This is a genomic window from Clostridium thermobutyricum (genome assembly GCF_000371465.1).
In the GTDB taxonomy this organism is placed as follows: domain Bacteria; phylum Bacillota; class Clostridia; order Clostridiales; family Clostridiaceae; genus Clostridium; species Clostridium thermobutyricum.
Genome location: NZ_KB850959.1, coordinates 1 through 54,235, shown reverse-complemented (window position 1 = coordinate 54,235; position 54,235 = coordinate 1). Strand labels below are relative to the sequence as shown.

Genomic DNA, 54,235 nt, shown 5'->3' with positions numbered 1-54,235 from the left:
TCGTATTTTATATAAATTTTGACAAGAATATATATAAAATTACAATCACTAATAAATTGAAATATACATAATATCTTTAAAAGCTTCTATTTTCGATTATAAAGGCATTTTATAGTTAAACAACAATTATATCTATGAAGATGACTTATAACCGTTATGGCGAGATTTAAGGCTAAATAATGATATATAATAAAAAACATGTTAAGTAAAAATAGAAAGTCTTAATTATTTTTACTTATTATTTTATATTTACTAGAATTGATTATGATATATATTTTTTTAAATCTATACTAAAAGGAATATTCCTACTACTGCTATTAAGTGAACTATTCTCTACTTATAGAATTGGGAGTTTCTTAGACAATATTCCTAATGGAACAAGTTCCCCAAGATTAGAAGATCGTCCCAAACTCAATATAATCAATAACCTATGCTATCAAACGTTCTAAGTTTATACTTGTATTTATATATTTATCATATTCTGTTTCACAGTTTGAACAAGTCCATTTTCTAAGACTTAGATTTTTTACTTCTTTATTTTTATAATCACAACAAAAACATAATTGAGAACTTGCATAATCGATAGGAGCAATAATAATATTTCTTCCATACCATTCTGCTTTATATTCAAACATAACTCTAAATTCGTGCCAACTAGCTTCTGAGTTAACCTTGCTTTATTTCTATTATTGCTACCTTTTTGTTTTCTTGATAAATCTTTTTGTAATTTTCTTAATCTTTTTTCTGATTTTCTAAGATGTTTTGTTAGGCACTCTATACCTATTAGAGTATATTGCAAACTCTTTTAATACGACATCATAACTATCTTTTTATCTACTCTAGGTAACTTTATATTTAAATATGAACTAATATAGAAACAAAGTATTGTCCCATAGAATTTTTAGATACAGTAATACTTTTAATATTACATTTGAATAATCTATGTTGTTTTATCCTTATCATAGACTTTAATTTATGTAATTTTATATACCAATTTTCGATATATATAGTTCCTTTTTGAATTTGGGGAAACCGATAGATTTATCTTTAAAGAAATTTTTATAAGCAGTATATAAATTTAATTGTGCATTAGCTAACGTTAACGAATCTACTTCTTTTAACCACTCATATTTTTTTTTGAATTTAGCAGGTGTTAAGTATGGTTTAGACATTTCTTTAGATGTTAATATATCATTGTTTTTTTCATAAACTTTTATTCTATTAGCTAACATTTGATTGTAAATAAACCTAATACAATTACAAGCATATGAGTAGAATTACTCTAAGTATTAATAATACTTGGAGTTTATTTTATATTTTTACTCTTATATTAAATAGAATTAAAAAGTCTAATATAATAAATTATATTAGACTTTTTAATTGCACAGTTTCAGTATATCTATAAAAAAATTTGTATAAAATTTAAGTTAACTTCATCTTCGCCTTGCAAATTCCATAAATTTAAATTTATCTGGTCTATGCCTTGATTCAGTATATTGAAATAATTCACCATTTTCTAAATATGTATAACTTTTGCATAATACTATACAATTAAAATCTTCAATGTCTAAAAGTTTTTTATCTTCTTGAGTTATTTGTCTAACGGTAATTTCTTTTTTGGCAAATGCTATTTTAAGTCCTAATACATTTTCAATATACTCATAAATAGAATTTTTACATATTTCTTTTGTTAAATTTGGTATAAGCCTACGATTTAAATAATCTTTATCTAATATTATTTTTTCATCATTTATTTCTCTAACTCTAAATATTTCCCAAATATCATCTCTGCAGTTTAACTTTTTTCTTATTGGATGATCTTCTGTTATTATATTAAATAGTTCTAGATGAGTTTCTACTTTTCCGTTCATTTTTTGAGATAATTCTTTAAAACTTACTACGCCTGCTAATGGAAAATCAAATCTTACCATTTCTAATACAAAAGAACCTTTACCTTTCTTTTTTATTATATATCCGTTTTGCTCTAATTTAGTTAAGGCTTTTCTTACAGTATCTCTTGAAACAGAATATTTATTCATCATTTCAGATTCAGAATCTAATTTTTCATTTGGCTCTAAAATTCCATTTTCTATTTCTGAAACAACTTTGTTATATATCTTTAAATATTTACTTTCCATATTCATCACTTTAGAAATATTTTATCATTGGAATATTTATTTAACAAGTTTATATACAATACTTTCATAAGGTCTTAATTTTATAAATTCAAAATTTTTACTTGGATTATCATAATTAGAAATTAGTATCTTTGAATTATACTCTAAAAGATTTAATTTTTCATATGGCAACTCAAAATTACATTCTTCTCCATAAAAATTATTTATAACTAATAATTTTTCATTTTTATATTCTCTAATATATGAAAAAATTTTCTTATTATATTTTAATATTATTTCAAAACTTCCCTCTGATATTATATTTTCTTTATGTCTAAGCTCTATAAGCTTTTTATAATGATAAAATACAGAATTTTTATCTTTAAGTGCATTTTCTACATTAATTTCTTTATTTTTACCTATTTCAATCCATGATATCCCTTTTGTAAATCCTGAATTTTTACTATTATCCCATTGTATAGGAGTTCTTGAATTATCTCTTGATTTTTGGCTTAATATTTTAAGAATGTTATCTTCTGTTAATCCTCTTTCTTTTAGAATATTATAATAATTTATAGATTCAACATCTTTATATTGACTAATTGATGTATAGTATGGATTAGTCATGCCAAATTCTTCACCTTGATAAATATAAGGTGTACCTCTAAGCATGTGAATTGCTGTTCCAAGCATTTTAGCACTTTCTATTAGATAATTTTTATCATCACCAAATCTTGAAACGACTCTTGGCTGATCATGGTTACACCAAAAAACTGCATTCCACCCTTTTCCTTTTTCCATTCCACTTTGCCAATTATCAAATATATCTTTTAATTCTAAGAAATTAAATTTACCATCACTCCATTTATTTCCATATTTATAATCTACTTTTAAATGATGAAAATTAAATACCATTGATAATTCTTTTTCTTTTGGATTTGTATATTTTATGCAATTTTTAATATTAGTAGATGACATTTCGCCAACTGTTATAACATCTTTAAATCTTCCAAAAGTTTTTTCATTTAATTCTTTTATATATTGATGTATTTTATCACCATCTGTATAGAATCTTCTTCCATCTCCAATTAAATCATCTTCAAATTTTTCTGGTTTAGAAATTAAATTAATTACATCAAATATTAATCCTTTAACACCTTTTTCAAGCCAAAAATTGATTATATTATAAATTTCTTTTCTAACTTCTTCATTATCCCAATTTAAATCTGCTTGTGTTTTATCATATAAATGTAGATAATATTCATCGAATTTTTCTACATACTCCCATGAAGATCCACCGAATTTTGATGTCCAATTTGTTGGTGCTTTACCATTTTTACCTTTTTTAAAAATGTAATAGCTTTTATATTTTTCATTACCTTCCATAGCTTTTTTAAACCAATTCGACTCTGTAGAAGTGTGATTAAATACCATATCTAACATTAAATAAATTTCTCTTTTTTCTGCTTCTTTTATCAATTCTTCAAAATCTTCCATAGTACCAAATGTTTTATCAATATTATAATAATCAGCGACATCATATCCATTATCTCTTTGAGGTGATATATAAAATGGAGTTAACCAAATATAATCTATTCCTAGATTTTTTAAATAATCTAACTTTTCAATAACTCCTCTTAAATCTCCAATACCATCATTATTACTATCTTTAAATGACTTTGGATATATTTGATATACTACTGCTTTTTTAAAATCTATATTTTTCATAACTATTTCCTCCAAATTTTTTATGAATTAATTGAAGGCAAATGTAATATCTAATTAAGATACTAAATTTGCCTTAATACTAGTTAAATTTTACTTCCATTAATTCATCATTATCTACATTTTCCTTTTCTTCTCTAATAGATATCTCTTTAAATTTATCTGTATTTGCTACTACCATAAATACAGTTGTTGAAACAGCTTCTTTTCTATCAAATCTATATCGAAATTTAAAAGTTCATCTCCAAGTTTAACTGTATCTCCAACTTTTACTAAAGAATCAAATCCTCTTCCGTTCATTCCTACTGTATCTATGCCTACATGTATTAAAAGTTCTACTCCTTTATTTGTAGTTAATGATAAAGCATGTTTTGTCCTAAATATCATTGAAATTACTCCATCTGCTGGTGAGATTATTTTGCCTTTTATAGGTTCTATTGCAATACCTTCTCCTAACATTTTACTTGCAAAAGTTTCATCATTTGAATCTTCTAATTTAACAAGTTTACCTTTAACAGGACTATATATTTTTTCTATAGCTCCTTTATTTTTTTCTATTAAATCATCATTATTTTGAATATCATTTATTTCTTTTTTGTCTGTTACAACAGATACTTCTTGTTGATTTGTATCTAGTTCTTTTTTAGTTTCTCTACCTGTTAAAGCATCTAAATTAAATTTAATACTTCCTTTTCCTTCATCAACAGCTTTTATATCTCTTCTTATCTTTGGAATTGCAAAGAACATAATAGGGATTAATACTAATGGACTAAAGAATGCTATAGCCATTCCTATGAAGTAAACACTCCAGAATTTTGGGAATATTTATAAAAAAGCTGGTAATCCTCCTACACCGATTGATGTAGCTAAAACTCCATGTACTGCTATATATGCAGATGCACAAGCTGAACTTATTAAACATGCTAAGTAAGGCCATTTATATCTTAATGTTACTCCATACATTGCAGGTTCTGTTACACCCAAATAAGCAGTAATACCTGCTGTAGCCCCTAATCCTTTTGTTTTTTTATCTTTACTTAAGAAGAACATTGCTAAAGCTCCTGAGCCTTGTGTTATATTTGATAAAGCAACCATTGGCCATAAAAGAGCCCAATGAAGTGGGGATGCTAACAATTGAAAATCTACAACTAAGAAAGTATTGTGCATTCCTGTAATAACTATTATTGCATAAGTGAATCCAAATAATAATCCAGCGAATAAAGCGTAATTTTTAAATAAATATACAAATCCTGATGACATTGCATTACCTATTGCAAATGTTACAGGTCCAATAATAATGAATGATAAAAGTCCTGTTACTAATAAAGCAATTGGTGCTACTAGTAATAATTTAAATGAGTCTGGTACGATCTTGTTCATAAATTTTTCTATTTTAACCATTATATAAGTTGAAACGAGAACAGGTAATACTTGTCCTTGATATCCTATCTTTTGGAAAGCATGTCCGAAAAGTGACCATGTTGGCACTGCATGTTTTGCTACGGCTTGACCATAAGAATATGCATTTAATAATGCTGGATTAACAAGTATTAATCCCAGAACTATACCTAATAGAGGATTTCCTCCAAATTTTTTAGCTGCTGACCAACCAACAAGTGCAGTTAAAAAAGTGAATGATGTATTAGCTATAACGTTTACCATTTCTGCAAAACCGGCCCATGCTGGATAAACTTGTATTAAAGATTTATTAGCATAAAAAATTCCTTGACCTGCCAATATGTTATTTAACCCCAATAAAAGACCAGCAGTTACAATTGCTGGAAGTATTGGGATGAATATATCTGATAAAGTTTTAATTGCTAATTGAATGGGATTTAGCTTCTTTGCCGCTTCGTCTTTTGCTTCTGATTTAGATACTCCCTTTATATTAGTAATAGATAAAAGATAGTCATATGCTCTATCAACTGTTCCAGGACCTATAATAACTTGAAATTGTCCATTTGCACTAAAATTACCTTTTACTAAACCAATATTTTTTAAGTTTAATTCATTTACCTTTCCTTCATCTTTTAAAATGAACCTTAATCTTGTAATACAGTGTGTAGCCATAGAAACGTTGTTTTCACCACCAACAGCTTCTAGAATTTCTTTTAAATCATCTTCAAACTGCTTTGTGTTTTCCATAAGTTTCCCCCTCCTTTAAATTCTATATATTATTTGAATAAAAAATAATTTATAGAAGTATTTTTATCTTTAAAACTTATACGTACAAATTATATTTTTGTAATAACCTGTACGTATAAGTTTTTCAATGATATATTTGTAAAATTTTACTTAACATATGAAAACATTTTCTTAATTCTAGGATAAATTATTTTATTTATATGTCTTATTTAAATTTTATATTTTTTTGAGTCATAATGTATTATAAATAAAATTGGTTTTCAAAATGTATAAAAAAATTATAAATATTAATATGAAAAGATTTTAATTAAATTTTTAAACATAGAAAAGATACAGAACACTAAAAATTTAAGCATTCTATATCTTCTTTATTTTTGTTTTATAAAAGAGTTTATTTTTTTTAAAATTCGTGATATCTTAAAAATAAGAAGACAAAATACGTCTAAAGGGTTGATTTTTTATTATTTTTTTCTTTACTATTTATTTTAAAGGTTACATTTGACTTTTTATTGTCCAAATCTTTATTATGTTTAAAACTCACTTTATTTTCCTTATCACTACTAACAACAATTTTATTTATAACGATTAATGAAATCATTATAATTGCAGTTATTAGAACAGATATTATATCAATTTTACATCATCTCCTATTTGTTATTACCATTGATTTTCATTTTGCTATTACTCATATTGGAAATGATTTATTTAATAAATTATAAGGAGATGATTAAAAATTTATTTCATTATAGTATCATTAGCATTTATTTCCCATTCATAAGAATGTTTTTCTAATTTTACTGTTCCTCTTTTAAACCAATAATAAAATCCGCATTATCAAAATTTATTATTTTATAAGCGAATATGTATTAAATGGGTTATATATAATTTTTTATTATAAAAAGTTAAATTTCTGCTTTTATTAACTTATAATATCATAAAAAAGCTATCGCTAAATTATTTTAAGCGATAGCTTCTTTTATTACTTCTTATCGTATATTTGCTAATTACTTCTTGCTATTTAAAATTTTTCCTTTGTTTATTAGTATTAATGTTGCTACAGCAAAACCTAATAATATTATTATTGGTAATTCACTTGCATCTCCAGTCTTAGGACTCTCAGTATTACTTTGGCTATTATTATTTTCTATATTAGTTTTACTACTATTTTTTGCAGCAACATTTTCAATTTTATTATTTTTGTTATTATAATTAGTTATTTCATTTTTAATGTTATTTAATTTATTAATATTATTTTCTTTAAAATTAGATTTATTATTTTTATTATCATAACTAGTTATAATATTTTTAGAGTTTAATTTATCTTTTATAGATAAGAATTGATAGGCATCTTTAGAATTTATAGTTATATTAAATACTTTATTATTTAAACTATAATTTTGAGGAGCTTTGATTTCCTTTATTGAATAAGTTCCCCATTGTAAATTATCTAAACTTGCAATTCCATCTATATTTGTAGTTACAATTTTATTAAATCCATTTGGACCAGTTACTTTAAATTTAGCACCTTCAAGTTTAACTCCATCTTTACCTATCTTAGTTATAGTTAACTTACCTAAAATTTGAGTATCATTGAAAGTTAAACTTTGAATTGTACCAACATTTTCACTTGTAACTTGAATAGTTTGGACTTTATCATTTAAATTATATCCTTGTGGAGCTTTAATTTCTTTTACTGAATAAGTTCCCCATTGTAAATTATCTAAAATTGCAATTCCGTTTTTGTTTGTAGTTACAATTTTATTAAATCCATTTGGTCCTGTGATATTGAATTTAGCTCCTTCAAGTCTAATCCCATCTTTACCTGTTTTAATTATACTTAATTCCCCTAAAATTTGAGTATCATTAAATGTTAAACTTTGAACTTGTGAAACATCACTTGAATTTATAGTTATAGTTTGAATTTTATCATTTAATTTATACCCCTGTGGTGCTTTAGTTTCTTTTATTTTATAAGTACCCCAAGGAAGATTGCTTAAACTTGCAACTCCTTCTTTATTTGTAGTTACAGTTTCATTGAATCCATTTGAACTACTTATGGTAAACTTAGCACCTTCAAGCTTAGCTCCGTTTTTACCTAATTTAGTTATATTTAGATTACCTAAAATTTGAGTATCATTGAAAGTTAAGCTTTGTATTTGTCCAACACTTTCATTTGTAACTTGGACAGTTTTAACTGTCTTATTTAAATTATATCCTTCTGGAGCTTTAATTTCTTTTACTGAATAAGTACCCCAAGGAAGATTACTTAAACTTGCGACTCCTTCTTTATTTGTAGTTACAGTTTCATTGAATCCATTTGGTCCTGTTACAGTAAATTCAGCTCCTTGAAGTTTAACCCCATCTTTACCTGTTTTAATTATACTTAATTTCCCCAAAATTTGAGTATCATTAAATGTTACTCCTTGAATTTGAGAAACATCATTTGAATTAATAGTTACAGTTTGAGTTTTATCACTTAATTTATATCCTATTGGGGCTTTAGTTTCTTTAATTGAATAAGTTCCCCATGGCAAGTTATTTAAAGTAGCTACTCCATTTATATCTGTTGTTATAACTTTTTTAAAGTTATTTGCACCAGTTATAGTAAATTCAGCTCCTGAAAGTTTAACTCCGTCTTTGCCTAGTTTAGTTACTTTTATGCTTCCGTTTAATCTTACATCTGTAAAAGTTAATCCTTGTGTTAAATTAACGGTTTTAGCATTAATATTTACAGTTTGTGGTTTATAGTTTAATTCATATCCTTGTGGTGCTTTAATTTCCTTAATTGTATAAGTACCCCAAGCTAAACCATTTAAACTAACGCTTCCATTATCTCCTGTTGTAACTTCTCTATTAAATCCATTTGGTCCTGTTATTTCAAAAATAGCTCCTGCTAATTTTTCTTTATTTAGACCTTCTTTTGTAATAGTTATATTTCCTGTTTCTTGTCCATCTACTACTGTAATGCTTTGAACATTTGAAACATCATTTGAATTTATAACTATAGTTTGAACTTCACTATTTAATTTATATCCTAGAGGTGCTTTAGTTTCTTTAATTCTATAAGTACCCCATTGAAGGTTACTTAAACTTGCAACTCCTTCTTTATTTGTAGTTACAGTTTTATTAAATCCATTTGGTCCACTTATAGTAAATTGAGCACCTGAAAGTTTAACTCCATCTTTACCTATTTTAGTTATATTTAATTTACCTAGAATTTGAGTATCATTAAAAGTTAAACTTTGTACTTGCCCAACACTTGCACTTGTAATTTGAACAGTTTTAATTTCATTATTTAAATTATATCCTAAAGGAGCTTTAACTTCTTTAATTGTGTAAGTACCCCATGGTAAGTTACTTAAAGCAGCTAATCCTTCTTTGTTTGTAGTTACAATTTCATTAAATCCATTTTGTCCTGTTACTTTGAATTTCGCACCCGCAAGTTTAACTCCATCCTTGCCTGTTTTAATTATATTTAACTGACCTAAAATTTGAGAGTCGTTAAATGTTACACCTTGTACTTGTAAAACATCATTTGAATTAATAGTTATAATTTGAGCTTTATCACTTAATTTATAACCTAATGGGGCTTTAGTTTCCTTAATTGTATAAGTACCCCATTGTAAATTATCTAAACTTGCAACTCCTTCATTATTTGTGGTTACAACCTTAGAAAATCCATTTGGACCTGTTACTGTAAATTCAGCTCCTTGAAGTTTAACACTATTTTTTCCTGTTTTAGTTATATTTAAATTACCTAAGATTTGAGTATCATTAAATGTTATACTTTGTATTTGTGAAACATCATTAGAATTAATAGTTACAGTTTGAGTTTTATTACTCAATTTATACCCTTGTGGTGCTTTAGTTTCTTTAATTGTATAATTTCCCCATGGCAAGTTATTTAAAGTAGCTACTCCATTTATATCTGTTGTTATAACTTTTTTAAAGTTATTTGCACCAGTTATAGTAAATTGAGCACCTGAAAGTTTAACTTCGTCTTTGCCTAGTTTAGTTACTTTTATACTTCCATTTAATCTTACATCTGCAAATTTTAAATTTTGTGTTGAGCTAACATTATTTGAATCAATATTTATAGTTTGAGAGTTATTATTTAACTCATATCCTTGTGGTGCTTTAATTTCTTTAATTGTATAAGTACCCCATTGTAAATTATTTAAACTTGCAACTCCTTCTGTATTTGTAGTTACAACTCTATTAAATCCATTTGGACCACTTATGTTAAATTCTGCACCTGCAAGTTTATATCCGCTTTCATTTAACTTCTCTATAGTTAAGTTTCCTAATACTTCACTATCAACAAAAGTTAGATTATTAGCTTTTGAAACATCATTTGAATTTATAACTACGGTTTGAGGTTTGTTATTTAAATTATATCCTTTTGGAGCTTTGATTTCCTGTACTGTATAAGTACCCCATTGTAGATTATTTAAAGTAGCTATACCTTCTCTATTTGTAGTTACAACTTTATTAAATCCATTTTGTCCTATAACTTTAAATTCTGCTCCAGGTAATCTATACCCGTTTGCTCCAGTTTTCAATATACTTAATTGACCTAAAATTTGATAATCATTAAATGTTAGGTCTTGTACTTGTGAAGCATCCTCAGAATTAATAGTTATAGTTTGAGCTTTATTATTTAACTCATATCCTTGTGGTGCTTTAGTTTCTTTAATTGTATAAGTACCCCATTGTAAATTATTTAAACTTGCAACTCCTTCTCTATTTGTAGTTACAACTTTATTAAATCCATTTGAGCCTGTTACTGTAAATTCAGCACCTTGAAGTTTAACACCATCTTTTCCTGTCTTAGTTATATTTAATTTACCCAAAGTTTGAGTATCTTTAAATGTTAAACTTTGTATTTGTCCAACACTTGCACTTGTGACTTGGACAGTTTGAGATTCATTATTCAAATTATACCCTAAAGGAGCTTTTATCTCTTTTACTGTATAAGTGCCCCAAGGAAGATTATTTAAATTAGCAACTCCATCTGTATTTGTAGTTGCAATTTTATTAAATCCATTTGGTCCACTTACATCGAATTCTGCTCCTTGTAAATTTTTGCTTCCTGTTGAGTTAGTTTTAATTATTTGTAAATCACCTAATATTTGAGTATCTTTAAATGTTACTTCATTTTCTTTAGTAGCATTTTCGGCATTAATAGTAAATGATTGTATATTAGGATTTAAACTATAGCCTAATGGTGCTTTAGTCTCTTTAATTGTATAAGTTCCTAATGGAATATCTGTTAATTTTACAATTCCATCTGTATTTGTAGTTACAACTCTTTTAAATCCATCTGGTCCTGTTACTGTAAATTCAGCACCTTCAAGCTTAGCTCCATTAGAACTTAACTTTTGGATTGTAAAACCACCATTTGTAGGTATTTTAGAGTCATAAATATAACCTAAATTAAGAGTTGTTCCTATATTAGATTTTTCAATGCTGAAAGGAATTGGAGTATTATTAACTAAATATCCTTTAGGTGCTTGTAATTCTTGTAAATAATAATTTCCTGTTGAATTTATATTTCCATGAATTTCTCCATTTTCCCCTGATGTAACCTTATATAAAAGTTTACCATCAGAATTATAAACTCCATAAACAGCTCCCTGTAAAGTTATTTTATTTGAAGTTTGAGAATTCTTTGCTGCTTTTATTGCACTAAAAGCATAACCTTTTTTAGTTTGAACAGTAGAAACTACATTGTTATTATATTTAAGAGAATTATATGTTGTAGTTCCATCTGGTACATCTTTTAAAGAACATTCTATTTTTATTACTTTTGTTTCAGATGATATTTTTGAATTTATTATAGTGTCATTTTGCACATAAATTTTATTTCCATCAATCTTATAAGAAAATCCTTTAGGAACTTCTATACTTTTTAAAATTACACCAACAGGTAAATCATCTTCTAAATTTAGATAATTTGCTGGGTAAATTCCATAAGCTTGAACATGAAGTTCATATAAAACATCATTGCTTTGTCCTGGATAAATATAAGATATATTTCCTTGGTCATTATCATTTGCACCTACAGTTTTCCATACCTGAATTAATCCAGAATTAGATGAAAAGTTTATAGTGCTTGAGCTTTTAGTAGTAAGATTATCAACACTCATTTCTGCTGTATTAGTTATTTTATTTAAAAGTTTATCTACTTTAGCTGTATAACTTAATGTAAAGCATTCTGTAGTATCTTTATTAAATTGTATTGTTAATTCATTTGTCTGATAATTTAATGTAATTACTCCATCAACACTTCCACTTTGTGATTCGGACATAGGATTATATGAAGGATTTAAAACCTTATATGTACCATCCTTAGTTATTTCACATATCTTAAAATTATACGGAATAAATTGATTAATAGAATTTGCCATATTTGCACCAACAAAAGAATTTAACTCTAATCCTTCTGGCATTTTATCTTTAATAATAGCACCAGATTTTATAAGATAGTTTTGAGGATTAACATTTAAAGTATATGTTTTTATATCTCCAACATTACTATAAAACTGATTATTTACAGTTTTACTAAAAAAGCCTTTTATAGTATTAGATGTAACCTCGGATATTTTGTCTACTCTAAATGTACCAAAAACACTAGAAGAATATTGATTTAATGTTGCATTATTTTGGGCAAATCCATATCTATTAGTAAAGTTATTAGCATATTTTAATGGAATAGTTCCTTTATAATAAATAATATAATTTTCATTTTGAGGAATATTTTTTATCTCAATTGATGTATTATTTATAGTAGAGTATTTCAAAAATTTATTTGTTACATTTACATTTCCATTTGGGGTAACCTTATATATAGATAAGCTTCCTTTAACCAATTGAAATGCTGCTAACATATTATCTTTAAAAGTACTTTCTCCGTTTATTCCATGAGTATTTATTTCAACTTTAAAATTGAATGTATTATTACTACTATTTAAATTGTTAATATTAAAACCATGCTGACCATTTACAGTTTTATTTATATGAACTATATTTCCTTGTCCTGTACCAGATCCTGAATCTGTTTTTCCAGAATCAGTATCTCCTGGATTTGGAGTTGCATTAGGAACATTTATATGAATAATTTGTGCTTTTCCATTTATGTTTATAGGAGTATCTACTTTTGATTTATTGCTAGTATCATTAAAAGTAGCTTCAGCACTGAAATATCCATTTACTACATGTGTTATGTTCCCATTAGCCACAAGAGTTAAAGTATTACCTTTAATGATAGGTTTTCCGAAACAATAATCAGGGTATTTAAGAACTTTTAAATCTTTAAATACTTTTGGCAAAGTGAAAACAAGCTTGTCTCCAGCTGTTAAAGTACCATTTCTTTCGAAATCAATTTTAAAAGTAACTTTACTATTATTGTTAATATTAATACTGTCTCCATTTTTAATTGGCTGATTATTTATAGTTATTTGATAATTAAAATCATTTTGATTTAAATTATCTGCATAAGCTTTAATTGGAATAAAATTATAAAACATTGTTGTAATAAAAAATAATATTGCTATAAAAGATATTTTTCTCGATAACTTCATTTTTTTTCCTTTCTTTATTTAGAAGCTATTAGCAAATATTACTTTATTAAAAAATGAATAAATATTATAAAAAATATTTACAATATCATTATTCCATATTTAATTTTAAAGTCAAATATTATAATATTAATATTAATTTAAAAATATAAAAACTAATATAAAACAAATATTTTCTATTAGATTTAATTTTAAATTTAAGGTTTTAGTAATTTAATATTTTTCTATATATGATTAAAAAACTATATAAAATAAAAAAGGTTGTTACATAAATTTATGTAACAACTTTTTTTATTTTTTGAAATTTTTTGTTTAAAAAGCATTTTGCCAATCGTCAAAGTCTTCTGAATTTATAGAATCAAATGGATTTTTATCTTCTGAAGTTACTTCTTCTAATCCTTCTTTTTTTAATGTATCTGATTCTAATTCTTTTAAATCTTCATCATTTAATTCATTTACGAATTCATCTTCATCTTCAAAGTAATCTCTAAAGTAATCTTCAAATTCATTTTCATTAATATCATTTTCACAAAAATAATTTTCTTTATTTTGAATTCCTTCAAAAACAGATTTTGCTAAATAAACATCTTTAATAATTATAATTGGTTCTTTAAATTTTTTACCATCAATTTCATAAGTATTAATAGTAAGTTTACCATGAATGTTTAGATCAGTCCCTTTAGTTAAATATTTATTTAATAATTCAGCTTTTTTACCAAAAGCAGTAAATTTTATAAAATAAGTTTTTTTCTCTTTTTTCACATAATCATCTACAGTTATTGTCCCGTTATATATAGCAGTCCCATTAACTATTCTAAATGTATATTTTTCTGTTGTTTTTCCACCTAGTGATACTTGATTAAACATATTTAAATCCTCCTATAGCTAAGCTATTTAATTTTGTTTTAATAGTAAATTGTAAATTAATCTAATTTAACTGTATAATTAATGCCATCTATAATAAAGCAATCATTAATCATTTTATTTAATGACTTATTACTAATTGCTTTTTCTAATATATCTTTAAAGCTAGTATGAGCTATTATAACAATAACATCTGAATTTTGTTGCTTAGTGAATCCAGATGATTTTATTGCATCAGCTAACTTGGAATAAGCCTCTTTTGCTCTTCCTTCTTTTTTATCTGCAACATTTCTAACTTTATTTTCTAAAACTAATTGACGTTCTTTTATAGTTTTAGTTAGTTTTTTCATTTTTAAAGCATTGATTTCTTCTTCAGTTAAACCATTATCTTTAGTTTCTTTTTTAGTTTCAGTTTTTTTAATTTCTTTTGTTTCATTAGATATATTTTCTGTTATGCAATTTTTATTTTGTGATTTCATAAATTCTATTGATTTCATGATTGCTATTTCTATTATTAAATTTTTAGACATTGCATTTTTAAGATTATTAAAAGCATCTTGGAATATTTCTAATAGGCCAATAATCTCTTTTGTTTCAATAAGCTCTGAAAATTTAGTAAGACCAAAAATATCTTTCTTTGACATTTCAATAAGATTAGTGCTAGCACCACTTTTTATAATTAGTAAAGCTCTAAGTGCATCTATTAAACTAGTACAAAATTTAGTTTCATCTGTACCATCTTCTAAAGCCTTAAAAAATGTTTCCATAGAACTTGCAGAATCACGTCTATTTAAGTTACCTAATAACTTAAATATTCTAGCATTTGAAGATATACCTAATATAGATATAACCTCTTTTAAAGATGTAATATTGCTGCTAATTAACTGCTCTAATATACTAACTGCATCTCTCATAGCACCTTTTGATACTTTGGCTATAATATCTACTATATTGTCTAAAGTATCAGGAATATATCCTTCAGATTTAGATATAAGCATAAGTTGTTTTTTAATATCATTAACACTTATATTTTTAAATTTATATTTTTGACATCTTGATAAAATTGTAATTAGCATTTTATCAGCATCTGTAGTACATAATATAAATTTCCCATATTTAGGTGGTTCTTCTAAAATTTTTAGAAAGGCATTTGATGCACTAGTAGTAAGCATATGACATTCATCTATTATATAAACTTTATATTTACTTATACTTGGAGAATACATCATATTTTCTTTAATAGCCCTTATATTATCAACTCCACCATTACTAGCTGCATCTATTTCAATAACATCTGGAGAAGTACCATCTTGAATAGCTCTACAACTATCACAGTGTCCACAAGGCTCACCATTTATAGGACTTGTACAATTAATAGCTTTTGCTAAAATTCTTGCAGAAGTTGTTTTTCCACTCCCTGCTCTACCTTCAAAAAGGTATGCTTGTGCAAGTTTATTAGAGATAACTTGTTTCTTTAATATCTCTGATACCATTTCTTGTCCTACAATATCTTTAAATTTACCTGGTCTATATTTATCATTTAATCTCATTTTTTATTCCTCCTTGGCATTGCCATTAAATTTAATTTAATTGTTTTTAGTTGAAACTATTTTTAATATTGATGTCTCAAAGTTAAAAACTTTATCAATATCATTTTTCATTAGTTCCATAACAGCCATATTTAAATCAATTACTGTGTTTATAGATGATTTCTTCATAAGCTGTAATCTATAAGGGTGTATATTAGAATATCCCCTTTTTGATAACTCACTTTTAAATGAGCTTGGATAACTTTTAATTATCCTTATCTGATCCAATTGTTTTAATACTATTCTATTTATAGCAACTGGATTTTCTTTTAGATGAGAGTATTTATTTAAAGCTTCATCTAAATCGCCTAAAAGAATTGAGTTTATTAATTCAAAAATATTACTATCAAATGATTCAGATATATATTTTTTTACATTAATAAGCTCTTCTTCATCTAATAAGCTAATTTTTTCAATATCATTTAAAACTACATCCATATTATCTGCATCTATAAAGGTAGTTGCAGAAACAGGAATATTTTTAGATTTTAAAATTTTATCTACTAGCTCCAAATTAACTTTGTCGCTTTTCAAAATAGTAAATCCATTATTTTTAAATAGGTTAGATAATTTTGTATCAACTTTATCTAATTTATTTTTCAAATAATATACCGCTATAATTTGTGTATTTTCATTTGAATTTGATAATATTTCTTTTAATTCTTTAATACTAAATTGTTCTACCTCAATTAGTAAAACTTTTTTAGTATCAGAAAAAGGAAGAGATTCTAAAAAATTAGTTATTAAATCAATATCAGTTTTTTCTGATATTTTTAAATAATTAAATTCTAAAAAATCAATATCCTTAATTTCTTTAGTTATAATTTCATTTACAAAGTAAAAATTATTACTTATTAGAAATTTATTCATTTTAATTCCTCCTTTGATTAACAATTACATTTAATTTAAATTTTTCATTTTATTTTTGGACATAGCCATTTATTTTAATTTATCTTTCATAGTAAATATGCTACTTTTCAGGCAAAAAGCTTTTAATAAATTGTAAAAAATAAGAAATTAAATTTAATAAAATAAAAATCGCCATAAGTTAGACACCTAACTATGGCGATTTGATTAAAGGAATGATAATTGATTAGTTCCTTTATTGATTTTAATTTTAAAATTAGAAATATTACAATCAATATCTCTATCAGTTTTTAAATTATTATTAGGATTTATACCATTAGAATCAGCTATTTTCATAGGATAACTACTATCAGAAATACTTAAATTTTTATTATTATCTTTTTCAGAACTATTAGAATTAGAATTTACTATTTGAAGAAGTGGTGTAACAGAATTTGAATTTGGATTAATAAATGTAGAAATGCCAACTTCTAAATTTAAACTCATTTTATTCAATAATTCATCAAAGTATATTTTTATTATATTTAAAAAATGTTCTGTTGTAGTAGGATAGCCTCTATCAATACTAAGTTTTGGTTTAGCAAAGCTTGACTCTAATTTTTTTATTAGAATTAAGTACATTTCCCATGTTCTAGCAAAAATTTCAGAAGTATTGAAATAGTATGATTTTTTATACTTTAAATAAGCCTTTGAGGGATGGGAATCATCTAAATCATCAACTTCTTTTAAAAATAGCTTTCTGTAATTAGCAACTATACTTCTAAAGCTAGATTTACTAGAAAGTTTTAGTGTATCATCTGTGAATGTATAATCAATACAATGTCCTATTTCATGAAAAAATGATGATGGAGCATTTAAATCAACACATACACAATTACAAAAAGGGAAATATAAGCCTAATGCTCTATGCTTACCTAATTTTCTAAAACGTAATGCTGGTTTAGTTTTAGAAGAAAATAGTTTACTTAAATCGATTTTATCTTTTAATATAGAATATTCTTCTTCTATTAAACTAAATTTAGATAGGTCAGTTTCCTGATCTAATTCTAATTCACTAAAATCTTTTAAAAATACACTATTATTCATTCTATCAAGCACTTTTTTAGGAATATTCTTTTTTTGAATATAAGATGTTGCATAAGATTTTTTTAGCATCTTATTATATTCTTCATCTAACTTTGCATTATATTGTTCCTCAGCTATAATAGAAAATGCTTCTAAAATAAGGGATAAACCTTTTATACGAATTGGATATAAAAAGTAATATCCGTAATCTGCCCAATTAAATAATGCATTTATTTGTTCCTGATTATACTCTTTAATTGCATAATCACCTTTTTTACTTTTGGAATTTGATTCTTTTAATAATTCTGACAATTTTCTATCAGTAACTTTAATCAAGTATAAATAAGCAAGTATATAGCCTATAGAAGCGGCTATATTCATTCCTTTACTAAAATTCCAACGAGATTTAATTATGCTTTTGGGTGTCTTTTGATTTAATACACATATTAAATTAACATATCCATCATTGTATGCAATAGTTATATCTTTTGCGCAAACCTCTGATGGATTTATCTTACATAATGATGCAATAGTATTAATATCTAATTTTCTTCCATCTTCATTTCTTATATCAGATACATCCTCAAAAGACATACAATTACTAATTTCTCTGTGTAATACAGTATTAAATAGATTCTCTACTTCTTGATCTGTCATATCCATTATTAACTTTTCATTAATAATAGCTTCATTAGCTACTATTTGTTCAAAATAATTGGTATACTTTGCAAGTAAGTTTGAATAAGTTTTTGATTCATAGAAATAATCAAACTTAAATTTATATAAGTCTGGTTTCTTTACCTCTTTAAAATTGGTATTTTGTTTAGTTTCTTTTTTTTCAATTTTTCTTTTTAATGAATTAACTCTTACATTATCCATAATTTTTATTTGTAAATAAAATACTCGTAAATGATGATTGTTTTATACAATATAAAATAAAGTTCATCATAAAATTTTATTTACTTCTCCTTTCATTTAATTCCTCAATGAGTAAAACTCAATTTTTTTTAATTATATTTTTCATTTAATTTTTGGACATAGCCATTTATTTTAATTATTCTTACATATTAAATATGCTACTTTTCTCAATAAAAGTTTTTGCCAAATTATTAAAAGTTTTTGAATAATAGGAAAACAATAAATTTAATAAAATAAAAAAAGTTTAATAATATAAAATTACTAAACTTTTAAAGGTGTATGATAAAATTATTTATCATAATTTTAATCTATCTCTAGATTTTTACTTAATGACTAATATAATTAATTAATTCTGGATATCTTTCAGAATATTGCATATAATTAGAAATCATATTTTCTAATTCTTTATCTTTAACTAAATACTTATAAATTTCTTTATAATTAGGTCCACAATGACTTTCTCTAGCTTTAAATAACTCTATAATAACAACATTTGCCTCTTCTAAATAAATGCAGCATTCATTATTGTTATGTGTATAATATTCATAATTACAAATATCAGTTTTATTTAATAAGTGTTTATATTCATCTTTAACATCTTTAACATTATAAAATTTTTTTAGTATATCTAATAAATGATAAAAATCAATATCAAAACTCTCATCAACTAATTCCTCAAATTTAAATTTTATTGCCACTATTATTTTTTCTAAAATATCTGGATCTAATTCACTTTCTATCAATAAACAACTTTCATTATTATTATAAAAATGACAATCATCTATTCTATATAATCTTTTTTTTATATTATTTTCTCTTTCCATAAAAACACTTCCTTAATATATATTAGGTTAATTAATCTAATACTTTCTTTTAGTCATTATTACTCTAAGAGGTATTAAATTTATACACTATATTTATTTATAATCTTAAAACTTCATCAATTGGCATTGCAAAAATTGAATACTCCTTAATTTCTATTTTTCTCGTATTTTTAATAATGAAATCTACATCAAAAAATGAATATTCACCATTTTTAATATATTTTACAAATTTCCTTATGAATTTAATTAAATATATATCTAAATTAGTATAATTTTTAGCTAATATCGAAAAATCGCATAAATTATTATCCCCATGAGTTATATAAGGGAACTGTCTAAATTCATTAAAATGTATTCTCCTTTTATCATCATATATATATTGTGACAATTTATTTAACTCACTCTCTAATTCAAAACTATTTTCAAATGTTTTTATATGTTTTGAAATATCTGTTATTTCGAATCCGTCATTTTCTATAATGCCTAAATCTTGAAAGTAAAAACTAACATATTTCAATTCTTCTGTTAATTTAATATTATGCTTTTTTTTAAACATTTAAATCCACCTTCTCTTAATTAAATTTAATAAATAGTAATATCATAGTCTATATTTTCTAGTTCCTTTAATAGCTTTTTTCTTTTCATTTTGATTGTTCTCTTTTGATTCTATATAATCTTCTGACTCTTTTAAGCATATATCCATCATTTTTGAGTTATGCTATAATATTTCTTTTTTCATATAAACCATCATTATGCATATTATTTAATTTAACCACTCAATTTTAGAAAATTCTTGCTTTAGCCATTCACTTTCATTTGAATAACCAACAGGAATAAAGTAGTTTCCTTTTCTACTTAGAACTCTAGCACAAACTATAAAATCATATTTTTCAATATCAAAGTATTCATTTTTAATTTTTATTTCTTTATCTTGAAATAGTCCCCAATATTCACCTTCTGATTTACCTAATAAGACTATTAAATTCTTACCCTTAAGTTTAGTTTTAACATCGTCATAAGTATAAAACTTCATAATATTTAACTCCTTTACTTATTTGTAATTAAACTTACTATGTTACCTTGTTCATCAAATTCTGAAATATCATCAAAAATTATACCTTCATTAACCATACTATCAACAGTTAAATCTAACTTTATATATTCTGTTTTTTCATAGCTATTTTTATTCTTATCTAGGTACTTACAATATAAATATTTACCATCATACATCTTTTCAGCTATTAATTTTGTTGACAATGTAATAGATTCATATATTTCTCCTTCAATAACCTTACCAATTTCATTGCTTTTTTCAGAAATATACCATTGAAATTTTGTAATTTTTTTCGGTAAAGCATGAAATATAAATATATCATTGTTATTTTTAGATTTAACACCATACTTCTTCATTTTTATCACTCCATCTAGCATTATTCAAAACAAATTGTTTTAATAATATTTTTTTCAAAATCTATAATAGTAAAATCGTAAAAATTATAATCCCCTAAATATTCTTCCAGGGAAATTGTTAACTTAACATTGCAGTTATCTAATATTTTTTTATTATTTTTAATGTATTTATTATAAAAATCAATAATATAATCTAATGTTTCTTTATTAGCTTCTCTTTCAAATCTTATTTGAATAGCACTATCTGTTACCTCATCTAAATAGGCATTTCCATTTAATTTATTTTTTAAAATTTCATAAAAATAATCATATGCTTCTTCACCATTAATTTCTTCTTTGTATTCAGATATTTCTAATCCTATTTCCTCAATTTTTATTCCTTTAAACTTCAATATATAGCACCACATTCAATTTACTCTAATCTATTCAATTAAATTTTTAAATATATTTAAAAAGCCTTACATAGTAAATATGCTACTTTTGACACTAAAAGTTTTTATCAAATAGTTAATTTTTTTAAAACAAAAAGGTTTAGTAACATTACTAAACCTTTAGATATATAATAATTTAAGATTTTATATTTATTCAAAATTTTTATTAAATAGATATTGAACTCTACTTTTACATTCTTCGTAATCTAGAACATCTCCAAAATCTAAATTAATTTTTATGGCCAACAATTTATTTCCTTTATAAAACTCTAATATTGTTGCAATATAGCCATCACTACCTGTTTGTATCATTGTATCATTATTATCTATTGCAAAAAAATATTCCGCAGTATCAACACCAATATACCTATCTTTAACTTTTATATAATTATAACAGCAATCTTTTTTTACCAATTCTATCAATTCATCATCAGCAGAACATACTAAATTAATAGAGTTAGTTTTATATTGAATGTTTTCATCTTCTGTATAAGTTTGTTTTAAAATAACATGACATTTCCAATCTAATTTACCTCTAAAAGTTTTAGTATATGTAAGCCTATCTAGTTTATATTTGCTTAGAGTTTCATCTTCATAATATGAAGGATCTCCAATAATTATTTTCTTTGGCATATTAACAGTTATAAGTTCTTCTTTTAAAAGTTTTTCTTTCATAATTTATCTTTAGCACTCCTTTAGTTCATAATAATATATATTATATATAAATTATAACATTTTTTTCTTTTTATGAAAAATTTTAGGAGAGAAAATTTAATCAAAATATAATTAGAAATTGTATATAAATAAAAAAGTAACAGACTTATAAATTCTGTTACTTTAGTAATGATTATTAAAATTTTATATTTATATTAGCTGAGGGGAAAATAATTAATTACACACATCAGCTAATATTGAGGAACGTTTACCTATCAATTATCCTTTAATAATATTATAAAATAATATTAAATAAATTATATACTGAAAACTTTTTTCAAATTTTAATTAGATTTTTTACAGAACTAAATTATAATTTGATTAAAATAAAAATTATTAAATTATTTTTAGTTAAAATGTTATAAGTCAGTTAGTTAAATAAATTTAACTTAATTTACATTAAATAATAAATACAATATAATGGAATAAAGAAATCAATTCAATAAAAGTTTTATTTTTCATTAATATACATTTAAATTCAAAAGTTTTTTACCCAATACCTATTTTAATAATAGAAATAAGAATTAATAAAGAGCTAAAAGAACTATTAGTAAGTATTAACTTAATAATAGTTCTTTTAGTTTTGAAATAATTATATTAATTATTTTCTGTGATAGAATTGGCATAAATAAAAATTTACATTGAATATTGGGTTTAAATAAATGTATAGCAAATTTTTATAATGATAACATAATTTGTTATAATAAAAGTAAAAAAAAGAGAAAGGAGTATTTATTTATGAATGAAAAATATGAAAAAAAATTAGACTCAATTTTTCAAGTAGTTAAATTTTTAGGAGTTTTTTTAATTGGGGTTTTTGGAATTGATATTAAAAGTTTATCAATTATTAGTCAAGAAGGAAAAATTTGGGTTACGTGTAGCATGATTGGTTTATCAGTATGTGCAATTTTACTTATAATTGTTGCACTTATGTATTTAGCTGAAACTAACAGAATTTATAAATAATTGATTAGTCTTTTAATACTAAAAATGTAAAATAAATTAGTTGTATTTAAATAATTTTTAAATACAACTAATTTATAAATATATTTTTATTTAAATTCTATTTTATTGAATATATATAACTATGAGGTGGAAAATGTGCAATAATAATTTAAATGATGAAAATATAATAGATATAATAAATGATTATGTTGAAGAAGAATGTGTTGGTGGGGCAATTTTAATTGATGGAGAATGGGGAACTGGAAAAACTTATTTTATAGAAAATAAAGTCATCAAAGAATTACAAGACAAAGGACAAAAGGTTATTTATATTTCCTTGTATGGAATGACAAGTATATTAGATATAGAAAAAGAACTACTAATAAATACAATACCACTTTTAAAAACAGGCAAAAAAGTTCCTAAGTTTATTTGGGAATTATTATCCTGTGGTATAAACTTAAAAACTGGAATTAATTTAGATGATTATGCACAGAAATTTGAAGAAGCTTTTTTAAATTCGAATCATGAATATACGAAATATGTGATAATATTTGATGATTTAGAAAGATGCAATATACCTATAAACTCTGTTTTAGGTTATATAAATAAATTAGTAGAACATGAAAAACAAAAAGTTATAATTATTGCTAATGAAAAGGAACTTAATAAGAATAACTTTAATGAAAATAAAGAGTTAAAGAATATAAATGCCTATGAGATATTCAAAGATACTAGAGAAGTTAATGAAGATGATAATAAAAATAAATTAGATAAGAAAGAAGTTTTAGATAAATTAGATAGATTAGTAAAAGATATATATTTTAATAATGATTATTATGATGAAGTAAAAGAAAAGTTAATATATCAAACAATTAAATATAGCCCTAATAAAGATGAAATAATTAAAAATATGATAAGTAGTTCAAAAGCAGATGGAGAAATTTTGAATATATTAGAATCTAATAAGGAACTTATAATAAAGATTTTTGATTTGAACCAATATTTTAATGCAAGAACTGCAAGGCATGTAATTATAAAGTTAAAATCTATTTTATCTAAAATAGATAACAATAAACTAGAAATGTATAAAGAAAATGAAGTAATAGAAAATATAATAAAATCTACAACACAATTAATTATTGAGATGAAGAAAAGTAATATAAACCATTTAGATAAAGCAATAAATGAGATTATATTAATTAAATTGGGAACAAAATATTCATTAAAAAATGCTTACATAGTTAAAAGTATAATTATATTTTTAAGCACATCATTTATTGACATAAGTAGTTTAAATAAGGAGCTAAATAGTTTATCCAAAGAATTAAGAAAGTTAAATGAGGACTTAAATAAAGGAAAAAACTTAATTCCAACCAATTATATATTAATGTCTGAAAATGATGTAAAAAATAATTTTAAAGAAATAAAAAGTAAAGTTGAAAATAAAGATGAAAATATTAATATAAATGAATTGAAAGTCAACATAGACTATTTTTATATGTTATATAAAGATATAAATATAATTACTAAAGAGGAATTAAACGAACTGGTAATAGGTATTGGGGAACTGATAGAGTCTAGACCAGATAATTTTAATGATATAATCCTTATTAATAGTAATTGTTATCCTGGATATGAAAATGATCAAGAACATATTGAAATGTTAAAAAAATTAAATTCATATGAGCCTAGAGGATTAAAACAAATAATTGAAGAAGAAACAAAGGAAATATTTGATGAGAATAAAGTTTTAGACCTTGCAAGATATATTTCAGATAAAAATGATTATTTTTTCAATTATAAAGGATTCTTAAAATATTTTGATATTAATAAAATTATTATAATGCTTGAAGAAAGCAATAATTTAGAAAAACGTAAGTTAGCGGAAGCAATTTTTAGTAGATATTCATTTAGCAATGTTAAAGATTACTTTGAAGGAGATAAAGAATATATAGAAGATTTAATTTCAGGATTAAATAGTTTAAAATGTGATGATAAGATTGGAAAATTTAATATAAAGATATTTATTAATTGGTTAAAATCAGTTTTAGAGCATTTAAATTAATTTAAAAATCCATATCTAAAAGATATGGATTTAAACTTTATCTATATAATATTTTTAGCATAATTAAAACGGCATATCTCCATCATCTACAGGAGTTAAATCATCATCAAACCCACTAGAGATTTGGCTATTATTTTGTCCGTTAGTATTGGTATTTCCTTTTCCGCCGATAAATTCAAAATTTTCAACTACTACATCAGTAGTATATCTCTTAGAGCCATCCTGTGCATCATATGAGCCAGTCCTTAAACTTCCTACTAATGATATTTGTCTTCCTTTTGTAAGGTATTGTGCTATAGTTTCAGCTTGTTTTCCGAATGAAACACAGTTAATAAAATCAGCTTCATCCCTCTTAAATTGTCTTGTAACAGCTAATGAAAATCTAGCAACAGCATTACCACTTCCAGCAGCAAATCTTAATTCAGGGTCTCTTGTAAGTCTACCAACTAAAATAACTTTATTCATCAATTAACACGTCCTTTTATCATTTGTTATTTCCTATATATACATTTTATAACACATAAATCCATATATCAAAAATTTACAGAACTATTTTGGACAGTTGAAAATATCCCATGCTGGAATTAAAGGGTACTGAGAATAAATTGAATTTATAATATCTATATTAACTTTTCTACGCCCTTTTATAAAATCATTTAGTTTATTTCTAGGAATACCAGTACTCTTCGAAATTTCTGATTGAGATAAATTAATTTCTATTAAAATTTCACTAGTTGTAATTGTTTTATCTTTAATTTTATGTAATAATTCAAAAGTCATTTTACATTGATAGATTTCAACTATATATATAGTGTCTAAAATTTTCAATATTTTATTGAATTCATTAAGATCTATTTCATTCTTAAATTTTAACTCTAATAGTTTTAAATTTCTTTCATATTCTATTTTATAATTATCAATTATAGAAATCTTTTTTAATTCATTTACTAAAGACTGTATATCAACATTATAGAATAAAAGAGTTATGCAATTATCAACTAAATTCTCTCTTTTATATAAAGTTATTAAATCATTTAAATACATCTTCAACATATCGTATTCTCACCTCTTATATTTAAAATTTTATTATCTAAGGATTGTTAAACTCTTTATATAAATACAATAAAATTATCCCCTTCAAAGGGTACTATGTCAATGCGTAGAAAATTTTCGTATGAAATGAAATCTTATTTTATTAAGCTTAAATTAAAAAAATAAAAACATTTATTACTGTTACTATTAAAGCCAATATGTTTTTTACTATCTAGTTTATAGAAATTTTTAAAGTTGGAATATATTCAACTCTTTATTATTTTTTTATATCTATAATAAAGTCTATCTTGGATTTTATATAAATATACTACTCTATTTTTGAAAATAAATTAATTATTTATATGAAATTTTGGTTGATTTAGATTTTTTATAACAATAAAAGAAATAGTTGTAGAATATAAAAATTTAAAAGATAAAATAATAAAAAACTTTATTTATAATTTATCCTAAAAATTATCTAAGTTTATTCAAATACATATTAATTTCTGAATAAACTTAGACTATACTTTCATATATTTAACATATATTTAGAATATACTAATAAAAACTTAACTAATATTAATTATAAAATAAATAAGACTTAGGTTTAACTTACCTAAGTCCTATCTTTTTATTGATTAAAAATCTATATCTTCATCATCTAAAATTTTATTTATATTATTTGTTCTTCTTCTATTTCTACTTATAGAATTACCATTTTCAGATAATGAACTCATTATTTTTTTCTTTCTTTCATCTATATCAAATTCTTCATCATCTAATCCTAGTTTTCTTTCTACTTTCTTAGCATTTCTAGTTCTTAATTCTGTTCTTAAATCATTAATTATATCTCTAGGGAAACTACAACCACCTAATAATATCATATTCTTATTTGGATCTTCTTTATCATGTGATTTAAATAATGTTTCATCTGAATTTATTAAACTAGCTACTTCCTTTAAATTGTATTCTTCATTTAATACTATTGCTCCATAACCACATTCCATATCTTCTGAATTACATACAAAAATATTATTTTCTCTTGCTTCTAATAAACTTTCTTCTATGCTATCACAATATTCTGGCATTGGTAATATTGAAAGATATCCTTTATTATTAAGAAATACTTTAGATAAATCAGATGTATCTATTCTTTCTTCTCTACTGTCTGTAGTTAGAGTTAATGCTTGGCTAAATCCCTTAACTATTTGTCTATTAATCTTAGCATAATTTCCACCTTTAACTTTACCGTTGTTAGCTACAGTAACACTATCTACTAATTCTAAAAACTTATTTGAACTTAACTCTTTAAGTGTTGTTAAAGCATTGTCTAAACTTAATTTATCTTCTGTTAAACTTGGCATTATTGATAATACCCCAACTTTAATGTCATATGTTTCTTTAACTATTCTACAGAATTCAGTTAAAGTACCTGCTCCTGTTCCCCCACCTAATGAAGAAACAACTAACATATACTTAAATTGTGAAAACTTATCTAAGAAACTTAATAATCTTGGCTTGTCCTCTATTATAAACTCTAATGCTTTATTTATATCTTTACCAGATCCATCTGCTCCATTAAAAATATGTTTATTATAATCTCTAATATGTTTGCAATCTAACATATCATATTCTGATGAATTGATATATATTGGTGTCAATTCTGGATTTAATGATTTAAAACCATCTGTTATTCTACATCCACATTGACCTAATCCCACTACTAATATATTATTTAACTCCATATTTAAAACTCCTTTTTTATAAATTATTTAAAAAGTCTATACCTTTATCAGTAATATAATAGCTTTTAGAATATCCCCTTTTTCTTCCTGCTCCACAATCTGTAATTTTAAGCCCTTCTGCTATCAACTCATTTTCGCAAAGAACTTTAATACTTCTATTTATTGTACTTGTTGAAAGATTAAGTTTCTTCATTCTATTAGCTATAATAGCTTTTGTAACTCCTTCTGTATATGAAGATAATCTCTTAATTCCAGACGCCTTTTCTTCTTCTGTTAGATTTGGAACTACACTAATTGCCTTTAAGACTTTAAAAGTATTTGTATTTAACGACACTTCCATTGGAATTACCTCCCTTATTAACTATAATAAGCTAATTAAAATTTGTTGTCAATAAATATTTAGCATATTTTATCAATATTATATTCTAAGTTTTTATATATTATATCTAATTTTATTCTAAGTATTATCAAATTTTATCCTTTTATAATTTTATTTTTGATAATTTATTGATAAAACTTAGAATAATTATAGATTTATTTAGAATAAATTTAGACTAAGCTAAGATAAAAGTATATACTTAATAAGTAAAGTTAAACCTAATACATATACATCTAAAGTTAAGGTAAAGTTAATACATTAATTTACTAAGTTAAGATAAGATATAAGTATATAATAAATTAAGTTAAGGTGATTTATTGTTGACATCCAATTCCAGTTATTGTAATATTAATGTACTAACTTAATATGTAAACTTAAGGTTATTCTAGTATTTTTCTTGATTAAGATAAAATTAATATATAAATTTTTAAAATTAAGTTAAGATATTAATTATATAAAAAAAGATAAGAATAAGTTAAGGGGAGTTGACTAATGGGAAACATAGATGAAACTAAAAATTATACTGATGTTGAATTCGAAGAAATAAAAGATGACGTTTTATCATTAATGGAAAAAAGTGATTATCACTTTAATGCTGTACAAATTGGTAAAGTTATAGGAGAATCATCACAGACAGTTAGAGATTGGGAAAGTGCTTTTCCAATTTTGCGAGAAGAAGGTTATGTTAAAATAAATCCAGATAATGGCTTTAGAAAATATTCTAAAGATTCAGTCCAAATTTTTGAATTTATAAGACAAATGAGGAGAGAAAAAAATTTATCTCTTGGAGCAATACGAGGATTGCTTGATAAAAAAATTAAACAAGGTCAAAATGCTTTAGAAGTTATAGATAAAAAAGATCCTTTAGCCTATGAAGCATTAGCAACTGAACTTATGATAAAAAATAAAGAAATGATGTCTGAATTTAGAAAAGAAATGATTGCTACAATGGAGAAACGTGAAGAAAATTTAATCAAAGATATAGTTGCAAATGTAAATGAATCAGTTCAAGAAGTCATAGAAGCTTCCTATCCAGAATTAGTTGGTCAAATTGTAGGAGATGTAATGGATAAAGTTACAACAGAATTATCTCAACAAACAAATTCAATTACTGATAATGTTCGTTCAATTATGACAGAAGAAAATAAAAAAACAATAGAAATGTATAATGAATTAAAAACGAGAATGGATAATAATAAAAAAGATTTTGAGGAAAAAGAAAAAAGAAAAGGAATATTTAGTAAGTTGTTTGCAAGATAAAAATATTGGAGAATTAAAAAATGGAAAAAGAAATAACATTAGAAGATGTAAAAGAATTTATAAGAAAATATGGATATAAGTATTCTATAGAAATTCGTGAAGAATTAGACAAATTAAGGACAATATCTGATGAAGATATAGAAAATGAATTAAATAAACACTATGATTTATATAAAAAGCTTGGTGATATGTAATGAAAACTATTATTTTGAGAAAAGCTGATATGATAAAGTCATTTGGTTACAATGGTAGTTTGAAAAACTTAGAAGAATTAGATGAAAAAGCATTAGGGACTGGAATAGAAATAGTAATAGTTAATAATATAGAAGATTATAAAGAATATTATCTAGTTGAATATTTAGAAAATGAAGAAGAATTTATAGAAAAGTTTAATGAATTATATTCTAAATCAGAAAAGTTAACTGTGACAGAATATATTTTAAAAAAAATAGAAAAGTATAAAAATTTAAATAGATAAAATTGATAGAAACAATTTATTAAATAAAGATTAAGTTAAAATAAAATTATGTATTGAAAGAACTATTTAAAGATATATTTAAATAGTTCTTTTTTATTAAAAATATAAAATAAATTCAATGAATGTAATATATATATAGTTAATACAGAAGATAGTAAAATTAAGTTTAAAAATATGAATGTTTATGATTTAAGTATTTTAATTGAAAATCTTAGGATTAAAAATAATTTTTATATATTATAATTATCTATTAAATTATAAATATAGGAGTTAAGAAATTAAAATGAAATAATATTCGATCAAAACTAGAAGCTTATAAAAGTATTATTAATTTTGTAATTAAAACTATAAATTATTTAGAGAATATATAATTTGTACATATGTAAAAGGTGCATTTTTAGTATTAATATAAAAGTCAATTAATGATAGATTTTTCTATATATTTTCTTATATATTGAGTAGATATTATATGAGTTTAATTTACAGTTGTTTATTTATATAACATAGAAAATAGAATTATGTTAATAGGTTTGTATTAATAATTTTTTAAAATCTATATAAAAGAACAATAAGAAAAAAATTTTTGATAAAGAACAAATATAATACAGTTTTCAGTATATATAAGTTGTGCAAAAAAATAAGTAAATGTTTTCATATAAAAATTTTAAAATAAGGATTTAATTATTAAAATATAAATAAAATATTATATTTTATAATAAATTATTTAATTAAAGAGAAATATTTTGAAAAAAATACTTTGTGCAAACATTTGCGCGAGTGTGGCGTTAAGATTTACAATTTGATTGCAAGGAGGTATAAAAATAATATTTCCAAAAGGAATTATAAAATATAATAAAAATAACAGATAAGGAGGATATTGTAATATAAGTTATTACAATCACATTATTATGGAAAGTGTTAATAAAAAATATAGTTTGCCAAACTTACCATTAGGTACGATTTGGATGATAAGTTTTGGATTTTTAGGTGTGCAAATGGCATTCCAATTACAAAGTTCTAATATGGGACGTATATTTCAAACTTTAGGGGCAGACCCAACTAAATTAGGATTTTTCTTTATCCTACCACCTCTTGCAGGATTAGTGGTACAACCTTTAATAGGTTATTTTTCAGATCGTACATGGATTCCAAAATTAGGAAGAAGAATCCCATATTTAATAGTAGGTTCTGTAATAGCAGTAATAGTTTTATGTTTACTACCAAACTCAGGTAGTTTTGGTTTTGGATTTGATTCAACAGCAGCACTTCTTTTTGGAGCAATAACTATATTATTTATGGATTTATCATCAAATATAGCTATGCAACCTTTTAAAATGATGGTTGGTGATATGGTTAACGAAAAACAAAAAGGTTTCGCATATTCAATACAAAGTTTTCTATCAAATAGTGGAGCTGTTTTAGCTAGTATATTCCCATTTGTTTTAACAATGATAGGTGTTTCAAATACAGCACCAAAAGGAGTTATTCCTCAATCAGTTGTTATTTCATTTTACATAGGTGCAGTTATATTAATAATTTGTAGTTTATTTACAGTTTTTAAAGTTAAGGAATATCCTCCAGAAGTATATGCAAATTATCATGGAATTAAACAAAGTAAAGTAAAAGAGAAAAAAGGTATTATAACATTATTAAAAGAAGCTCCAAAAGTTTTTTGGACAATAACAATAGTTCAATTCTTCTGTTGGATGGGATTTCAATATCTTTGGACTTATGGAACAGGAGCAATTGCCGCAAATGTTTGGCATACATCAGCACCATATAGTGCTGGATATCAAGCAGCAGGGAACTGGTTTGGAGTATTATCAGCAGTTCAATCAATTAGTGCTGTAGTTTGGTCATTAATACTATCAAAGATATCAAATGAAAAAAGAAAGGTATCATATGCTTTAAGTTTAGTATTAGGTGGAATAGGATTTGGTTCAATATTTTTTGTTCACAATGAATACGTTTTAATAATATCATTTATATTAATAGGTATTGCTTGGGCTAGCATGATGACTTTCCCATTTACTATACTAACTAATGCGTTAAGAGGAGAAAATATGGGAATGTATTTAGGACTTTTTAACTGCAGTATTTGTTTACCACAAATAGTTGCATCATGTTTAAGCTTTATATTATTCCCAATAGTTGGAGAATCAATGCCTTCAATGCTTTTAATCTCAGGTATACTATTAATAATAGGTGCTATATCAGTTCCTGCAATAAAAGAAACTTTTGCAAGTAAAGAAAGTTAAATTATATTTATGTAAAAATTAAAAAAGCTTTAAATCGCCTACTTGATTTAGAGCTTTTTTAACAGTAATTTATTAAGTTAGATAGTATATTAGCTTATATTTTTAATCTTATGATTTATATACTAATTTATAATTTTATTGAAAGTAAGTATATATGATTATTCATATAATTTATATTTTATTTGTATTTAGAAATATTTTTAGTTTAAACTTTTAAAGTTAACAAATAATAATCTAAAATCGATATGAATGTTTATATATAAGAAAAATGATATAATAAAATTATAAAGATTATTAATTAGAATAGATAGGTTATTTAAAATTTTATGATAAACTTTTCGTATTTTAATATTGATTTTCTAAATATAAAAATTTATTTGTGAAAAGGAGAGATATTTTTGAAAGTAACAATAAAAGATGTTGCAAGAGAAGCTAACGTAGCAACATCTACCGTTTCAAGAGTAATATCAAATAGTAGTAGAATAAGTGAAGAAACTAAAAAGAAAGTAAATGAAGTGATAAAGAGACTTAATTATAAACCAAATGAACTTGCAAGAAAGCTTGTAAGCAATAAGAGTAGGATTTTAGGTGTAATAATACCAAAAGAAGCGAGTTCTTTTTTCTCAAATCCTTTCTTTGTAGAGGCTATGATTGGGATGAGTATGGTAGCAGATGAGGAAAAATATTACCTTATGTATGCATTTTGTAAAACTGAAGAGGATGAACTTAAGAATGTAAAAGAATTTTTAGCTAATAACTTATTAGATGGTTTATGTCTTTTAACTGTTAGAGAAAATGATAGATGTATAGATTATCTAAAAAGATCAAAATTTCCTTTTGTAGTTATAGGAAATCCAGATAATAATAGAGGTATTCTTTTTGTTGATAATGATAATATTAAGGCAACATATAAAATTACTAATAAATTTATAAAAGATGGCTATAAAAAAATAGGTTTTATAGGAGGTAATAAAAATTTTAAAGTGTCTAAAGATAGATTAAAAGGTTATTTAGATGCATTAAAACAAAATAATATACCTATAAATAAGAATATTATAGTTGAAGCTGAAAACTTTACAGAGAGTTTAGGATTCAAAGCCATGGAAAAAATACTAAAAAAAGAAATACCCAATATAGTTATAACAGCAGAGGATCTTCTTGCAGTTGGAGCTAATAAATATTTAAATGAAAAGGGGATAAAAGATATTAAGATTATAGGGTTTAATAATACTCCAATTACTCAATATCAAAATCCACCTATATCATCTATAGATATAAATTCAAGACAACTTGGTTATGAAGCTGCAAAATTACTTATAAACTTTTTAAACGGGACACCATTAAAAGAAAAGCATAAAATGGTAAAAACTAAATTTATTGAAAGATAATGTGAATTTAGTTAAAATATTAAAATTTATAGAGTTATTTTTTTATATTTATGATAAAATTAAGTTTAATAATCTCTAATATTTTTTAGATTTTGAGCAAACGATTGCTCAAAATTAAAAGGAGGACGAAATGAAAAAAATATGGTGGAAAGAACTAGTTGGATATCAAATTTATCCAAGAAGTTTTAAAGATTCAAATAATGATGGAATTGGAGATATAAATGGAATTATTGATAAATTAGATTATTTAAAAGATTTAGGAATAGGACTTATATGGGTATGTCCTATGTATAAGACTCCAAATTATGATAATGGATATGATATAAGTGATTATGAAGAAATATGTGAAGATTTTGGCTGTATGGAAGATTTTGATAAACTTTTAGATGAATGTCATAAAAGAGATATGAAATTAATAATAGATTTAGTTGTAAATCATACAAGTGATGAACATCCTTGGTTTATTGAATCAAAAAGCTCTAGAGATAATGAAAAGAGAGATTGGTATATTTGGAGAGATGGAAAAGATGGTAAGGAGCCAAATAACTGGGAAAGTATATTTAAAGGTTCAGTTTGGGAATACTCTAAATCAAGAGAACAATATTATATGCATTTATTTACAAAAAGACAACCAGATTTAAATTGGGAAAATGAAAATATGAGAAAAGAAGTTTATAAAATGATAAACTGGTGGCTTGATAAAGGCGTAGATGGTTTTAGGGTTGATGCAATAAGTCATATAAAAAAAGAGGATGGTTTAAAAGATTTAGATAATCCTTTTAATTTAAAATATGTATCATCATTTTCTAAGCATATGAATGTAGATGGAATACAAGAATATTTAAAAGAACTTAAAGAAGAAACTTTTGATAAATATAATATCGTTACTGTAGGAGAAGCAAATGGTGTTTTATCAAATAATGCAGATGATTGGGTGAGTGAAGAAACTGGTAAATTTAATATGATATTTCAATTTGAACATCTTCATCTTTGGGATTATAAAGAAGGAAAATGGTTTAATGTAAAAAAATATAAAAATGTAATGACAAGATGGCAAAAAGATTTAGAAAACAAAGGATGGAATGCTTTATTTATAGAAAATCATGATATTCCAAGATGTGTGTCAAGTTGGGGAAATGATAGTGAATATTTAGATAAATCAGCAAAAGCTTTTGCAGTTTGTTACTTCCTTCAAACAGGAACTCCATTTATATATCAAGGGCAAGAAATTGGTATGACAAATGTTAAGTTTAATAGCATAGAAGATTATAGTGATATAAAATGTATAAATATATATAAAGATAGATTATTAAATGGAATATCAGAAAAAGAAGCTATGAAAGAGGTGTGGGCGACATCTAGAGATAATGCTAGAACACCTATGCAGTGGACAAGTGGAAAAAATGCTGGATTTACATTAGGAAAACCATGGATAAAAATAAATAATAATTTTAAAGATATAAATGTAGAAAAACAAGAAGAAGATAAGGATTCAATCTTAAATTTTTATAAGAAACTTATTAAAATTAGAAATAATAGTGAAACTTTAATATACGGGAGCTATGATCTAATTTTAGAGGAAGATGAAAATATATTTGCATATACAAGAAAGTTAAACAATGAGAAATATATAATAATAACTAATTTAACTGATAAAAATGCAAAATATATATATGATAAAGATACATTATCCTATGAAAATTTGGTAATAAATAATTATGAAGTAGAAAAACATGACGATATTAATGAATTTATTTTAAAACCATATGAGTGTAGAGTTTATTTTATAAAATAACAATTAAGAAAGACTAATATAGTCTTTCTTAATTTCTAAACAGTAAAATTATACAATAATGGAATAAAATTCATTTAGTTCATTACTAAATAAAACTCTATTTGATATAATGGTTTAAGCATATAGACAAAAGGAAGAAAAAACATATTATTGAAATAAATAAAGAGATTCGTGTATTAGATGTAGATTTTATATAAATGATTGGCATATAAATAATATTAATGCTGAAGATAAAAATGATTACTAAAATAAGATAATAAAACTACTATTAGGTAGTTCTTTTTATAATAATAAATACATAAAATTATCAAAAAATTAATGTGTATGTAATATTGAATTTGTATTATTAAATATAAAGTATAAATTTATACAATAATATAATTTATAATAAATAGACAATTGTTAATGAAAAAAGTAATAAAGTCGGTAGAGTTACATATGAAAACGTTTGTATAAAAGAAACAAAATATAAAATATATTTTAAAAAATAAATAAAAGAAGAATAAATCGTATTATTTGAAGGAAACGAGATAAAAGTAAAAACTAATAAAGGAGAAACACTAATAAATTTAGTACATACTGCTAAGTGCTGTAGAGTAGTTCAAAAAGGAAAAAGATAAGGAAATATAAAGATATATTGGAGAAGTTTAAGAGATAAGTTATCTAAAATAAGGGTACTAAAAGATATCACATCATCAAAATATATAAAAGAAATAAACTATATTTTTAATAAAATTGATGAAACTGATGCCATAACTTTAATTTATATGAGTATATGGTTAAGTAAAAGATTGGCAATGGAGTGCCACTAATCTAAAACTATGGAATATAAAAATTTTTAGTGACTTTAGGCGAAAAAAGAGAACTAGGGCTACTAACTAATAAAGTAGATAATAGTAAAATTGCTAAAATAGTTACAAAAACTATAAGAGGTGTATTACCAACACTAATAACATAAATAAGACTTTTGGTGAAGTTGTAAATAAATCAAAAGAAAATTTTGATAATATGACATAATTAATGCACTACCAAGCAACGGTTTAAGATGAAAATAGGAAGAAAATTAATAAATTAATAGGGTTTAAGTCTGCCAATACAAAATCTATATCATTAAAGCTGAAAGAAGCCTTACATAAAAAATATAATAGAAATATAAAGCATAGTGAGCCATTATATATAAAAGCTAAAAATAGAATATTTACTGAATTTTATGAAATTTAATAGGAATATATTCCATTAATAAAACAAGGCTCCGTGTATACGTATATAGAGGAATATTTTTTTGAGAATTAATAAAGTTATAGTACTAAATAAAATAAAAATTAAAAATTATAAAGTAAATTAAATGTATTGTGGTTAAGATATATTACAAAAAATAAAATAGAAAGAAAATAAAAAAGTGGGAAAAAATAAAAAATGTCAATATAAAAAGACTAATAAAGTAGAACTTGCTAAAAATATTACTTTATTAATTACAGGATTAATAAATTTAATTTTATTACTAATAAGATTATTTATTTAATCCTAAATATCCACACGTTATAAATTACAATTTTATTAGAAATACTCGTAAATAATATTTTAAATAAAAAAATAAAAAATCATATTATATATTAAAAGACGTATTAATAATCGTATAAATTATGGAATTAAAGATAAATATGTTTAATATAATATAATTTAATAAAATATAAATATAATTTACGGGAGGATTGACGAATGTCGTTTAAAAATGACATAGAAAATTTATTAAAATTAAGAAAAGATAATTTTGATAGTAATGGATTAATTTATTATGAAGAAGAATTAGTTTACACTATTGCATTAAATAAGTCATTGAAAGATTTATTAAAAAATTCAAGTCATGAGTTTATAAGATTTATAGTTAAAGATTTCAGTTAGATTAGAGTTACAGATAAAGTTATAGAAAGATTTAGATCCTTACTAAAAAAAGCATTGACAAATGCAGTATTATATATAATTAGTAAAGGATTATATCATGAAGAATAAATATTATAAAATTTTGAATAGATAGAATAAACAGGCATAGATGAAAGTATTGGACAAGAAGATAAAGTTAAAAAAGTTATAATTGTAAGAATAGTGCTAGAATCTTCAAAGCCAAATATTATGCTTAAATTGGAAATTGATAAGGTTAAAGATATTATAGGAAATGATAATACAGAAAAAGCATCTAAATGAATTGGGAATAGTAGGATATTAATAGATGGAGTACAGGATGTGTTAAAATATAAAAATGTTATAGTAAAAGCGTTTTTAGAAATTTAATAATAAACAACACGCTTATTTAGCAGAACAAATTGAAGGAAAACATCAAGTAATAAAATGCTTCTTACATAAAGAAATTTGCGTAACGTTTAAGATTTAATTGCAGGTAATTTCCTAAATCAAAGAATATAAGTAAAGACTTCAAGGACTATCCCATTCGATAGGATGTGAAATTCAGCAACAGTAGTAGGGATTCCATGAACTCTAAACGTAAGTTGGTTAAAATCGCTCAAATCGAAAAGGTCTGCCCTTAGCACAAAAATGTGAAAAGTGAAGAAATAGTCTTCTTTCATATGAAAGTATGAGTATATATTTACTTTTATTTTACTAAATGTTATCATAAAAATAAACATAATGTTTTAACTAGCGAAGAAATAGGGGGGTAAAACTGGTTTACATTATTCTGTAGATTTATTAGTTGTTGGATTTAGATCAATAATAAAAATATTATTAAAGAACTAAAATAAATTAAAGATGAAAGACAAAAAAATATTCTAAAAATAAAAGCATAATAAATATAAATTTATATACTTTTAAAGATATAGAACTCAAAGGTGGAATAGATGAAGGTTTATTTAATAGGATAAATAAATTAGGTCTTAATTATGAACCAGGACATTATAAAATGAAACTAATTCCTTGGGATAATGTAATTAGTTGTAATGTAAAAACAATAGAACAATTAGAAAAAGATATAAGTTTAGGGAAAGTTTTTGCAATGGGTATATTATCTTTAGCAAGTAAAAAGAAATTAAAAATTAATACTTTAATAGAAATAATAATTAAAGAGTATAAAGAAAAATTCCCTATATATTTATAATATAAAGAAAATACAAAATAAATAGTTAAACAAATAAATAAAATTAAAGAATTAAAAGAGTAATATTTACTTTTTTTATATAGTTTTAAGAAGTAGTGAGTCTTGAAATAAAAGCAATAGGTAAATATATTTATTGAAATGATGGAGAATAGTAAAGATTTGTTAAACGTATATAATACACATTCTCAAAATAGTTCAGGTAGTGCAATGAGACAACAAAATGCTTATATGAAATCTTTAGAAGATGTACTATAAATAGACTAAAAGAAAATTAATATGGAATATAATATTTGAATTATTTACTTATATTGATTAAAAAACGTGAAAAAATAAAACAAAGACAAAGAAAATATATTGTGTAAGAACTTTATGAAAGCATTTAATACATATTAGAACTATAGCCTTGATAATTGCAATAAAATACATCTTAAATATAAAAATTTAGAAATAAAAAAATATATAATGAAGTTATATAAAATTAATTAAGTATGACTATGATTTATATAAAAAGATTGGTTATATGTAATGAAAACTATTATTTTAAGAAAAGCTGATATATTACTGTCATTGAGTAATGCCTATATTTTGAAAAAGTAGTTTGTATAAAACAATTTAATAAAAATAAATAAGGAAGTGCTTTATGAAAAATTTAATAAAAAAATTATTAATATTAATATTAGTCTTAATAATAATATCAATTTTATGGTTTTCATTAATATTAAGTAAAAATACAAATAATTATAAATTTTCAGAAGGAAAGATATGGCCAACACATATTTTTGTTCCCTATGTCAATGAAATGCGTAAAATATCTGGATCATTTTCAGAGGATGGAGCAATGAATTTAGAAAAAATTTATAAATATACAGGTACTAAGTTTTTTTATTTGAGTTTTATAAGAGCTATACCATCTGATACTATAAATAAAAATGATGAATTAGACTGGGGATGGGGAGGAAAAAGAAAATTAAGTAATATTAGTCCAAATAATCTAGAATATAAGGGTATATTAAAGAGTATAAATCAATTAAGGAAAAGTGGAGGAGATGTAGCAATTTCTTTTGGAGGTCCAAAAGGTCAGCCTTTTTGGGTAGCAACTCAAAATGTAAATGTACTTTTTAATACTTATGATAGCATAGTTAAATTATATGGATTAAAGAATATAGATTTAGATATAGAAGGGAAAGGTCTTAATATAAAAGACAATATTGCAAATGCTAAAGCTATAAAAGAGCTACAAGATAAAACTAATATCAATGTATCGTTAACTCTAGGTGTTTTACCAAAAGGTATGATTGAGGCTCAATTAAATGTACTTAAGGTTTATTTAAAAGAGAGAGTAAAGATTAATATTATAAATCTAATGACAATGTGTTATCCAGAACATACTATATTATCAGGTGAAAATTATGGGACTGCTTCATTGAGTGCAATTGAAAACTCTGCAAAACAAATACAAAAATACTATAAAAAATATTTAAATATAAATCTAACTAGTCAAGAAGCCTATGAAAAAATTGGAGCGACACCTGCAATTGGTTTTTCAAGTAATAAATATCCTATATTTACTGTAGAATGGGCAAAAGAATTATTGAATTTTGGAGAAGAAAAAAATATAGGTAGAATTTCTATGTGGAGTATGAATAGAGATATTAAATCTACTAGAAATATAGGCGTTACAAGAATGTATGAATATACAAAAGTATTTGACAAGTATTAAATTTAGAGAAATTTAAAATGGATACTATTGTATTTTTATATATAAAAAATACATAAAATTAATATTTTAAATACTATTATATTGAATATAATCATTAGATTTTGGTTATAATTTAAATAGACCTTTTAAAATACAACTGATCAAAATATTAAAAACTCTTTTATAAGTTTCAGATTAAATTCATTCTAAAAACAAAAGGAAACCTAATTTATGGGTTTCCTTTTGTAATAGCAGTTTTAACAATAAATTTAAATATCTTTTAATTCTAAATCTTAGCAATTATATATTTATATTATAGATAATTCAAAACTTTATGTCAATGCTTTTAAAAATAAAAAATATTTCAAAAAATAATAAATATTGAAATTATTAATATGAAATAATTTTGAAAATATAAAATGTTTTAAAATAGCTACTCATTCACAAAGCAATTCATTTGACATAATTTAATTTATATCATATAATTTTAAATGAAAAAATAAGAAATAAAGTCGTTTTTTCATATGTAATTTGTTTAAAGTACCAAAAACTACGTAAACCCCTTTTCGCGTAGTTTTTGGTACTTTTACAATATGAAAATAAAAAACAGATATATTAAATATATCTGTTTTTGGGAATTTTAAAAATAATAATTAAAAACGAAAGCTTAATCAAAAGAAAATAAATTAAATAAATTTATTTAACGTATTTTATATTATTATATAAATATTTAAAGGGAAAATCAACTAAAAATACATAAAAACACGTATCAATTATCATATTTTCGCTAAATCTATATTTAGCGAAATAAAATAGAGGTATTTTTTATATAATATATATACTTATTTTTTAATTAATTAATGATTTTTGATTACATTTTTAAAAAGATATATGAATTTTACAATTTATTTATCTTTTTTATTAAATTACATAAGAAAAAGGATTTAAAAAATTTCTTTTCAAATTAAATTATAAACCATATTTTCATAATGACAATTATTATGTTTTTCATATCAATTTTAAGAAGTTTTAAAATTTTATTTTTATTCAAATATAGTAAATTGTACTTTTATATTTATTTGAAATATTTTTTTGTTTTAAATAGGTTTGAAAAAGTCATATTGGATATATTTATAATATAAAAAATAAATCCTTCATAAAAATTCGAACCAATGTAATTTTATTTATAATATTAATATTGTTTTTAGGAATTAATATTATAATAAATTAAACCATCTATTTTATTAGATCATTAATAAATTATCTCATCGGCATATTCACATAACTTTTCTATATCTTTTACTGTGATTTTTTTAATTTTTTATTCTATTTTTTTCTTATTTTTTATTCTTCAATTAATATTTATAAAATAAGTTAAATTTTACAAAGTACATAGTATAATAAATTTTTATAGAGTATTTTTCTTACGCTAATTATATTAAAATAAAAATAAACCTATTTTTATTAATAGGTTTATTTTTATTCTTTTTTTAGAATGAATTTAAAAGGGTTAAAATTTTAATAATGTTGGTTTATTGTTTTAAAGTCTATTTAAATTATAGCCGAAATAGAATTTTTACATTCATAAATTTCTAATTAAAATTAATATTTGAAATACTAGATTGTAATTTATCAGACTTTTATTAATTATTTGTTTAAATACTCTATCTTATTTTCAAAATGTGATTGTAAATCTTTTTTTAACTGATTGTATGATGATTTAGAAATTTTTATATTCAAATCTTTTTCTAATGTAGTAACTAAAGCATTCATAAGTAGGTGCATATCTTTAGGATAAATGTCATTAAAAAATACTTCATTATAATGCTCGTTATGATAACATCCATCTTCTTTGTGAATAAATTTAGTTATTCTAATCTTATTAGAGTTCACTTTATCTATCTGTAATTTAAATAAATATTTTTCAGTATCACTATTTAAACTTTCAGAAATTATAATATAATCTTCACCATAATTAAATTGAATTTGTATATCTGTATTAAGTTTAGAAGATAATTTATTGTAAAAATCAAGTCCTGTGTATTTATAGACTAAAAAATTACTATATCCTCCAGAATGCCTTCCTCCACTCCAAGAAATTTTTTGTATATGAGATAGTTTATAATTCAAACTATCTTTTGGTACTTTATAAGTTAATATTATATCAGCCATATGTTTCCTCTTTTTTTGCCTTAAAGCATCAATTTTTATATACCCAGGAAAATCTGATGATGCATTATTAGCAAGTTCAGGAATATTATTATATAAAACATTTTCTATATATTCTACAGCAATTTTTTCAGTTTTATTTTGTACATCAGTTTCATTTTCATTAAAATATAGAACAATAGTAAGCCAGTCATCAACTATGTCATGAGTTTTAATTATAAAGTGGCTAAAATTATCATACATTTCAGAAGTTTCATTTATAATTTGCTTAATTAAATATCTGTTATCTTCAATATCTCTTTTTAAAATTATCATCGTTTATTTATCCATCCTTATTTTATAATAGTTAGAATTATATCATATAAATGGTTAAAAAACCAGGAAATGTTTGAACTATTACTCCTTTTTAAAATAACCAAACTCTATTTTAAGAATTTATTTAAAAATAACATAACCAAATATCGATCAAGAATAATCTAATTACAATAAAACAGGATAGTATAATAAATAATAAAATAAATTATTTAGAGCATTTAAAAATCAATATATTGGCAAGTTAGTAATTCAATATTTAACATTATTCATTAATAAAAAACATTTTTGTATATTTTGAAAATTCTTTGTTATATAAAATAAAGAAGTGGCTTAATGCCACTTCTTTTGAAAACAACTAACTTGGAAATTGTCTTATACCACAAAGATCAATTTCATTATAATTATAATATAAACTTTATTCGTAGTCAAAATCATACTTATTTTTTACTGGTTTATCGTTATTATAAAAAACAATAATTTGGTACATTAGTAGGGTTTTAATTTAATATATAATAAATTAATTTTTTTTATGAATTTATTATCATTTAAGAGTATTTTAATTAAAAATAAATAAAATACTAAATCTTATTCTATTTCCTGATAATGATATCCCGCAATTTCGACATATTCAGTTATATTTATCTTTTCTATAAGATAAATTCCTTTATTAGTTATAGATAATACTCCTTTATTATCTGTGACATATCCGTATTTTTTAATATTTTTAATAAGTCCAGTTCTTGTAGCATCAGTTCCTATTGATATTCCCTTTTTCATATCTTCAATTTTCAAAGATTCATCTTCATATTCCTTATTTAATGGATTTTTTAATAATTTTACTAAAGTTTCTACAGTTAATTTTTTTGGTGGAGAAGTTTGTTTTTCTATTGGCCTAAAATCTATATTAATAAAATCTCCTTTATTTAAATTAGGTAATCTATTTGTTTCTTTAGATTTTGGAAGAGGTTCAAATTCAAAGAAACCTTTTTTTACAATAACCTCCCCTTTTAATTTATATTCTTTATTTGCAATTCCTATTGTTATTACCGTTTGATTCATTATAGTTTCATCAACTAAAAAATTACTAATAAATCTATTTCTTATAGTTTCATAAATAATTTTTTCGTTTTTATTAAACTTACTTATATCTGGAACTTTATCTGTTACTATTAATGCCGAATGACTTTCAATAGCTTCATTGTTGAATATTCTTTTAGTTTCCTTAAGCTGTAAATGTATATTTTCATTTGAATGGGCTTTTATTACCCTTTTAATCTTTGGAATTTCTTCAGTACTTAGATATTCAGAATTGGTTCTTGGATATGTTACATATCCTGATTCATATAATTTTTGTATTATATCTAAGCTTTCCTCCATACCTATTTTATATCTTCTACTTAATGTTCCTTGTAGTTCAGTTAATGAAAATAATTTTGGTGGTAACTTTTTTATTTCTTTTGATTGAATATCTTTCACTACAGCTTTGTTAGAATTAAGTTTTTGTGCTATTAATTTACATTCCTCTATATTTTCAATTGAATATTTTTCTTCATCTACTAATTTAATTATTTCTCCATTAGTTTCTTCTGCAGATTCTAATTGAACATACTTTTCAGGCTTAAATTTTGCTATTTCCATGTCCCTTTGATATATAAAATCAACTATGCATGTATTACATCTGCCTATACTAAATATATCTCTACTACCAGTTATTCTACTATTCATTAAAGTAAACTTTCGAGTAAGATTTATACCTAAAAGAAAATCCATACAAGTCCTAGTATATGCACTATTTGAATAACTTTTATAAGTGTCTACATCTTTTAAATTATGTAAACTTTCTAATATAGTTGTTGTTGTTTGGTCTGTTGACCACAACCTACTTCTTTTTTTATTTAACTTATCTCTTCTGAATATATCTGAAACAACTAATTTTATCAGCAGATCTCCTTCTTCATCTGCGTCCCCTGCTTCTATTATTTCATTTACTTTATTATCATTTATTAAATTTCGTATTATTTGAAATTGTTTTCTTACACCAGGGTCTTTTTTTAATCTAAATTTAAACGGTCTAGGTATATAAGGCAGAATACTTTCATCCCATTTTTTATCCTCTCTATTTTCATATTCCTCTATAGTATATAACTCAAATAGATGTCCGAACTGCCAAGTAGCATAATAATTACTACTTTCGAAATACCCATCACATCTAGTAAACTTTTCACCATTTGTTCTCAGAGCTTCAGTTATAGTTTTAGCATAGTCAGGTTTTTCTGCTATTATAACTTTCATTAAATTCACTTCTTTCTTGAAATATATGTTATATTATAACATAACATGTAAATTTTAACCGTTTAAAATATTGTAAAAAAAGATAAGATTAAATATAATTATTTTATTATTATAAAATACAGGAGAAAAAAAATATATGAAAAATAAATCAGTTAATGAATTAAATAGTTTAAAGAAATTGACTTGTGCTGAATTATTGAATCTTGCTAAAAATGCAAAAACTGAAGAAGAAATATCATTTTATATAAATCTATTTAACGAAAATTTAGCTAAAAAAGCTAGAAAAGTTATAGATGATAATATGTAATAAATGAAAAAATTTATACTATTATTAAGTATAAGAAAAATAGCTGAAAATTTAGGAAAATCAAAAGGAACAACAGAGAATTTATTAAAGAAATAAGAGTGTCCTAAAATATGCTCTACATATTATTATGTGCTTTAAACTTTAATAAAAATAGAGAATAATTAATTAGGAGTAAAAGATAATATGCATTTTATAGGATATAGATATGTATTAATGAAAGAGACAAAAGAGATATTAGATAGAATAGTATTTATTCATAATGGAGCTTTTTTAAATTATAAATATAATAATACTGAAAAACAAGAAGCCTTAGAATTATTAGAAAATATAGCGAGAAAGTTAGGAACTTCATTAGAAAAATATAAGATTAAACAAATAACTACAAGTGAAATGTATAATATATATACTGTATGTAAAGAAAATTGTAAAGATATAATTATTACATATCCATGGTTATGTAGATTTGATTTAAATAGTGGTTGTGGAGTTAATTATCATAACTATTTAAAAAGTATTAAAAAAATAAAATATGATTATTTTAAAGATAAATTAATAAAATAAGCAATATTAAAAGTTTAGTGATATGGAATGAGAACTATAATTTTAAAAAATAAATTTTTATTTGTGATGAAGTTCAAGTATATACCAATGATGATATGATAACCTTAGTTTCAATAATTCAAAATGGAAGTATATTTTTGAAAATACAGGTATGAGTAAATATTTTTCTTTATTAAATAAAAAAGGAGTTTAAGATTTAAAATATATCTTTAAAACTCCTTTTTTATTACTTTTTAATAAGAATAATTTCTAAAAAATATGTTATATGTATCATTTTGAATGTGTATGTTTAGGCTCTATAATTAGAGCCTAAACATTTTAATCTTTTATATATTCCCCATCTACTAGTCCTAAACTATTAGTATATATTCTTATAAAATCTATAGCGCGTGATAGGTGTTACTACAATAATTTTATTTATGGCTGATTTTTATAGTACAAATTAAATCATTTTTTTCTATACTATATAACATAGTCATACCTAAATTTCTTTTATTTAATAAAGCTTTTCTTATCCCTCTATTTCTTATTAATTCATTGCCTACTAATGAACTTAAAGCTTTTGCATCAGTTATATTTTCTTTAAGTATTTTTTCATTTATATTAGAAATTACTCCTCTATGCTCTGTAACACTTCTTGTAACTCTATTTGCATCTTCAATGTATATATCATTTCCGCCATTCTCTGCCACATAAGATTTTAAATTGTCTAAAACATCAAAAGCAAAATCAACTCCATTGTTTCCTTTTAAAATTTCATTAACACCTACACTATTTGAATTAGATTGGCTAGTTGGATGAGTGTTTATTTGAGTACTATTCACATTATTAGAACTATTGCTATTAGAAATAGAACTTGTATTAGTTTTAGTTGTATTGAACTTAGCCATATATGAAGGTCTTGTTACATAAAAAATTCTAATTCCAAGTATAATAGCAAAAATACATAATCCTATACCACAACCTATTATTACTCTATTGTAAAACTCATCATCTGTTAATTCTTTATTCTTCATTTGTTTGCACCCCTATTTCTATATAGAAATACAACAGATCTATATTTATAGTCCTTAAAGATTATAATACCTATATATCTTTTATCTAAAAGAATTTCCCCTAAATATAAACTGGATTAATTTACATTAACAATTTTTGCACATTTTTAATCAAATGACAAGATTATGCAAATAAAAATCCTCATATTTATTTTTATCATTTATATTAATTTGTTCTCTAATTACTTTATTTTCAAAACTAACTTTGTCTAATTTGCTATATAATAATTTATTTAATTCTTTAATAAAATTATTTATTGTTTTAATTGTATATGATTTTAAATACTCCTGATTTCTATATGCTAATAAAGTGCTGCTAAATTTAATATCTATAATTTCAATTAATTCTTTTAACTTATTAAGCTCCAATTCAAATAAATTAAGAAATGTTATTTTTAACATAGTATTTAAATCATCAATATCTTTTAAATAATTTAATTTATATTCCTCAAAATTGTTTTCTTTAAAATTAACTTTTTTTCTAAATTTATTAGTTAATTCAATTCTTATTTCTATAGCATCCTTAGTCTCTTCTCTATAGAGTTTATTGACTTCTTCTAGTACTTTATTCATTGATTTATTTATCTCTAGCTCATAAAACATTCTAAGTTTTTTAGTTCCTACTATAACTCTATAATTCTTCATAATTACACCTACTAATTTAAGTCATATTTTATCCATGCGATGGCTTCTTTTCTTGACATTTCTGCTCCTGTATATCCTTGGCTATCATCATTGTATATAGATACTAAATATTTATCTGAGCCTTTGCATTCCCAAACCTCTTTTTCATCCTTTTTATTAATTGTATATTTTTCTCCTCTATTTAAAATTTCAAAAATTCTATCTATCATTTTCACACTCTCCTTTTCCCTTATATGGGTACTTCTTTATGTAAATTATATTATAAATATTTTTTTAATTCAAAAATTATAGGTAATTTGCCATATCATTTTAAGAAAAAAAATAAGCCATATATTAATGACTTATTTTTTTTCAATATTTCTATTTGAAATAATTGATCGTATAATATTTTCGGAAATCTAGCTTAAATAAGTATACCCTTATTAGGGTATATCTTTACTATTATTATACTACATTCTAAATCTAATACAACATTTTTTTCTTAAGAATAAAAAAATAAGCCAATGTTTTTGACTTATTTTTTTTATTTATCAATCTTTCTTGCCTGGAATTTTCGATAAATTAATTTCTTTATTAATATTTCTAGTAGTTTAGTATTTTATACCCTAATTGGGGTACTGCCAGTATTATTATACTATATTTTCAAGTCATTGCAAAACTTATTTTATCTATACTATAAGAAATATCTGATCTAATAAAACAATTGTTAGATATTTATCTTATTAGATAGGATGTCCATTTTAATATATTGTTAAATATTTTATTATGTTCCACTTTATAATTCTTCTATTTCTATAGGGAACATTCCTCTTATAGCCAATAATTTTCTTTTATCTTTTATATCTCCATTAGATTCTCTTAAAATAAGATTGATTATCTTATCATTATACCATTCTTTATTTAGTCCTATTATTATATTGCAATTGCTAGTTATTTCAGCCAACTCATAATCTTCAAAGTTTAATAGCTCTGTTTTTTCAAAATATAATGTGAAAGCAACATTTCTTGATTTATCAACTCTTATATATTTACCAAGTTTATCACTTGGAATATTTAAATCTAAAATCATTTGCATATTATTTTCTAATCCCATATCTTTTGTATCAGCTATTTTAAACAACATTTTTATTAATAAATTTCTTATATATGATACAAGTTTTTTATCTGTTGAATCACTATAATTTATAATGTAAATAACTTTTGGCTTATCTTTTATTTCTAAATTAAAATCTTTTAATTCATCCAGTTCATTTAGTTCGTCACGCCTTGACAAGTTTGCATCTTTTCCAAATATATATCGAGTGTTGCAAAAGTTCAAAACTTCTTTTCCTTCCTTTGTTTCCAAGAATTCCTCTATACTTTGACCTGCAATTGATGTTTTATTTGTAAAGTTTATTATTTGAACTTCATAACTATTATCTTCTAATATATTCTTTATATTTTTATATATTGAAAAATTCTTATCCTCTATATATAAAGAACTATTATTTTTAATTAATTCTTTTATAAAATTTACTATAAATGAATCTTTATTATCCCCCATTATTAACATATTATCGTTAATATCAGTTAATTTATCATAATCCTTATAAATAACTTCTCCAGTATTTTTATTCTTGCACAATTTTATCTTATTCATAGTTTTTCTCTCCTTATTATTTTATTGTATTATAATTTATAATTCTTCTATATCTGTGATAGAGCTAACAGCTATATCATAAGTTTCATTGTTTTCTAATAATAAATGTAGAATATCATCTTCATATTCATCTAGTCCTAATTCAAGTTCTCCAATAAACCCTACAATAGATTTATCTCTATCATAATAAACTTTTACTTTAGACCCTAATTCAATATACATATCAACTCCACCAATATTATTTTCTTTTTCAACTTTTATACAAGGTGTAATATTTGTAACTATCATATTTTTACCTCCAGTCTAACTTAATTTTATTTTTTATTATGTTACTATTATAGCTTATTCCATAAGATATATTTTAATATTGGGTGCTTATCATCTAAGGTGCTATTCAGATTATATGTGTAGCTTATAAATATTATCATAATGTTAATTTGAGCTATATATAATTTAATTTTAGGTATATTATCTATTTTATAAAAAGCATTTATTTTTTTCTATATTTAAAAAATTTTTTATAGATTCTTCTATAATTTCTTTTAATGAATTATTTAGCTCAAATTTTTGCATAAATCACCTCCTTATTCCTTCATTCATTTTATTTGAGATTTATATTATTTTTTTATTCTTTTAAGAATATTTTTTTTTAAAATACTGTATTCAGGTAATGATAAATACCTACTTAGATGTAGATATTCTTTTTTAAATTCACCCTCTTTATATTTTATGAATTGGTCTTTTGTTATTAAATGTTTAAACCCTTCTATATGTTTATCTCTTATGCTTTGCCTAATTATTTGAAGATAAAGTGTATTGGTCTAATGCAGTTAAAAACATCTTCTACTTCTTTATTTGTGGTTATATATTCAAATTCTTTAGTAAATCCAAAACTTATATCTTCTTGGAAAATTACATTTAGAGAATTTGATATCGATTGTATATGAGATAATATATATTTTTCTTGGGATATTGTGGGATATTTTCTTTCGTATACATTTTCTATATTCTCCATAATATTAATTCCTCCTATTTTCACATTTTAAAATTATTACTATTCCAATTCGAAACCTATGAAGTTTTATATTTTTCTTCAATTTTATCCATCTATTTAAGAACTTCCTTTAATACCCTTTTAAGGGTATTATACTATATGTTTAGTTTTATTAAAAAAAATATCTGATTAAATACATCGTTGTAGGATTTAATCAGATATAATATATAGTCATTTTTATATCATATAATTATGATGGTAATAATATGGAAATCTTAGTCCTGATTGTCCATTAATTATTAACCTCTTTATTTCACTAGTTATTTGTGTTTTAAAGAAGTATATCTCTATTAATATTAATATTATTGCAACTATTAAATAAATGTGTTCTTTAGAAAATCCATTAGAAAATCCTATCGTTTTATATTTCAAAAATTTAAATATTGATTTATCTGAGATTTTATAGCTTTTATTTTTAAATGGGGCAAACCATTTAATTCCTGATACGGATAATCCATCTTCACATAAATGAAGAAAAAATCCTATTGTTATACCAAATAAAACTATAGCTGGTATATAAGTATGAATTATACCTAATATACTTAATAATGTTAATATAATAGTTATTACTCCTATTATTCCTGTAGCTGCTAATGAATGTACAGCTCCTCTATGCCCATATTTTTTTTCTAAAATACCTGGTAAAATTGGGACAAACTTAGATATATGACTTCCTTTCTTATCTATATCAGGAAGCATTGACCCTATTATTACTCCTACCAATATAAATACATTTAAGATATGTCCTATTATTAGGACTGGTAATGCTACCGCTGTTGTTGTTGCTACATGAGTTCTATATGTCATTTTCCCTTTATTTAGTGCAATTCACTAAATTCCTCCTTCTTTTGTTTTATATACTTATGATAAATTAACCATTTAGTACTATCAAATTAAAAACATATTTTTTTATTCATTAATAAATATGCTACTTTTAGAGGATAAAGTTATTAATAATTCAAAAAAAAATTTTGAATTTCTATACATAAGTATAAAAACTAATTATTAAGTAGCAAATTTTATATAATAAAAGACTAATAGAACATTAACTGTCTATTAGTCTTTATTTTTATTTATAGCAATAATTATTATAAAGAAGAAGAACACCTAAATAGGTTCTTTATGTAACTCTTGTTTTCTCTCTGAAATTAATTTCAACAGTTCTGCTAAATCCTCCTCTGTTGCTTTTTTCCTTATAAAGCTCCTTGCTTTACTTCTATCCTTTAAATAATTTGAATATTCTTTATTTTTTTCTTGCCACTTTTTATTTGCTTCATTTTGTGCTTGTCCCAATATAATCCCCCTTTTACTAGTCAATATATAGGAAAAAAACTCTTCTTTTGACTTATAATTATTTATAATTTTATTGCATATATAAAATATGTACTTATAATAATTTTATATATAGTTTACTTATAACTTATACTATACTATAATATAGTAAAGGAACTCAGTAGAGGCATATTTTAACGTTTAAAAGTAATATAGATTGCGACTCTATATTACTTTTTTTTATATATTAGGTTTATTATTCACCATCATTTTTATTATTCTTTTTTAAATCTATAGTGAAAATTTTAAAGAAAGTTATCTTAACGTTATAATTTTTCTTAACAGAAATATATATAACTATAATTATGCATATTATACAAATTAAAACTTCCCATCCCATCTTATCATCCCCATTTCTTAACCTCCACCGAGCTAAATTAACGTTAATAAGAGGATGACTATATAAAAATTTCCTTTACATTAATATTATACTACATATAAATTTTCTTCTCTAATTATGCCTTATTCAATTTATATTATCCTAAACAGAGTTAATATTTTATAAATTAAAGGTCATCATAGTATTTATTCCATTCATTATTTTCTCTCCATTCATCATCTTTAGATAATACTACTTCACCTTTCTCATTATATTTACTAGATTTTTTTGCTAAATCAATAGCTCTATTCATATCTAAATCTTTTATCCATTTATCCCATTTATTTTTAGACTCATCTATCGAATTAAATTTTTCCTTATCTTTATATTTTTTAAAACTCATAACCTCTTTCATTCCAGCTCTTATTGATTTTTCGGCTCTAGTTTTATTCATAATTAAATCCTTCTTTCTTTTATCTTTTTATTTAAATATTTGTCCAACAATATAATAAATAGTGTAAAAAATTATCTTTAATTATATTTTAAAACAATACTTTATATTCTAAAATTAAAGATGAACTTAGAATTTTTACAAATGCTAAGTTCCTTTTTGGATTACAATATTGTACTACTTTTATAATTATTTTCTATAGTTCTCTTAAAATGTTAGGACCTATTGAACTAACATTTCCATTATTACATTTCTTAAATCCACAGTAATAAATATCCCTTTATTTTTTACGTTCTAATAATAATTTTTTTAATAATATTCTGCCTTCTTTCATATTCTCTTTTATATCAATTATTGGCTCATGTGATTTATTATTTTTAGATTTTTCTATCTGTGAAATTAATATATCAGCCTCTTTTTTATCTATGAAAGTATCTCTCAAAAATGAACTGGTTGCCATAATAGCCCTCCTTTTGTAAAATTTATTTTTTATTCTATATAAAAGTAATTAAAATATTGTTAATTTTATTTCTATATTAATTTAATAATATATGTTTAATATTACTATATTGGAAACTTATGTGAATTAAATATGAGGTGAATAGATAATAGAAAATAATTCTAATTTTAAGCTGATTAACAAGTCAAAAGTATTCACCTCTTTTATTTATAGTTCTTTATTATAAAATTTAGTTAAGTATATTCAAATATTATAACTTTCGCCTAAAAAATTTATATTTTAAAGAAAAAACTTTTATATATGAAAAAGAAATAAATCAATATGGTTGATTTATTTCTAAAAGAGTTTATTTTTTTTAATTTCGTGGTATAATAAGGGTAAGAAGACAAAAGATGTCTCAAGGGTTGATTTTTTAAGTAAAAGTAAAAAATTTGTGTAAGTAATATTTATTCGCAGTAAATATTACTTATTTTTTTATTATTTTTTTCTTTACTATTTATTTTAAAGCTTATACTTGACTGTTTATTCTCTAAATCCTTATTATGTTTTAAACTCACTTCATTTTCTTTATCACTACTAACAACAATTTTAGTTATAACAATTAATGAAATCATTATAATTGCTGTTATTAGTACAGCTGTTATATCCACTTTACATCATCTCCTATTTGTTATTACCCTTGATGTTCATTTGTCCTTACTCATATTGGGAATAATTTATTTAACAAATTATAAGGAGATGATTAAAAATCTAATAAATTTTCCTTATTATATAATTATATCATATCTTCACATTTATTTCATTGTTTATAATTCAAATCTATATATTGAGATAAGTTTAATTTTAAAGTAAAAATCCCACTATTTAATTTTAATATAGTGGGATTTTATTGTTTTAAATTTATAATTATTTTATATTTTCAACTCTATAAAATTAATATAATAAAATAATATATAAATTAACTTTTATTTCTTTTAAATCTATAAATTATTTACTTTTTTTATTAAATATTTTTTTAAACCTTAATCTAACTAATGCTATTAATGCGACTCCAATACCTAATACTTCTGGTACCTCAGAAGTATCTCCAGTTTTAGGGTTATTTCCATATTTATTTGATATAGCATTACTTAAATCTTTGATTGCATTATTAACTTGTTCTGGTGTTGCATTGCTATTTTCCATAACATTATTTGCATTTTTAATTGCATTTGTAAGATTTTCTGCACTT

47 protein-coding genes and 1 pseudogene are annotated in these 54,235 nt (G+C 23.1%); 13 read left to right on the top strand and 35 right to left on the bottom strand.

What is annotated here, in order from left to right; all coding sequences use genetic code 11:
- Nucleotides 1–428: 428 nt before the first annotated feature.
- From HMPREF1092_RS17830 to HMPREF1092_RS15635, 16 genes and pseudogenes are all read right to left on the bottom strand, one after another.
- Nucleotides 429–1,277: pseudogene (locus tag HMPREF1092_RS17830) on the bottom strand (RNA-guided endonuclease TnpB family protein); the annotation flags it as partial.
- A 156-nt stretch (nt 1,278–1,433) separates the two neighbouring features.
- Entirely contained in the window at nt 1,434–2,138 is a 705-nt protein-coding gene (treR, locus tag HMPREF1092_RS15705) for a trehalose operon repressor (protein ID WP_040414541.1), read from the bottom strand.
- Between the two features lie 36 nt (nt 2,139–2,174).
- Entirely contained in the window at nt 2,175–3,845 is a 1,671-nt protein-coding gene (treC, locus tag HMPREF1092_RS15700) for an alpha,alpha-phosphotrehalase (RefSeq protein ID WP_002599672.1), read from the bottom strand.
- A 171-nt stretch (nt 3,846–4,016) separates the two neighbouring features.
- A complete protein-coding gene (locus tag HMPREF1092_RS16870; protein ID WP_002599671.1) occupies nt 4,017–4,631 on the bottom strand; it encodes a PTS sugar transporter subunit IIA in 615 nt (204 codons plus the stop codon).
- 36 nt (nt 4,632–4,667) lie between these two features.
- On the bottom strand, nt 4,668–5,987 hold the full coding sequence (locus tag HMPREF1092_RS16865) for a PTS transporter subunit EIIC (protein ID WP_002599670.1): 1,320 nt from the start codon (nt 5,985–5,987) through the stop codon (nt 4,668–4,670).
- Between the two features lie 1,004 nt (nt 5,988–6,991).
- Nucleotides 6,992–13,570: a SpaA isopeptide-forming pilin-related protein gene (locus HMPREF1092_RS15685; protein WP_002599669.1), complete on the bottom strand. Its 6,579-nt coding sequence runs from the start codon at nt 13,568–13,570 to the stop codon at nt 6,992–6,994.
- A 309-nt stretch (nt 13,571–13,879) separates the two neighbouring features.
- Nucleotides 13,880–14,434, bottom strand: coding sequence for a single-stranded DNA-binding protein (locus HMPREF1092_RS16665; protein ID WP_002599668.1), 555 nt, complete (start codon nt 14,432–14,434; stop codon nt 13,880–13,882).
- A gap of 56 nt (nt 14,435–14,490) precedes the next feature.
- On the bottom strand, nt 14,491–15,981 hold the full coding sequence (gene dnaX / locus HMPREF1092_RS15675) for a DNA polymerase III subunit gamma/tau (RefSeq protein WP_002599667.1): 1,491 nt from the start codon (nt 15,979–15,981) through the stop codon (nt 14,491–14,493).
- A gap of 36 nt (nt 15,982–16,017) precedes the next feature.
- A complete protein-coding gene (locus HMPREF1092_RS15670; protein ID WP_002599666.1) occupies nt 16,018–16,890 on the bottom strand; it encodes a DNA polymerase III subunit delta in 873 nt (290 codons plus the stop codon).
- A gap of 204 nt (nt 16,891–17,094) precedes the next feature.
- Nucleotides 17,095–18,831: a hypothetical protein gene (locus HMPREF1092_RS16660; RefSeq protein WP_002599665.1), complete on the bottom strand. Its 1,737-nt coding sequence runs from the start codon at nt 18,829–18,831 to the stop codon at nt 17,095–17,097.
- Between the two features lie 365 nt (nt 18,832–19,196).
- Nucleotides 19,197–19,694, bottom strand: coding sequence for a hypothetical protein (locus HMPREF1092_RS15660; protein ID WP_002599664.1), 498 nt, complete (start codon nt 19,692–19,694; stop codon nt 19,197–19,199).
- A 97-nt stretch (nt 19,695–19,791) separates the two neighbouring features.
- Complete coding sequence (locus HMPREF1092_RS15655; RefSeq protein WP_002599663.1) at nt 19,792–20,250, bottom strand: hypothetical protein; 459 nt, start codon at nt 20,248–20,250, stop codon at nt 19,792–19,794.
- Between the two features lie 207 nt (nt 20,251–20,457).
- Nucleotides 20,458–20,727, bottom strand: coding sequence for a hypothetical protein (locus HMPREF1092_RS15650; protein WP_002599662.1), 270 nt, complete (start codon nt 20,725–20,727; stop codon nt 20,458–20,460).
- 14 nt (nt 20,728–20,741) lie between these two features.
- Complete coding sequence (locus HMPREF1092_RS15645) at nt 20,742–21,104, bottom strand: hypothetical protein (protein ID WP_040414540.1); 363 nt, start codon at nt 21,102–21,104, stop codon at nt 20,742–20,744.
- Nucleotides 21,105–21,124: 20 nt separating this feature from the next.
- Nucleotides 21,125–21,496, bottom strand: coding sequence for a hypothetical protein (locus HMPREF1092_RS15640; protein WP_040414537.1), 372 nt, complete (start codon nt 21,494–21,496; stop codon nt 21,125–21,127).
- Between the two features lie 189 nt (nt 21,497–21,685).
- Nucleotides 21,686–22,210, bottom strand: a complete 525-nt coding sequence (locus HMPREF1092_RS15635) for a hypothetical protein (protein ID WP_002599659.1) — start codon at nt 22,208–22,210, stop codon at nt 21,686–21,688.
- A 777-nt stretch (nt 22,211–22,987) separates the two neighbouring features.
- Between HMPREF1092_RS15635 and HMPREF1092_RS15630 the strand changes: the two genes are divergently transcribed.
- Complete coding sequence (locus HMPREF1092_RS15630; protein ID WP_002599658.1) at nt 22,988–23,215, top strand: hypothetical protein; 228 nt, start codon at nt 22,988–22,990, stop codon at nt 23,213–23,215.
- Between the two features lie 133 nt (nt 23,216–23,348).
- Complete coding sequence (locus tag HMPREF1092_RS15625) at nt 23,349–25,262, top strand: P-loop NTPase fold protein (RefSeq protein WP_002599657.1); 1,914 nt, start codon at nt 23,349–23,351, stop codon at nt 25,260–25,262.
- A gap of 63 nt (nt 25,263–25,325) precedes the next feature.
- Here the strand turns inward: HMPREF1092_RS15625 and HMPREF1092_RS15620 are convergent, their stop codons facing one another.
- The 4 genes from HMPREF1092_RS15620 to HMPREF1092_RS15605 all read right to left on the bottom strand — a co-directional run bounded on the left by HMPREF1092_RS15620 (nt 25,326) and on the right by HMPREF1092_RS15605 (nt 28,379).
- Nucleotides 25,326–25,727, bottom strand: coding sequence for a single-stranded DNA-binding protein (locus HMPREF1092_RS15620; RefSeq protein WP_002599656.1), 402 nt, complete (start codon nt 25,725–25,727; stop codon nt 25,326–25,328).
- Nucleotides 25,728–25,811: 84 nt separating this feature from the next.
- Nucleotides 25,812–26,315: a transcriptional regulator gene (locus HMPREF1092_RS15615; RefSeq protein WP_002599655.1), complete on the bottom strand. Its 504-nt coding sequence runs from the start codon at nt 26,313–26,315 to the stop codon at nt 25,812–25,814.
- A gap of 617 nt (nt 26,316–26,932) precedes the next feature.
- Nucleotides 26,933–28,039: a tubulin-like doman-containing protein gene (locus tag HMPREF1092_RS15610; RefSeq protein WP_002599654.1), complete on the bottom strand. Its 1,107-nt coding sequence runs from the start codon at nt 28,037–28,039 to the stop codon at nt 26,933–26,935.
- Between the two features lie 16 nt (nt 28,040–28,055).
- The gene (locus HMPREF1092_RS15605; RefSeq protein WP_002599653.1) at nt 28,056–28,379 is read right to left on the bottom strand and encodes a winged helix-turn-helix domain-containing protein; all 324 of its coding nucleotides are present in this window, start codon (nt 28,377–28,379) and stop codon (nt 28,056–28,058) included.
- Between the two features lie 531 nt (nt 28,380–28,910).
- Here HMPREF1092_RS15605 and HMPREF1092_RS15600 point away from each other — a divergent pair.
- From HMPREF1092_RS15600 to HMPREF1092_RS15565, 9 genes are all read left to right on the top strand, one after another.
- Nucleotides 28,911–29,678 carry a MerR family transcriptional regulator gene (locus tag HMPREF1092_RS15600; protein ID WP_002599652.1) on the top strand — a complete coding sequence of 256 codons (768 nt, stop codon included), beginning with the start codon at nt 28,911–28,913 and terminating at the stop codon, nt 29,676–29,678.
- 20 nt (nt 29,679–29,698) lie between these two features.
- Nucleotides 29,699–29,872 carry a hypothetical protein gene (locus HMPREF1092_RS17350; RefSeq protein WP_002599651.1) on the top strand — a complete coding sequence of 58 codons (174 nt, stop codon included), beginning with the start codon at nt 29,699–29,701 and terminating at the stop codon, nt 29,870–29,872.
- The gene (locus HMPREF1092_RS15595; protein ID WP_002599650.1) at nt 29,872–30,156 is read left to right on the top strand and encodes a DUF6718 family protein; all 285 of its coding nucleotides are present in this window, start codon (nt 29,872–29,874) and stop codon (nt 30,154–30,156) included. The genes HMPREF1092_RS17350 and HMPREF1092_RS15595 overlap by 1 nt, the downstream gene beginning before the upstream one ends.
- Before the next feature lie 908 nt (nt 30,157–31,064).
- Nucleotides 31,065–32,414, top strand: coding sequence for an SLC45 family MFS transporter (locus tag HMPREF1092_RS15590; protein ID WP_002599649.1), 1,350 nt, complete (start codon nt 31,065–31,067; stop codon nt 32,412–32,414).
- Between the two features lie 398 nt (nt 32,415–32,812).
- Complete coding sequence (locus HMPREF1092_RS15585) at nt 32,813–33,802, top strand: LacI family DNA-binding transcriptional regulator (protein ID WP_002599648.1); 990 nt, start codon at nt 32,813–32,815, stop codon at nt 33,800–33,802.
- A gap of 130 nt (nt 33,803–33,932) precedes the next feature.
- Nucleotides 33,933–35,597 carry a glycoside hydrolase family 13 protein gene (locus HMPREF1092_RS15580; RefSeq protein WP_002599647.1) on the top strand — a complete coding sequence of 555 codons (1,665 nt, stop codon included), beginning with the start codon at nt 33,933–33,935 and terminating at the stop codon, nt 35,595–35,597.
- 1,719 nt (nt 35,598–37,316) lie between these two features.
- Nucleotides 37,317–37,499 (top strand): hypothetical protein, encoded by a 183-nt coding sequence (locus HMPREF1092_RS16655; RefSeq protein WP_002599646.1) that lies wholly within the window; start codon nt 37,317–37,319, stop codon nt 37,497–37,499.
- A 1,012-nt stretch (nt 37,500–38,511) separates the two neighbouring features.
- The gene (locus tag HMPREF1092_RS15570; protein WP_002599645.1) at nt 38,512–38,706 is read left to right on the top strand and encodes a hypothetical protein; all 195 of its coding nucleotides are present in this window, start codon (nt 38,512–38,514) and stop codon (nt 38,704–38,706) included.
- A gap of 640 nt (nt 38,707–39,346) precedes the next feature.
- Nucleotides 39,347–40,426, top strand: coding sequence for a glycoside hydrolase family 18 protein (locus HMPREF1092_RS15565; RefSeq protein WP_002599644.1), 1,080 nt, complete (start codon nt 39,347–39,349; stop codon nt 40,424–40,426).
- A 1,626-nt stretch (nt 40,427–42,052) separates the two neighbouring features.
- On the opposite strand, the gene HMPREF1092_RS15560 is transcribed toward HMPREF1092_RS15565, so the two are convergent.
- Nucleotides 42,053–42,889, bottom strand: coding sequence for a hypothetical protein (locus HMPREF1092_RS15560; RefSeq protein WP_002599643.1), 837 nt, complete (start codon nt 42,887–42,889; stop codon nt 42,053–42,055).
- Nucleotides 42,890–43,474: 585 nt separating this feature from the next.
- On the bottom strand, nt 43,475–45,181 hold the full coding sequence (locus tag HMPREF1092_RS15555) for a DNA topoisomerase (protein WP_002599642.1): 1,707 nt from the start codon (nt 45,179–45,181) through the stop codon (nt 43,475–43,477).
- Between the two features lie 136 nt (nt 45,182–45,317).
- Between HMPREF1092_RS15555 and HMPREF1092_RS17345 the strand changes: the two genes are divergently transcribed.
- Both HMPREF1092_RS17345 and HMPREF1092_RS15550 read left to right on the top strand, forming a co-directional pair.
- Nucleotides 45,318–45,488, top strand: a complete 171-nt coding sequence (locus HMPREF1092_RS17345; protein WP_002599641.1) for a hypothetical protein — start codon at nt 45,318–45,320, stop codon at nt 45,486–45,488.
- 183 nt (nt 45,489–45,671) lie between these two features.
- Nucleotides 45,672–46,049, top strand: a complete 378-nt coding sequence (locus HMPREF1092_RS15550) for a hypothetical protein (protein ID WP_002599640.1) — start codon at nt 45,672–45,674, stop codon at nt 46,047–46,049.
- A 413-nt stretch (nt 46,050–46,462) separates the two neighbouring features.
- Here the strand turns inward: HMPREF1092_RS15550 and HMPREF1092_RS15545 are convergent, their stop codons facing one another.
- The 13 genes from HMPREF1092_RS15545 to HMPREF1092_RS17335 all read right to left on the bottom strand — a co-directional run.
- On the bottom strand, nt 46,463–47,065 hold the full coding sequence (locus HMPREF1092_RS15545) for a hypothetical protein (protein ID WP_002599639.1): 603 nt from the start codon (nt 47,063–47,065) through the stop codon (nt 46,463–46,465).
- 150 nt (nt 47,066–47,215) lie between these two features.
- The gene (locus HMPREF1092_RS15540; protein WP_002599638.1) at nt 47,216–47,749 is read right to left on the bottom strand and encodes a hypothetical protein; all 534 of its coding nucleotides are present in this window, start codon (nt 47,747–47,749) and stop codon (nt 47,216–47,218) included.
- A gap of 11 nt (nt 47,750–47,760) precedes the next feature.
- On the bottom strand, nt 47,761–47,958 hold the full coding sequence (locus tag HMPREF1092_RS15535; protein ID WP_002599637.1) for a hypothetical protein: 198 nt from the start codon (nt 47,956–47,958) through the stop codon (nt 47,761–47,763).
- A gap of 566 nt (nt 47,959–48,524) precedes the next feature.
- Nucleotides 48,525–49,388 carry a hypothetical protein gene (locus HMPREF1092_RS15530; protein ID WP_002599636.1) on the bottom strand — a complete coding sequence of 288 codons (864 nt, stop codon included), beginning with the start codon at nt 49,386–49,388 and terminating at the stop codon, nt 48,525–48,527.
- Between the two features lie 36 nt (nt 49,389–49,424).
- Complete coding sequence (locus HMPREF1092_RS15525) at nt 49,425–49,676, bottom strand: hypothetical protein (RefSeq protein ID WP_002599635.1); 252 nt, start codon at nt 49,674–49,676, stop codon at nt 49,425–49,427.
- A gap of 508 nt (nt 49,677–50,184) precedes the next feature.
- Nucleotides 50,185–50,403 (bottom strand): hypothetical protein, encoded by a 219-nt coding sequence (locus tag HMPREF1092_RS15520; RefSeq protein ID WP_002599633.1) that lies wholly within the window; start codon nt 50,401–50,403, stop codon nt 50,185–50,187.
- Nucleotides 50,404–50,619: 216 nt separating this feature from the next.
- The gene (locus HMPREF1092_RS15515) at nt 50,620–51,249 is read right to left on the bottom strand and encodes a metal-dependent hydrolase (RefSeq protein WP_002599632.1); all 630 of its coding nucleotides are present in this window, start codon (nt 51,247–51,249) and stop codon (nt 50,620–50,622) included.
- A 300-nt stretch (nt 51,250–51,549) separates the two neighbouring features.
- Nucleotides 51,550–51,735 (bottom strand): hypothetical protein, encoded by a 186-nt coding sequence (locus HMPREF1092_RS15510; protein WP_002599631.1) that lies wholly within the window; start codon nt 51,733–51,735, stop codon nt 51,550–51,552.
- A gap of 235 nt (nt 51,736–51,970) precedes the next feature.
- A complete protein-coding gene (locus HMPREF1092_RS17340) occupies nt 51,971–52,114 on the bottom strand; it encodes a hypothetical protein (RefSeq protein WP_002599630.1) in 144 nt (47 codons plus the stop codon).
- A gap of 166 nt (nt 52,115–52,280) precedes the next feature.
- Nucleotides 52,281–52,547, bottom strand: coding sequence for a hypothetical protein (locus HMPREF1092_RS15505; protein WP_002599629.1), 267 nt, complete (start codon nt 52,545–52,547; stop codon nt 52,281–52,283).
- A 277-nt stretch (nt 52,548–52,824) separates the two neighbouring features.
- Nucleotides 52,825–53,004, bottom strand: a complete 180-nt coding sequence (locus tag HMPREF1092_RS15500; protein ID WP_002599628.1) for a hypothetical protein — start codon at nt 53,002–53,004, stop codon at nt 52,825–52,827.
- A gap of 446 nt (nt 53,005–53,450) precedes the next feature.
- Nucleotides 53,451–53,654, bottom strand: coding sequence for a hypothetical protein (locus HMPREF1092_RS15495; protein WP_002599627.1), 204 nt, complete (start codon nt 53,652–53,654; stop codon nt 53,451–53,453).
- 337 nt (nt 53,655–53,991) lie between these two features.
- Nucleotides 53,992–54,235, bottom strand: a 244-nt coding sequence (locus tag HMPREF1092_RS17335; protein WP_002599626.1) for an FIVAR domain-containing protein, incomplete at its 5' end; no start/stop codon positions are given.

Excerpts from the sequence above, each read along its gene's own strand:
- treR (WP_040414541.1), bottom strand. The coding sequence starts at position 2,138 with ATGGAAAGTAAATATTTAAAGATATATAACAAAGTTGTTTCAGAAATA.
- treC (WP_002599672.1), bottom strand. The coding sequence starts at position 3,845 with ATGAAAAATATAGATTTTAAAAAAGCAGTAGTATATCAAATATATCCA.
- HMPREF1092_RS16870 (WP_002599671.1), bottom strand. The coding sequence starts at position 4,631 with ATGGCTATAGCATTCTTTAGTCCATTAGTATTAATCCCTATTATGTTC.
- HMPREF1092_RS16865 (WP_002599670.1), bottom strand. The coding sequence starts at position 5,987 with ATGGAAAACACAAAGCAGTTTGAAGATGATTTAAAAGAAATTCTAGAA.
- HMPREF1092_RS15685 (WP_002599669.1), bottom strand. The coding sequence starts at position 13,570 with ATGAAGTTATCGAGAAAAATATCTTTTATAGCAATATTATTTTTTATT.
- HMPREF1092_RS16665 (WP_002599668.1), bottom strand. The coding sequence starts at position 14,434 with ATGTTTAATCAAGTATCACTAGGTGGAAAAACAACAGAAAAATATACA.
- dnaX (WP_002599667.1), bottom strand. The coding sequence starts at position 15,981 with ATGAGATTAAATGATAAATATAGACCAGGTAAATTTAAAGATATTGTA.
- HMPREF1092_RS15670 (WP_002599666.1), bottom strand. The coding sequence starts at position 16,890 with ATGAATAAATTTCTAATAAGTAATAATTTTTACTTTGTAAATGAAATT.
- HMPREF1092_RS16660 (WP_002599665.1), bottom strand. The coding sequence starts at position 18,831 with ATGGATAATGTAAGAGTTAATTCATTAAAAAGAAAAATTGAAAAAAAA.
- HMPREF1092_RS15660 (WP_002599664.1), bottom strand. The coding sequence starts at position 19,694 with ATGGAAAGAGAAAATAATATAAAAAAAAGATTATATAGAATAGATGAT.
- HMPREF1092_RS15655 (WP_002599663.1), bottom strand. The coding sequence starts at position 20,250 with ATGTTTAAAAAAAAGCATAATATTAAATTAACAGAAGAATTGAAATAT.
- HMPREF1092_RS15650 (WP_002599662.1), bottom strand. The coding sequence starts at position 20,727 with ATGAAGTTTTATACTTATGACGATGTTAAAACTAAACTTAAGGGTAAG.
- HMPREF1092_RS15645 (WP_040414540.1), bottom strand. The coding sequence starts at position 21,104 with ATGAAGAAGTATGGTGTTAAATCTAAAAATAACAATGATATATTTATA.
- HMPREF1092_RS15635 (WP_002599659.1), bottom strand. The coding sequence starts at position 22,210 with ATGAAAGAAAAACTTTTAAAAGAAGAACTTATAACTGTTAATATGCCA.
- HMPREF1092_RS15630 (WP_002599658.1), top strand. The coding sequence starts at position 22,988 with ATGAATGAAAAATATGAAAAAAAATTAGACTCAATTTTTCAAGTAGTT.
- HMPREF1092_RS15625 (WP_002599657.1), top strand. The coding sequence starts at position 23,349 with ATGTGCAATAATAATTTAAATGATGAAAATATAATAGATATAATAAAT.
- HMPREF1092_RS15620 (WP_002599656.1), bottom strand. The coding sequence starts at position 25,727 with ATGAATAAAGTTATTTTAGTTGGTAGACTTACAAGAGACCCTGAATTA.
- HMPREF1092_RS15615 (WP_002599655.1), bottom strand. The coding sequence starts at position 26,315 with ATGTTGAAGATGTATTTAAATGATTTAATAACTTTATATAAAAGAGAG.
- HMPREF1092_RS15610 (WP_002599654.1), bottom strand. The coding sequence starts at position 28,039 with ATGGAGTTAAATAATATATTAGTAGTGGGATTAGGTCAATGTGGATGT.
- HMPREF1092_RS15605 (WP_002599653.1), bottom strand. The coding sequence starts at position 28,379 with ATGGAAGTGTCGTTAAATACAAATACTTTTAAAGTCTTAAAGGCAATT.
- HMPREF1092_RS15600 (WP_002599652.1), top strand. The coding sequence starts at position 28,911 with ATGGGAAACATAGATGAAACTAAAAATTATACTGATGTTGAATTCGAA.
- HMPREF1092_RS17350 (WP_002599651.1), top strand. The coding sequence starts at position 29,699 with ATGGAAAAAGAAATAACATTAGAAGATGTAAAAGAATTTATAAGAAAA.
- HMPREF1092_RS15595 (WP_002599650.1), top strand. The coding sequence starts at position 29,872 with ATGAAAACTATTATTTTGAGAAAAGCTGATATGATAAAGTCATTTGGT.
- HMPREF1092_RS15590 (WP_002599649.1), top strand. The coding sequence starts at position 31,065 with ATGGAAAGTGTTAATAAAAAATATAGTTTGCCAAACTTACCATTAGGT.
- HMPREF1092_RS15580 (WP_002599647.1), top strand. The coding sequence starts at position 33,933 with ATGAAAAAAATATGGTGGAAAGAACTAGTTGGATATCAAATTTATCCA.
- HMPREF1092_RS16655 (WP_002599646.1), top strand. The coding sequence starts at position 37,317 with ATGTCGTTTAAAAATGACATAGAAAATTTATTAAAATTAAGAAAAGAT.
- HMPREF1092_RS15570 (WP_002599645.1), top strand. The coding sequence starts at position 38,512 with ATGAAACTAATTCCTTGGGATAATGTAATTAGTTGTAATGTAAAAACA.
- HMPREF1092_RS15565 (WP_002599644.1), top strand. The coding sequence starts at position 39,347 with ATGAAAAATTTAATAAAAAAATTATTAATATTAATATTAGTCTTAATA.
- HMPREF1092_RS15560 (WP_002599643.1), bottom strand. The coding sequence starts at position 42,889 with ATGATAATTTTAAAAAGAGATATTGAAGATAACAGATATTTAATTAAG.
- HMPREF1092_RS15555 (WP_002599642.1), bottom strand. The coding sequence starts at position 45,181 with ATGAAAGTTATAATAGCAGAAAAACCTGACTATGCTAAAACTATAACT.
- HMPREF1092_RS17345 (WP_002599641.1), top strand. The coding sequence starts at position 45,318 with ATGAAAAATAAATCAGTTAATGAATTAAATAGTTTAAAGAAATTGACT.
- HMPREF1092_RS15550 (WP_002599640.1), top strand. The coding sequence starts at position 45,672 with ATGCATTTTATAGGATATAGATATGTATTAATGAAAGAGACAAAAGAG.
- HMPREF1092_RS15545 (WP_002599639.1), bottom strand. The coding sequence starts at position 47,065 with ATGAAGAATAAAGAATTAACAGATGATGAGTTTTACAATAGAGTAATA.
- HMPREF1092_RS15540 (WP_002599638.1), bottom strand. The coding sequence starts at position 47,749 with ATGAAGAATTATAGAGTTATAGTAGGAACTAAAAAACTTAGAATGTTT.
- HMPREF1092_RS15535 (WP_002599637.1), bottom strand. The coding sequence starts at position 47,958 with ATGATAGATAGAATTTTTGAAATTTTAAATAGAGGAGAAAAATATACA.
- HMPREF1092_RS15530 (WP_002599636.1), bottom strand. The coding sequence starts at position 49,388 with ATGAATAAGATAAAATTGTGCAAGAATAAAAATACTGGAGAAGTTATT.
- HMPREF1092_RS15525 (WP_002599635.1), bottom strand. The coding sequence starts at position 49,676 with ATGATAGTTACAAATATTACACCTTGTATAAAAGTTGAAAAAGAAAAT.
- HMPREF1092_RS15520 (WP_002599633.1), bottom strand. The coding sequence starts at position 50,403 with ATGGAGAATATAGAAAATGTATACGAAAGAAAATATCCCACAATATCC.
- HMPREF1092_RS15515 (WP_002599632.1), bottom strand. The coding sequence starts at position 51,249 with ATGACATATAGAACTCATGTAGCAACAACAACAGCGGTAGCATTACCA.
- HMPREF1092_RS17340 (WP_002599630.1), bottom strand. The coding sequence starts at position 52,114 with ATGGGATGGGAAGTTTTAATTTGTATAATATGCATAATTATAGTTATA.
- HMPREF1092_RS15505 (WP_002599629.1), bottom strand. The coding sequence starts at position 52,547 with ATGAATAAAACTAGAGCCGAAAAATCAATAAGAGCTGGAATGAAAGAG.
- HMPREF1092_RS15500 (WP_002599628.1), bottom strand. The coding sequence starts at position 53,004 with ATGGCAACCAGTTCATTTTTGAGAGATACTTTCATAGATAAAAAAGAG.